This is a genomic window from Catenibacillus scindens (assembly GCF_014202115.1).
Taxonomy (GTDB): domain Bacteria; phylum Bacillota; class Clostridia; order Lachnospirales; family Lachnospiraceae; genus Catenibacillus; species Catenibacillus scindens.
Window position 1 is genome coordinate 115,343 of the sequence record NZ_JACHFW010000005.1, and the last position, 57,671, is coordinate 173,013.

The 57,671-nt window shown below is 47.7% G+C and carries 62 protein-coding genes (2 of these 62 running past the window's edge); 6 read left to right on the forward strand and 56 right to left on the reverse strand.

Annotated features, from left to right (window positions below):
* The 16 genes from HNP82_RS07965 to HNP82_RS08040 all read right to left on the reverse strand — a co-directional run.
* Positions 1 to 58: the 5' end (the start) of a TlyA family RNA methyltransferase gene (locus tag HNP82_RS07965; RefSeq protein WP_183773102.1), read on the reverse strand. The gene continues 752 nt to the left of window position 1, outside the view; 58 of the gene's 810 nt are visible here — the first part of the coding sequence; it begins with the start codon at positions 56 to 58; its stop codon lies off the left edge, out of view.
* Complete coding sequence (gene dxs, locus HNP82_RS07970) at positions 55 to 1,944, reverse strand: 1-deoxy-D-xylulose-5-phosphate synthase (RefSeq protein ID WP_183773104.1); 1,890 nt, start codon at positions 1,942 to 1,944, stop codon at positions 55 to 57. Before dxs ends, HNP82_RS07965 begins: the two co-directional genes overlap by 4 nt.
* A 52-nt stretch (positions 1,945 to 1,996) precedes the next feature.
* Positions 1,997 to 2,899: a polyprenyl synthetase family protein gene (locus tag HNP82_RS07975; protein ID WP_183773106.1), complete on the reverse strand. Its 903-nt coding sequence runs from the start codon at positions 2,897 to 2,899 to the stop codon at positions 1,997 to 1,999.
* Positions 2,889 to 3,095 carry an exodeoxyribonuclease VII small subunit gene (gene xseB / locus HNP82_RS07980; protein WP_183773108.1) on the reverse strand — a complete coding sequence of 69 codons (207 nt, stop codon included), beginning with the start codon at positions 3,093 to 3,095 and terminating at the stop codon, positions 2,889 to 2,891. The genes HNP82_RS07975 and xseB overlap by 11 nt, the downstream gene beginning before the upstream one ends.
* Entirely contained in the window at positions 3,061 to 4,305 is a 1,245-nt protein-coding gene (xseA, locus tag HNP82_RS07985) for an exodeoxyribonuclease VII large subunit (protein ID WP_183773110.1), read from the reverse strand. Before xseA ends, xseB begins: the two co-directional genes overlap by 35 nt.
* 7 nt (positions 4,306 to 4,312) lie before the next feature.
* The gene (gene nusB / locus HNP82_RS07990) at positions 4,313 to 4,708 is read right to left on the reverse strand and encodes a transcription antitermination factor NusB (protein ID WP_183773112.1); all 396 of its coding nucleotides are present in this window, start codon (positions 4,706 to 4,708) and stop codon (positions 4,313 to 4,315) included.
* 168 nt (positions 4,709 to 4,876) lie between these two features.
* Complete coding sequence (locus HNP82_RS07995; protein WP_183773114.1) at positions 4,877 to 5,266, reverse strand: Asp23/Gls24 family envelope stress response protein; 390 nt, start codon at positions 5,264 to 5,266, stop codon at positions 4,877 to 4,879.
* A 163-nt stretch (positions 5,267 to 5,429) separates the two neighbouring features.
* Entirely contained in the window at positions 5,430 to 6,125 is a 696-nt protein-coding gene (locus tag HNP82_RS08000; protein WP_243164694.1) for a SpoIIIAH-like family protein, read from the reverse strand.
* A gap of 14 nt (positions 6,126 to 6,139) precedes the next feature.
* Positions 6,140 to 6,763 carry a stage III sporulation protein AG gene (locus tag HNP82_RS08005; RefSeq protein ID WP_183773116.1) on the reverse strand — a complete coding sequence of 208 codons (624 nt, stop codon included), beginning with the start codon at positions 6,761 to 6,763 and terminating at the stop codon, positions 6,140 to 6,142.
* A 4-nt stretch (positions 6,764 to 6,767) separates the two neighbouring features.
* A complete protein-coding gene (locus HNP82_RS08010; RefSeq protein WP_183773118.1) occupies positions 6,768 to 7,433 on the reverse strand; it encodes a stage III sporulation protein AF in 666 nt (221 codons plus the stop codon).
* The gene (locus HNP82_RS08015; RefSeq protein WP_207720584.1) at positions 7,433 to 8,614 is read right to left on the reverse strand and encodes a stage III sporulation protein AE; all 1,182 of its coding nucleotides are present in this window, start codon (positions 8,612 to 8,614) and stop codon (positions 7,433 to 7,435) included. Before HNP82_RS08015 ends, HNP82_RS08010 begins: the two co-directional genes overlap by 1 nt.
* 53 nt (positions 8,615 to 8,667) lie before the next feature.
* Positions 8,668 to 9,054, reverse strand: coding sequence for a stage III sporulation protein AD (gene spoIIIAD / locus HNP82_RS08020; RefSeq protein ID WP_183773122.1), 387 nt, complete (start codon positions 9,052 to 9,054; stop codon positions 8,668 to 8,670).
* A 12-nt stretch (positions 9,055 to 9,066) separates the two neighbouring features.
* Positions 9,067 to 9,261, reverse strand: a complete 195-nt coding sequence (spoIIIAC, locus tag HNP82_RS08025; RefSeq protein ID WP_183773124.1) for a stage III sporulation protein AC — start codon at positions 9,259 to 9,261, stop codon at positions 9,067 to 9,069.
* 20 nt (positions 9,262 to 9,281) lie between these two features.
* A complete protein-coding gene (locus HNP82_RS08030; RefSeq protein ID WP_279288896.1) occupies positions 9,282 to 9,824 on the reverse strand; it encodes a stage III sporulation protein AB in 543 nt (180 codons plus the stop codon).
* Positions 9,793 to 10,755 carry a stage III sporulation protein AA gene (gene spoIIIAA, locus HNP82_RS08035; protein WP_183773127.1) on the reverse strand — a complete coding sequence of 321 codons (963 nt, stop codon included), beginning with the start codon at positions 10,753 to 10,755 and terminating at the stop codon, positions 9,793 to 9,795. The genes HNP82_RS08030 and spoIIIAA overlap by 32 nt, the downstream gene beginning before the upstream one ends.
* Positions 10,756 to 10,839: 84 nt before the next feature.
* Positions 10,840 to 11,178: a PadR family transcriptional regulator gene (locus HNP82_RS08040; RefSeq protein WP_183773129.1), complete on the reverse strand. Its 339-nt coding sequence runs from the start codon at positions 11,176 to 11,178 to the stop codon at positions 10,840 to 10,842.
* A 209-nt stretch (positions 11,179 to 11,387) separates the two neighbouring features.
* On the opposite strand from HNP82_RS08040, the gene efp reads away from it, so the two are divergent.
* The gene (gene efp, locus HNP82_RS08045) at positions 11,388 to 11,945 is read left to right on the forward strand and encodes an elongation factor P (protein ID WP_183773131.1); all 558 of its coding nucleotides are present in this window, start codon (positions 11,388 to 11,390) and stop codon (positions 11,943 to 11,945) included.
* Between the two features lie 259 nt (positions 11,946 to 12,204).
* On the opposite strand, the gene HNP82_RS08050 is transcribed toward efp, so the two are convergent.
* From HNP82_RS08050 to aroD, 5 genes are all read right to left on the reverse strand, one after another.
* Positions 12,205 to 12,444 carry a PDDEXK family nuclease gene (locus HNP82_RS08050; RefSeq protein WP_183773133.1) on the reverse strand — a complete coding sequence of 80 codons (240 nt, stop codon included), beginning with the start codon at positions 12,442 to 12,444 and terminating at the stop codon, positions 12,205 to 12,207.
* A 170-nt stretch (positions 12,445 to 12,614) separates the two neighbouring features.
* A complete protein-coding gene (locus HNP82_RS08055; RefSeq protein ID WP_183773135.1) occupies positions 12,615 to 13,838 on the reverse strand; it encodes a hypothetical protein in 1,224 nt (407 codons plus the stop codon).
* A gap of 65 nt (positions 13,839 to 13,903) precedes the next feature.
* On the reverse strand, positions 13,904 to 14,875 hold the full coding sequence (locus HNP82_RS08060) for a dipeptidase (protein WP_183773137.1): 972 nt from the start codon (positions 14,873 to 14,875) through the stop codon (positions 13,904 to 13,906).
* Between the two features lie 21 nt (positions 14,876 to 14,896).
* Positions 14,897 to 15,400 carry a YqeG family HAD IIIA-type phosphatase gene (locus HNP82_RS08065; protein WP_183773139.1) on the reverse strand — a complete coding sequence of 168 codons (504 nt, stop codon included), beginning with the start codon at positions 15,398 to 15,400 and terminating at the stop codon, positions 14,897 to 14,899.
* Positions 15,394 to 16,701 carry a type I 3-dehydroquinate dehydratase gene (aroD, locus tag HNP82_RS18380; RefSeq protein WP_183773141.1) on the reverse strand — a complete coding sequence of 436 codons (1,308 nt, stop codon included), beginning with the start codon at positions 16,699 to 16,701 and terminating at the stop codon, positions 15,394 to 15,396. The genes HNP82_RS08065 and aroD overlap by 7 nt, the downstream gene beginning before the upstream one ends.
* A gap of 499 nt (positions 16,702 to 17,200) precedes the next feature.
* On the opposite strand from aroD, the gene HNP82_RS08075 reads away from it, so the two are divergent.
* Together HNP82_RS08075 and HNP82_RS08080 are read left to right on the forward strand one after the other, a co-directional pair.
* Positions 17,201 to 18,064: a shikimate dehydrogenase gene (locus HNP82_RS08075; RefSeq protein ID WP_183773143.1), complete on the forward strand. Its 864-nt coding sequence runs from the start codon at positions 17,201 to 17,203 to the stop codon at positions 18,062 to 18,064.
* A gap of 29 nt (positions 18,065 to 18,093) precedes the next feature.
* Positions 18,094 to 18,711, forward strand: coding sequence for a GNAT family N-acetyltransferase (locus tag HNP82_RS08080; RefSeq protein WP_330599498.1), 618 nt, complete (start codon positions 18,094 to 18,096; stop codon positions 18,709 to 18,711).
* 114 nt (positions 18,712 to 18,825) lie between these two features.
* On the opposite strand, the gene HNP82_RS08085 is transcribed toward HNP82_RS08080, so the two are convergent.
* From HNP82_RS08085 to mtaB, 10 genes are all read right to left on the reverse strand, one after another.
* Positions 18,826 to 20,052: a peptidase U32 family protein gene (locus tag HNP82_RS08085; RefSeq protein ID WP_183773145.1), complete on the reverse strand. Its 1,227-nt coding sequence runs from the start codon at positions 20,050 to 20,052 to the stop codon at positions 18,826 to 18,828.
* Between the two features lie 10 nt (positions 20,053 to 20,062).
* On the reverse strand, positions 20,063 to 20,704 hold the full coding sequence (locus HNP82_RS08090; protein WP_183773147.1) for an O-methyltransferase: 642 nt from the start codon (positions 20,702 to 20,704) through the stop codon (positions 20,063 to 20,065).
* A complete protein-coding gene (locus HNP82_RS08095) occupies positions 20,701 to 21,096 on the reverse strand; it encodes an endolytic transglycosylase MltG (RefSeq protein ID WP_183773149.1) in 396 nt (131 codons plus the stop codon). Before HNP82_RS08095 ends, HNP82_RS08090 begins: the two co-directional genes overlap by 4 nt.
* Positions 21,093 to 21,449 (reverse strand): YlbF family regulator, encoded by a 357-nt coding sequence (locus HNP82_RS08100; protein WP_183773151.1) that lies wholly within the window; start codon positions 21,447 to 21,449, stop codon positions 21,093 to 21,095. Before HNP82_RS08100 ends, HNP82_RS08095 begins: the two co-directional genes overlap by 4 nt.
* 29 nt (positions 21,450 to 21,478) lie before the next feature.
* Complete coding sequence (locus tag HNP82_RS08105; RefSeq protein WP_334298272.1) at positions 21,479 to 23,122, reverse strand: ribonuclease J; 1,644 nt, start codon at positions 23,120 to 23,122, stop codon at positions 21,479 to 21,481.
* A gap of 183 nt (positions 23,123 to 23,305) precedes the next feature.
* Positions 23,306 to 23,776 (reverse strand): Fur family transcriptional regulator, encoded by a 471-nt coding sequence (locus HNP82_RS08110; protein ID WP_330599500.1) that lies wholly within the window; start codon positions 23,774 to 23,776, stop codon positions 23,306 to 23,308.
* Positions 23,777 to 23,845: 69 nt separating this feature from the next.
* Positions 23,846 to 24,124: a DUF1292 domain-containing protein gene (locus HNP82_RS08115; RefSeq protein ID WP_183773153.1), complete on the reverse strand. Its 279-nt coding sequence runs from the start codon at positions 24,122 to 24,124 to the stop codon at positions 23,846 to 23,848.
* A 15-nt stretch (positions 24,125 to 24,139) separates the two neighbouring features.
* Positions 24,140 to 24,589 carry a Holliday junction resolvase RuvX gene (ruvX, locus tag HNP82_RS08120; RefSeq protein WP_183773155.1) on the reverse strand — a complete coding sequence of 150 codons (450 nt, stop codon included), beginning with the start codon at positions 24,587 to 24,589 and terminating at the stop codon, positions 24,140 to 24,142.
* Between the two features lie 3 nt (positions 24,590 to 24,592).
* A complete protein-coding gene (locus HNP82_RS08125) occupies positions 24,593 to 24,853 on the reverse strand; it encodes an IreB family regulatory phosphoprotein (RefSeq protein WP_183773157.1) in 261 nt (86 codons plus the stop codon).
* 130 nt (positions 24,854 to 24,983) lie between these two features.
* The gene (gene mtaB / locus HNP82_RS08130) at positions 24,984 to 26,354 is read right to left on the reverse strand and encodes a tRNA (N(6)-L-threonylcarbamoyladenosine(37)-C(2))-methylthiotransferase MtaB (protein WP_183773159.1); all 1,371 of its coding nucleotides are present in this window, start codon (positions 26,352 to 26,354) and stop codon (positions 24,984 to 24,986) included.
* Between the two features lie 271 nt (positions 26,355 to 26,625).
* Between mtaB and HNP82_RS08135 the strand changes: the two genes are divergently transcribed.
* Complete coding sequence (locus HNP82_RS08135; RefSeq protein ID WP_183773161.1) at positions 26,626 to 26,859, forward strand: HPr family phosphocarrier protein; 234 nt, start codon at positions 26,626 to 26,628, stop codon at positions 26,857 to 26,859.
* Between the two features lie 142 nt (positions 26,860 to 27,001).
* Here the strand turns inward: HNP82_RS08135 and thiI are convergent, their stop codons facing one another.
* The 12 genes from thiI to gpr all read right to left on the reverse strand — a co-directional run bounded on the left by thiI (position 27,002) and on the right by gpr (position 42,326).
* Positions 27,002 to 28,180, reverse strand: a complete 1,179-nt coding sequence (thiI, locus tag HNP82_RS08140; RefSeq protein ID WP_183773163.1) for a tRNA uracil 4-sulfurtransferase ThiI — start codon at positions 28,178 to 28,180, stop codon at positions 27,002 to 27,004.
* Position 28,181: 1 nt separating this feature from the next.
* Entirely contained in the window at positions 28,182 to 29,360 is a 1,179-nt protein-coding gene (locus tag HNP82_RS08145) for a cysteine desulfurase family protein (RefSeq protein ID WP_183773165.1), read from the reverse strand.
* Positions 29,361 to 30,101, reverse strand: a complete 741-nt coding sequence (locus HNP82_RS08150) for a 16S rRNA (uracil(1498)-N(3))-methyltransferase (RefSeq protein ID WP_183773167.1) — start codon at positions 30,099 to 30,101, stop codon at positions 29,361 to 29,363.
* A 97-nt stretch (positions 30,102 to 30,198) separates the two neighbouring features.
* A complete protein-coding gene (prmA, locus tag HNP82_RS08155; protein ID WP_183773169.1) occupies positions 30,199 to 31,152 on the reverse strand; it encodes a 50S ribosomal protein L11 methyltransferase in 954 nt (317 codons plus the stop codon).
* Positions 31,153 to 31,287: 135 nt separating this feature from the next.
* Positions 31,288 to 32,484: a molecular chaperone DnaJ gene (gene dnaJ / locus HNP82_RS08160; RefSeq protein WP_183773171.1), complete on the reverse strand. Its 1,197-nt coding sequence runs from the start codon at positions 32,482 to 32,484 to the stop codon at positions 31,288 to 31,290.
* Between the two features lie 181 nt (positions 32,485 to 32,665).
* Positions 32,666 to 34,543: a molecular chaperone DnaK gene (gene dnaK / locus HNP82_RS08165; protein ID WP_183773172.1), complete on the reverse strand. Its 1,878-nt coding sequence runs from the start codon at positions 34,541 to 34,543 to the stop codon at positions 32,666 to 32,668.
* A gap of 88 nt (positions 34,544 to 34,631) precedes the next feature.
* On the reverse strand, positions 34,632 to 35,300 hold the full coding sequence (gene grpE / locus HNP82_RS08170; RefSeq protein WP_330599501.1) for a nucleotide exchange factor GrpE: 669 nt from the start codon (positions 35,298 to 35,300) through the stop codon (positions 34,632 to 34,634).
* Between the two features lie 14 nt (positions 35,301 to 35,314).
* Positions 35,315 to 36,352, reverse strand: coding sequence for a heat-inducible transcriptional repressor HrcA (hrcA, locus tag HNP82_RS08175; protein ID WP_183773174.1), 1,038 nt, complete (start codon positions 36,350 to 36,352; stop codon positions 35,315 to 35,317).
* Between the two features lie 422 nt (positions 36,353 to 36,774).
* Complete coding sequence (gene hemW / locus HNP82_RS08180) at positions 36,775 to 37,962, reverse strand: radical SAM family heme chaperone HemW (protein WP_183773176.1); 1,188 nt, start codon at positions 37,960 to 37,962, stop codon at positions 36,775 to 36,777.
* Positions 37,963 to 37,996: 34 nt separating this feature from the next.
* Positions 37,997 to 39,808 (reverse strand): translation elongation factor 4, encoded by a 1,812-nt coding sequence (lepA, locus tag HNP82_RS08185; protein WP_183773178.1) that lies wholly within the window; start codon positions 39,806 to 39,808, stop codon positions 37,997 to 37,999.
* Positions 39,809 to 40,016: 208 nt separating this feature from the next.
* On the reverse strand, positions 40,017 to 41,285 hold the full coding sequence (locus HNP82_RS08190) for a stage II sporulation protein P (protein ID WP_243164696.1): 1,269 nt from the start codon (positions 41,283 to 41,285) through the stop codon (positions 40,017 to 40,019).
* A gap of 57 nt (positions 41,286 to 41,342) precedes the next feature.
* Positions 41,343 to 42,326, reverse strand: coding sequence for a GPR endopeptidase (gpr, locus tag HNP82_RS08195; protein WP_183773180.1), 984 nt, complete (start codon positions 42,324 to 42,326; stop codon positions 41,343 to 41,345).
* Between the two features lie 412 nt (positions 42,327 to 42,738).
* Here gpr and rpsT point away from each other — a divergent pair, with 412 nt between their 5' ends.
* The gene (rpsT, locus tag HNP82_RS08200) at positions 42,739 to 43,002 is read left to right on the forward strand and encodes a 30S ribosomal protein S20 (protein ID WP_183773182.1); all 264 of its coding nucleotides are present in this window, start codon (positions 42,739 to 42,741) and stop codon (positions 43,000 to 43,002) included.
* 124 nt (positions 43,003 to 43,126) lie between these two features.
* Here rpsT and holA read toward each other — a convergent pair whose 3' ends face one another.
* From holA to argC, 13 genes are all read right to left on the reverse strand, one after another.
* The gene (gene holA / locus HNP82_RS08205; protein WP_183773184.1) at positions 43,127 to 44,104 is read right to left on the reverse strand and encodes a DNA polymerase III subunit delta; all 978 of its coding nucleotides are present in this window, start codon (positions 44,102 to 44,104) and stop codon (positions 43,127 to 43,129) included.
* A 5-nt stretch (positions 44,105 to 44,109) separates the two neighbouring features.
* Entirely contained in the window at positions 44,110 to 44,580 is a 471-nt protein-coding gene (locus HNP82_RS08210; protein ID WP_183773186.1) for a hypothetical protein, read from the reverse strand.
* A gap of 9 nt (positions 44,581 to 44,589) precedes the next feature.
* Positions 44,590 to 47,121, reverse strand: a complete 2,532-nt coding sequence (locus tag HNP82_RS08215) for a DNA internalization-related competence protein ComEC/Rec2 (protein ID WP_183773188.1) — start codon at positions 47,119 to 47,121, stop codon at positions 44,590 to 44,592.
* A 38-nt stretch (positions 47,122 to 47,159) separates the two neighbouring features.
* Entirely contained in the window at positions 47,160 to 48,320 is a 1,161-nt protein-coding gene (locus tag HNP82_RS08220; RefSeq protein WP_183773190.1) for a GerMN domain-containing protein, read from the reverse strand.
* Between the two features lie 25 nt (positions 48,321 to 48,345).
* Positions 48,346 to 49,737: a sensor histidine kinase gene (locus tag HNP82_RS08225; RefSeq protein ID WP_183773192.1), complete on the reverse strand. Its 1,392-nt coding sequence runs from the start codon at positions 49,735 to 49,737 to the stop codon at positions 48,346 to 48,348.
* Positions 49,738 to 49,774: 37 nt separating this feature from the next.
* Positions 49,775 to 50,470 carry a response regulator transcription factor gene (locus HNP82_RS08230; RefSeq protein ID WP_183773195.1) on the reverse strand — a complete coding sequence of 232 codons (696 nt, stop codon included), beginning with the start codon at positions 50,468 to 50,470 and terminating at the stop codon, positions 49,775 to 49,777.
* A gap of 9 nt (positions 50,471 to 50,479) precedes the next feature.
* Positions 50,480 to 51,172: a helix-hairpin-helix domain-containing protein gene (locus HNP82_RS08235; RefSeq protein WP_183773197.1), complete on the reverse strand. Its 693-nt coding sequence runs from the start codon at positions 51,170 to 51,172 to the stop codon at positions 50,480 to 50,482.
* A gap of 124 nt (positions 51,173 to 51,296) precedes the next feature.
* Complete coding sequence (locus tag HNP82_RS08240; protein ID WP_183773199.1) at positions 51,297 to 51,728, reverse strand: DMT family transporter; 432 nt, start codon at positions 51,726 to 51,728, stop codon at positions 51,297 to 51,299.
* Between the two features lie 116 nt (positions 51,729 to 51,844).
* The gene (locus HNP82_RS08245; RefSeq protein ID WP_183773202.1) at positions 51,845 to 53,035 is read right to left on the reverse strand and encodes an aspartate aminotransferase family protein; all 1,191 of its coding nucleotides are present in this window, start codon (positions 53,033 to 53,035) and stop codon (positions 51,845 to 51,847) included.
* Entirely contained in the window at positions 53,022 to 53,924 is a 903-nt protein-coding gene (argB, locus tag HNP82_RS08250) for an acetylglutamate kinase (RefSeq protein ID WP_183773204.1), read from the reverse strand. The genes HNP82_RS08245 and argB overlap by 14 nt, the downstream gene beginning before the upstream one ends.
* A 20-nt stretch (positions 53,925 to 53,944) precedes the next feature.
* Positions 53,945 to 55,168: a bifunctional glutamate N-acetyltransferase/amino-acid acetyltransferase ArgJ gene (gene argJ, locus HNP82_RS08255; protein ID WP_183773206.1), complete on the reverse strand. Its 1,224-nt coding sequence runs from the start codon at positions 55,166 to 55,168 to the stop codon at positions 53,945 to 53,947.
* 42 nt (positions 55,169 to 55,210) lie between these two features.
* Positions 55,211 to 55,666: a GNAT family N-acetyltransferase gene (locus HNP82_RS08260; protein WP_183773208.1), complete on the reverse strand. Its 456-nt coding sequence runs from the start codon at positions 55,664 to 55,666 to the stop codon at positions 55,211 to 55,213.
* Positions 55,667 to 55,760: 94 nt separating this feature from the next.
* Positions 55,761 to 56,801 (reverse strand): N-acetyl-gamma-glutamyl-phosphate reductase, encoded by a 1,041-nt coding sequence (gene argC / locus HNP82_RS08265; protein WP_183773210.1) that lies wholly within the window; start codon positions 56,799 to 56,801, stop codon positions 55,761 to 55,763.
* Positions 56,802 to 57,197: 396 nt separating this feature from the next.
* On the opposite strand from argC, the gene HNP82_RS08270 reads away from it, so the two are divergent.
* A protein-coding gene (locus HNP82_RS08270) for an argininosuccinate synthase (RefSeq protein WP_183773212.1) crosses the window boundary here: on the forward strand, positions 57,198 to 57,671 show its beginning. It continues 753 nt past the right edge of the window; 474 of the gene's 1,227 nt are visible here — the first part of the coding sequence; the start codon lies at positions 57,198 to 57,200; its stop codon lies off the right edge, out of view.

Below are 57,671 nucleotides of genomic sequence, written 5' to 3' on the forward strand. Positions count from 1 at the left end.
TTTCCCGTGAGGAGGCCAGACCCTGTTTTACTAAAAGTACATCCAAACGTTCTTTCATAGCTTTTTATATTCCTTTATGATCTTTTGTGTCACTGACAGGCTGTCAAGCCCCATACTCTCTTTGAGAAGATCCACATTGCCATGTTCTACATAAACGTCGGGAATGCCGATCTTTAACAGCCTTGCGCCGTATTTTTCCCGATCCTGGCAGCGCAGATCGCTCAAGTATGCCGCCACGGCCTCGCCGTAACCTCCTCTGAGTACGTTTTCTTCCATCGTTACAATGACCTCATAATCTCTGGCCAGCCATTCAAGGATTTTCCTGTCCAGAGGTTTGACAAAGCGGACATTGACCAGGGCCGGATCTATATTTTCTTCTGCCAGCCGGGCGCAGACGTCCCAGGCCGTCTCTACCATACTTCCCACAGCCAATATAGCCACTCTGGCGCCGGTGCGCAAAATCTCGCTCTTTCCATACTCTATGGGAGCCCGGAACTGCTTCAGGCCGCCGTAGGCCGTACCCCTGGGGTAGCGGATGGCCAACGGCGCGTCGAAGGTCCTTGAGAACTTCAGCACATCGTACAGCTCGTATTTATTTTTAGGGGCGAAAACATTCATCCCCGGAATGGAACATAAATAGGACAGATCCAGGATACCCTGGTGGGTCTCACCATCAGCGCCCACAATTCCCGCCCGGTCAATGCAAAAGACTACCGGATGCTGGGGGAGACAGACATCATGGATCATCTGATCGTAAGAGCGCTGTAAAAACGAAGAATAAATGGCCACATAAGGCTTCATCCCGGCGGCCGCCAGTCCGGCGGCAAAAGTCACCGCGTGTTCCTCGGCGATCCCCACGTCAAAGAAACGGTCAGGATACTGTTTGCTGAATTTATAAAGTCCGGTGCCATATGGCATTGCCGCACATACACCCACAATCTTTTCATCTTCCGCGGCCATGCGCAGCATCGTCCTGGAAAATATCTGAGTGTATGTGGACTGAGTGCTTTTTTTCAAAGGCATACCGGTCTTTACATCAAATTTATCCACGCCGTGATAAGCTGACGGGTCCTCCTCGGCAGGTTCATAGCCCTTGCCCTTCTGAGTGATCACATGGACAAGAACAGCTTTGCGTTTCCGCTTTGCCGCCGAAATCACACGGACAAGCTGAGGGATATCGTGGCCGTCCACCGGCCCCATATAATCAATGCCAAGATCCTCGAAAAAGCCTCCCGGCATTAAAAACTGTTTAATCGAATCTTTAGAACGCTTCACACTGCGGACCACGCTGCTGCCTATGCGGGGAATCCTTCTCAGCGCCGCTTCCACATCTTCTTTGAAATCAATATAAGATTCATTCATGCGGATGTCATTCAAATATTTAGAAACGCCACCCACATTTTCGGAGATGGACATTTTGTTATCATTTAGAATAATAATAAAATTTTTGTCCATGCGGGCCGCATTATTTATTGCCTCATAGGCCATGCCCCCGGTCAGGGCACCGTCACCGATGACTGCCACAACAGTGTAATCTTCGCCCAGAAGATCCCTCCCACGGGCATAACCCAGGGCCGCGGAAATGGACGTAGAACTGTGGCCGGTATCAAAGGCGTCACAGGCGCTCTCCCGGATTTTGGGAAATCCGCTGATACCTCCGAAAGTGCGCAGGCCGCCAAAGGCGTCCTTTCTTCCCGTAAGTATTTTATGAACATAGGACTGGTGACCCACATCCCACACAATCTTATCTTTTGGAAGATCCAGACACAAATGCAGAGCCATAGTCAGTTCAACAACGCCCAGATTAGAGGCCAGATGTCCTCCGGTTTTGCTAATACTCTCCAGAAGAAATTCCCGGATCTCCCCGGCAAGCTGATCATATTCCTTTGGCGGCACCTTTTTTATATCATTGGGCTGGCGGATATTGTCTAAAATCTTTGCCATATTCATACACCTGTTTCTTTATTTTCATACCATCCATCCGTTCAGGCTGACACTACTTTTCTCTGTGGATCAGCCACCGGATCAGTTCTTTAAGAAATGGATTTCTCTCAGATACTTCATATTCCTCCAGTATATCCAGAGCCTTGTAGGAAAGTTCCTCCACCTGCTCTGCGGCAGCGTCCATCCCCACCAGTGTGACCCAGGTGGTTTTCTCATTTTTAGCGTCGCTTCCCACAGGTTTCCCAAGAGTCTGGGTAGTTCCACTCACATCCAGGATATCATCCTGAATCTGAAATGCGATGCCGATGGCGTCGGCCGCCTTTTCCACCCCGTCAATCTGCTCTTTTCCGGCTCCGGCAAGGATTGCCCCGATCATCATAGCGCACTGGATCAGGGCGCTGGTTTTATTAGTATAGATAAATTTCAGTGTATCCAGGTCCAGGGGCTGTCCGCTCTTTTCAACATCAACGACCTGACCCCCGATCATTCCGTAAATTCCGGGTTTGCGGGCCAGGACGCATAAAGCCTGAGCCACTTTCTCAAGCTCCCATGGGCCGGCCTGGCTGACGGCTTTCGCCGCCGTCTCGTAAGCGTAATTTAAGAGTCCATCCCCCGCCAGGATGGCCATGGCCTCCCCGTAAACTTTATGGGTGGTCAGGCGTCCTCTGCGGTAATCGTCATTATCCAGGGCAGGAAGATCATCGTGGATCAGTGAATAGGTGTGGATCATCTCAATGGCTGCCATAAAAGGCCCGATCAATTCCTGTCTAGTGCCGCCGAACACCTTGGCGGTCTCCCACATAAGCATGGGGCGTATCCTTTTTCCACCTGCGTTTACCGCGTAATTCATAGCCTCAAAAACTGTTTTCTGATATCCGATCTCCTCCGGCAGAAACTCCCGGATCAACTTCTCGATCTGCCCTGCCTTTTCCTGTATCTGATTCTCAACCTTCATCGCTATCATCCTCTGTTTTTAACTCAATGATCTTTTTTTCAACTCTGTCAATGGAATCACTGCAATATTTCAAAAGCTTTACGCCTTGACGGTAAAGCTTTAAAGACTCATCTAAAGTCACCTGGGGATCTTCCAGGGCCGAGATGGTCGCTTCCAATTCTTCAAATGCCGTCTCCAGCGTCCTGGTCTTTGCCACGGTTATTCCTCCTTACATGTCTTATCTCTATCGTCTGCGCCCGGATATCTCCGTCCATGACCGAGATGGTCAGAACATCTCCGGGAGCCGTCTGGTTCACACTTCTTAAAAGTTCTCCCCCACTGCCTGTGACTGCGGCGTATCCTCCGGAAAGCCGGGCCAGAGGGGACAGTCCTTCAAGACGGTGTAGAAAAAGATCCCTCTTGTGTTTCTTCCCTGTAAGTACCCGCTCCACAACATGTTCCAGCTTGTCGGAAAGCTCCGCAAGATAAAGCTGCTGTTCTCTCATGCGGCGCTGTGGGCTTAAATTTTCCAGTTTCAGCTTATACTGCTTGACATACTGCCGGCCAAGATGAACTTTCCCCGCCAAAAGCTGATCCAGGGAATCTTCGTAATCTGAAAGCCTGCGAAATACTTCCCCTATATCCGGGACAGCCAGTTCCGCCGCCGCCGATGGTGTGGGGGCCCGAAGATCCGCCGCAAAATCCGCAATAGTCACATCCGTCTCATGGCCTACGGCAGAGATCACCGGAGTCCGGCACATATAGATCGCCCTGGCCACACGCTCCTCGTTAAAAGCCCACAGATCCTCCATGGAGCCGCCGCCCCGTCCCACAATAATCGTATCTACGCCATACTGATCCAGGGCCTGTATCCCCTTTACAATGGAAGACGCCGCGTCCTGTCCCTGAACACTGGCGGGATAAAGGACAAGCTGCAAAAAAGGATTCCGGCGGCTGGAAATATTAATAATATCCTGGATAGCTGCACCGGTCTTTGCCGTGACAATACCCACCGCTTTAGGATAGATAGGGATCTTCTTTTTATGATCCTGGGAAAAAATCCCCTCTTCCTCCAGCCTCTTTTTCAGCGCCTCAAACTTTTCATAGAGGGCGCCCACGCCGTCTCTGGCGATCTGCCGGGCGTAAAGCTGATATTTCCCATCCCGCTCATAAACGCTGATACTGCCAAAAACGATAACCTGCTGCCCCTGCTCCAGGCGAAAATCCAGACCGGAGCGGTTTCCCGCGAACATGACACAAGCAAGGGCGCTGAACCGGTCCTTTATAGTAAAATAAATATGGCCGGATGTGTGATATTTACAGTTGGAAACTTCGCCGCGCACATAAATATTATTCAGTCCGTAATCCGATACAAAAAGCTGTTTTATATATTGATTCAAAGCGGCAACGGAATAAATTTCTCTCATATAAACCTCATGCCAGTTTTGCCAGCACGCCGTTGACAAATGACGGTGATTCGTCAGTACCGTAGCGCTTTGCCAGCTCTACCGCCTCATTGATGGCTACGCCTGTGGGAATATCCTCATCGTAGAGGATTTCATAGAGAGCCAGGCGTATAATCGTCAGATCCACTTTCCCCATGCGCTGGGTTTTCCAGCCCACGGCCACCTGGTCGATGCTCTCGTCCAGCTCCTCCAGTTTTGCCAGGATATGGCGGACCTTTTCAAGTATGTATTCTGCGTCAACACCTTCTGGCTCTTTCAGATGGAGAACGTAAAGTTCTCCCTGTTCCTCCATTTCCTCTTTGCTGTGAAATTCCACGCGGAACAACAGCCGGAATATATGTTCACGTAATTCTCTTCTGCTCATAACTTTTCCTTTCTCTCTCCAAGACTATAGTAAAGAACAATTCAAGACTCGCTCGCGAGTCTTGTCGCAGGATTCGGGTCGGCTTTAGCCGACATAATTCCTAATGCGAAAAAAAGTAGCTGACTTCCCCAAACCCAATGAAGACAGTCAGCTACTTGCTCTCATTAACTATTTATCATTTTCCAGGTTCACATCTGCAACTCGAATATTTACTTCGGATACATTGAGACCGGTCATAGTCTCAATGGCGTTCTTCACCCGCTCCTGTACCGCTCTGGATACTTGGGGAATGCTGTAGCCGTACTCAATATTAATCCCCAGATCAACGGACAGTGAATCCTCGCCCACCTGGATCTTTACGCCTTTGGACAGGTTCTTCTTTCCAAGTCTGGCAACAAGCTCATTGGTAATATTGCCTGCCATAGATGCTACGCCTTCCACCTCTGTCGCGGCAAGACCTGCGATAATTGTGATCACTTCGTCAGAAATCCTTACGTTTCCGGCAACGCCTTCATCCTGGATTCTGTAAGTGCTTCTCTCCTCCTGCTCTTTTGCCATATTACTAACCTCCATCTGTGTCGCCTGCACTGCTTTTTACAATGAAAGCCCGTCTCTGACCGCGAGCCGTCCATGGCTTTCATCTGTGGTGTAGCCGCGCGCGGCGCGGCACATCAATTTACTAAAAAGTATTATAACAAATTTTATGCGCTTTGAAAAGCATTTATTCACTTTTCAGAGTAGTGATCACAATTTTGTCCGCCGTACACTCGGCTTTGCGGGTGACGATATCCTCAACCTGAGCTTTCTGGGCGTCTGTCATAGATTCCAGACAGATGACCACATCCACACTTTCATCATTAATGCTGACTACAGAATTGGAAAATCCTTTGGCCTCCAGAAGTGTTTCCGCAGCCAGTTCCCGCTCGGCGATCTGGGTCAGTTCCATCAGATCGCTGCTCGCCTGCTCCCTAATGTCCTGGGCCACGTTTTCATTGTCAATGACCTGCTGGAGCGTTTCTTTGTTTTTGGAACGGGTCTGTTCTCTGGACAGCCGCGCGGCAGAACAGAAATTTACAGCCGCCGACGAGTTTGTGCTTGTAAGAACCGCCTCACCGATCTCGCTGACATCTCCGATATCCTCCCCATCCTGGCTCGCCAGGGCGTCGCCGCCATCCTCCATGACCTGGCTTAAATCCTCCTCCGGGGCCACATCCACGTCCACCAGAGCGTCCCCGTCAGAGACTTGTTCCTCTGTAATATTTCCCAGATCATCAACATTTTGGGTCACTGTGTTAACGTCTGTCCCGTCCTGGGTGGTAGTCACTTTATCCGCGGTAAAGTTCAGATATCCGGCAATAATGATCATAATGACAAGGGATGTAATGATCACCTGATTTTTCCTGAAAATCCTCTTCAATTGTTTCCCTCCTGTTAAGATTCCATTTTTACTACTTTAATTTTATGCACGGGAAGATTAAATAGAACGCTTACCGCCTGAGTTATTTCATCTACCACAAATTCATCTCCGGCGCCGGAGGCGGCTACGACCACCCCTTCAATCTGAGGCGCCAGTTCTTTGATCACATAAGGTTCACTGCTCTGCCCGGAAGAGCCGTCGTAAAGGGACGTCTCGCTGTAACTGCTCTCGTCGGTAACTCTTGTCCCTCCTCCCGAATCGCTCTCGGAAATAGTGGACACACTTTGGGTCACATCTTTCTCCACCACTTTTTCCTTTGTGGCACTGGCTGTGATCATCACCTGCACATCCCCCGCCCCGCTCACCGACGACAATAGCCGGGTCAGCCGCTCCTCCTGAAGCGCTACATACTCTTCCAGCGTCTGTCCGCCGCCAAAACTTTCCACGTCCAAAAGCGCCGCCCCGCCCCCGTCCTCACTGCCGTTTTCCCCGTCAGCAGACGAAAGCTCCTGAGCTGTCCCTCCCTCCTGGGGAGATGACACCGGCCAGGCGATCACCAGAAGCAAAACCCCCACAAGCACAAGGATCAGCAGAGATCTTTTTTTATCCCGGCCGATCATATGGAATATTTTTTTCATCCTGTCATTCACCTGGATCACCGCCTTCCACAATGATTATATTTTCTGTGGAAACGCCATAGTTTTCCCCGATCATCTGTTTTATCCCGGCCGCCGTCTCCCCAGATATAAACGATTCTCCCTCATCCCGGTTCTGGACCGTGGAAGATCCATTTCCGATTTCCACTTTTTTTACAGGCTCCACCGTCTCCCCGGCACCGTCTTCCCCGGATGTTTCCTTAACCTCCGTCCCCACGTACAAAACGACCTGCAAAACACTTCCAAAGGAAGCGCTGCCCATATTTTCATCCACAGACACAGTCACATCCCTGACTGCCACCCCCTGATTTTGAGCCAGAAAGCAGATCTGCTCTTCTAAGCTGTTTTTATATTCCTGAAGGATCAGGCCGCTGCGCTCCTGTTCCAGAGATCCGGCGTCAAAATCATCCCCGTCAATGAGGTCAGCGTCCCCTATGGCAGTTTTAAAACTCTCCCACTGAAAGAAATAATCCATGGAGCCGCTGGCATTGAGAAGTTTCAGTACCGGCGAAAAAACTACCAGTATAAAGATCATCCCCGCGGCCATGCGGACATATTTTTTATTTTTGTCATCAACCAGCAGTTCTTCCACCAGGGTCACTGCCAGGAAAAAAAACACAATATTTTTAACCCAGGAAAAAATGCCTTCCATTAACCGCCTCCTATAGCCAGATTGGACGATGAAGCGATCACCGCCAGGGACAAAATAAACAGCAGGATGGCTGTTCCTGCCGCCATGAGAAGCAGTAGAACGCTGTCCCCCGTTTTTTGGATACAAGAGACGATCCTCGGATCAGACACCGGCTGTACCACCGCCTCCGTCACCTTATACATTAATGTGATCACTAAAAGTTTGATCAGGGGAATGGCGCAGACGATAAGGATCACAATAAGTCCGCCCACACCGATGGCGTTTTTGATCAGCACCCCGGAACCGATGGCAGTCTTTGCCGCGGCGTTTAAGGCGTTTCCAATACCGGGGATCACTGAGGACAGTTTAATAAAGGCCGAGCTTTTAAATGAATCAAAAGCCGGGAGGACCATACTCTGGATAATATTTAATCCCAGTGTCAGCCCAAGTATGGTCTTTAAAGACCATGAAATGATCGTCCGAATCAACTGGCACAGCCGGGAGAGGTAGTCCTGGACAGACAGATCGTTGGCCAGGGAAAGGATCATATAGACCTGGATCATAGCCAGAAGGATATGGCAGATCAGCCAGTCCACCGCCGTGATGGCCAGGGCAGTGACGCCGTAAAATCCGGCAGCGCTGCTTGTCCCTGATGCAAAGGCGATGGCCGTACAAAAAGCCGGAAGGAGGGCCGTCATAAAATCCACAAGAAAATCCAGCACCGACTGAGTGACTGAAAAGGCCGCGCCAAAAGACGCCAGCAGCAGGGAAAAAAGAAGGATATAGGTCATGTAAAATCCGGTCCGGGCTACATGATTTTTTGCGAAGGCCACGGAAAAATTAGTAAAAAGGGCGCCGATAATGGCAATCCCCATGATCTGACTCAGGGCTTTTTGATTCAGATGGATCTCCATAAAAATATGTTCATAAATATACTGACCCATACTCTCAAAAGACATGGTGATATTTCCTGAAAAAAGCTGTCCCACAATATCCCCGAAAGAAATCTCCGACTTTGGAGACATACTGTCGATGACCGACTGGATCTGGTCATACTCCCCGCTCTCACCGGGGATGTCTGGCCCAGAAGATTCCTCCGACTCTGTCCCGGAATGCTGGGCTCCCCACACTTTTTGTGTTTTCCCAGACCAGAACAAAACCGCCACCAGGCACAGAAGTACAGCCCAGCCTATCCGCACCATTTGTCCTTTATGCCTGCTTTTGTACCTGTTCCCCCTTTGTCCCTTCCGGCCTTTCATTGTAAAAAACTCCCCACAGTGTCCAAAAGGGCTAAAAGCACCGGCATACTCATGACAAGGATCGTCAGTTTTCCCGCGATTTCGATCTGTGAAGCGATAGTCTGATACCCGGCGTCTTTGCACAGGGACGCGGAAAATTCACAGAGGTAGGAAACGCCGATGATCTTTATAAGAATGCCGATATACTGGGGATTGACGGAAATATAGCTGCCGATCTGGCGGATCACCTGGATCATCGTATCCAGCTTCACCAGGATAAAGGTAAAAATAATGCCCCCGGCGGCCAGGCTTAACATGGTGGAATACTCTCCCCTGACCGGTTTCAGGCTCAGGGCCAGTATGGCCGCGCAGATCCCCAGGACCGCCGCTTTAAATAAAGTCATCCCATCACCTGCCTATAACGCGAAAAGAGAACGAATGGTTTCAAAAAGCTGATAAATATAAGGAACGATCCACAAAAGGACCAGGATCAGACCAGCCAGACTAATCATAAAGGCATGCTCGTCCCGCCCGGAATGCTTTAATACCTGTCCGAGGATCGTTACCAGAATGCCCACAGCGGCAATTTTAAAGATTAAGCTGATGGTCATAGAATCCCTCCCCGATCACTTCAGATAAAAAGGATCACAACAAAAATGCCTCCGATGACCCACAGACCGCCGTATACTTTTTTCTGGCTATCAATGGTTTCCCCCAGGCCGGCAATACGTTTTTCCAGATCTGAGGCGAACAGATCCAACACTGAAAGCTGCATCTGAACATCGTGACTTCCAAGCATTTCACCAAGTCTTTTCACCAGACGCACATCTCCCGGATTCAGCGGGCCTCCTATAAAACAGACGTCAGCCTGCGCGTTCCACACACTGGCCAGTGACTGGCCATGTCCCTTTTTCAGGGACCGGCTCACGCTCTCAAAAAAATCTCTGTAAACCGGGCCTGATCTTTGGGCCATGCCCTCTAAGATCACCGGGAGCGTCTCGGACATGCACCGTATTTCCCCGGCCATGGCAAGGGTCAGCCTTTGAAGCTCCCTAAGGGCCCCAAGGCGGCGGCTCATGCCCCGGCACACAAAAAAGCCCATGCCCCAACACCCCGTTAAAACACACAATGCCCCGCCTATTTTAAGAGCGAAGCAGATTACATCCAAAGGCATCAAACACCGCCCCTATACATCCTGCCCTGGACAGATCCCCAAGCACCACATACCGCTCAAAAAGCCGCTCCTCCACAAGGCGGCGCAGCACCGGGCGGCTGCGCAGATCGTCCACCGAACTGCCGTGGACGGTGGCGATAAGTTTGCATCCGCAGTTGATCACATACTCAATGGCTTCCAGATCTTTCCTGCTCCCAACCTCATCCACAGCCACCACCTGGGGGGACATGGAACGGATGAGCATCATCATGCCGTCGGCTTTTGGACAGCAGTCCAAAACATCGGTGCGTATACCCACATCATTTTGGGGAATCCCCATATAGCAGGCCGCGATCTCCGACCGCTCATCTACAACGCCCACGTTGATCCCGTCCGGGCTCTGGGAAATCTGCCGGATAATATCTCTCAATAAAGTTGTTTTGCCACATCTTGGCGGGGATATAATAAGAGTATGATAAACGGTTCCCCCGTCTTTGATCAGGGGCATAACCGGATCGGCGCACCCCTGGATCTGGTGGGACAGCCGTATGTTGATAAAAGAAATGTATTTAATATTTTTTATTTTTCCGTCTTCTAAGACAATCTTTCCTGCAATGCCTACCCTGTGTCCGCCCTGGATAGTAATAAATCCCTGGCGTATTTCATCTTCGTAGGCGTAGAGGGAGTAATCGCTGATATACTCCATGGTCTCCCGGATCTGGCTGGAACTGACAATCACCGCTTTATCCGCGTCTTTTTTAAGGAGTCCATCCCAGGTAACAAATGTTTCTTTATGGTCGTAAACCACCATCAGGGGACTGTTGACCCTAAGACGTATCTCCTGCATTTTTTCCATATCGCACTGTAAACGCTGAAAAAAAGGACGCAAAGAAGCTGCGAAAATACGGCAAATCTGAGTTTTCTTTGCGTCCATAGGTATGGACTTTTCCATTTTCTCACCTGCCTGCTTACAATATATGCAGGCGGCCTGTATAAAAGAACAGCGAGCCGGCCCCCGCTGAAAAATCGAGACAGGTCAGCGCATCCCATCCCTGGCCTCCGGGCAGCCGCGAAAAATCTCCGATATTTTCTTCGCGTAGATTTCCCAGCTTTTCCGGTAATCTTCCAACTGCTCTCTTCCCCGCTCCGTCACTATATAGTAACGCCGGTTTCTTCCGCCGTACTGCCGGTCACAGACTGTCAGACATCCGTCCTTTTGCAGCCTGCGCAGCACCGGGTACAGAGTCGATTCAGAAATATCTATCATCTCCCGAATATCCTGAGTGATTTTGTAGCCGTAAGCTCCCTCCGGCGCTTTGGCCACCACTGCAAGTACAATACCATCTAACAGGGACGCACCTGTATTAAAGACCATGGGTCATCCACTCCTTTTCTTGATTTCCCGTCTTTTCCACCTTTTTCTATGATACTATAAGACAGATTTTAACGCAAGGGCAACTGTTTTGCCACATTACACCCAAGACTCAAGAGTATATGTAAAAAAACAGTTGAAAAAATCGCCGTTATTATTTATACTAAAAAGAGCTAATACACAAAGAATAATTAAAGGAGGATTCAATATACATGGTATCAGCAGGTGATTTCAGAAACGGTTTGACTATCGAATTTGAAGGAAACGTTTATCAGGTCATTGAATTTCAGCATGTAAAACCCGGTAAGGGCGCAGCTTTCGTCCGTACTAAATTGAAAAATATCAAGAACGGCGGCGTTGTTGAAAAAACATTCCGCCCCACAGAGAAATGTCCTCAGGCTCATATTGACAGAGCGGATATGCAGTATCTGTACAACGATGGTGATCTGTACCACTTCATGGATACAGAGACTTATGATCAGATTGCTCTCAACACTGAAGATGTTGGCGACGCTTTGAAATTTGTAAAAGAAAATGAGATGGTGAAGATGCTCTCCCACAACGGACAGGTTTTCTCCGTTGAGCCTCCATTATTTGTAGAGCTTGAAGTAACTCAGACTGAGCCCGGATTTAAAGGCGATACATCCACCGGCGCTACAAAACCGGCGGTTGTTGAGACTGGCGCTCAGGTCAACGTACCTCTCTTTGTAGAGATCGGCGACGTGATCAAGATCGACACAAGAACCGGCGAATATCTCTCCAGAGTTTGATCAGATTATAGGAAACGTCATAATAAATTTTATTATGACGTTTCCAGCGCCGATTTTTGCTGCGCAAAGCGCAGATCCTTCCCTGCAAAAATCGTGCGCATCCCCTGGAGGGTTTATAGCAAACGACAAAGATATTTGTCGTTTGCTATAAAACAGTCCCCGGCTTACTGCCATGAGCGGCAAGCCGGGGATTTTTTTCATAGCGCATTCTGCCCCCAGACTGAGGAAACAATGGGCTCCAATTTAAATAATAATTTCTTTATTCTGTTTTTATCTTTAGCCTCAAATCACCGTCATAGATTGCAACCGGGATTTCGTCAGTGAATGAATATTGCATTAAAATATCGGTATCAAATTTATATACGATAACCTGATCTACCATAGGATCAACAATCCAATATTCCCTCACACCAGCGGTTTTATATTTTAATAGCTTTTGTATATTGTTTCTTCTGTTCCAATGGTATAAATGTCCCCCCCTTTTGCTGTATTTTAACATAGTGTAGTTCTTATCTCAAGTTTTCACCACGAGAATCTCGGATCAAATTCACTTTTCACACCCTGGCCAAAAATAAGCATCAAAACAAAGCCGAAGTCATGGCCGTTTATTATGTCATGATTTCGGCTCCTCCTTCTCTACTGCCCGTCCATCAAGATATGATTGATTGTCTAAAATTGAATTTGGCAATTCCAATAAGAATCCGTCCCATCATCATGCATAAACACAATAAACATTTCTTTTTCATTTAAGGGGTAACAAAACAGCGGCTCATTATTAAATTCTTCGCCCATATCCACGGTCTGCAAAGTTATCCCCTCAGAGGTAATTGTTCCGTAAAAAAGATTAAAGTAGTCGTCCACACAGAAAAAGTGTTCTCCGGTACTTCTAAAACGATACATCTGTTTGCCCGTTCGGCTTACAACGCGGGTATCATTCTCAAAGTCATAAGCCACCATGCACCATCCCTTGCCGTCCTGAGGGTCGTTGACATAAATAAAATAGTTGTCTGTCATTTCGCAATGTCCAATATAAGGATCTACAAGCAGTTCACCCAGAACCTCTTTCAGATTCCGAACCACATAAAGTATCTGTGTGGTTTCCGGCAGTTCCAGGGCATAGCAAAATTCGTCGCCATTAGACCGAAAATTAGAATCCATCAATTTTTTATCCGTACCTTCGTAAATATCCAGCGAATGTACAATAATCTCATCTTTGTATAAAGCAATCCCTTTAAGGCCGCAGGAATACTGAGTGTCACCTTCCACATTTTCATAGACATACACTGGCGTTTCCCCGGACATTTTTACCCATGGAATGTACCTTCCCATAGGTGTTGTCCGGCACATCCCCGAATCAACGATCTGCTGGCTTTCATGATCCACATAAACGACCTGCCATTGCTGTCCCGTATCGGAATAATCCATATTTTCCGGCATTGTCGTGTATAAAATACCATCTTCCCATGGAACCGCAGAGAATACAAACACACCCTCAATGGTATTAAACTGATCTATGATTTCTCCCCTGGAAAGATCGTAAAAATACAGCGTTTTTGTTTCGGATACCGGGCCATAATATGTATGATTGTCCTCACCTTTTCCCACAATGGCTATTTCATCACTCCAATAATAAAAGTCCACGGTGTTTTCATCAGTCAATTCCAAAACATCTTTAATCCCATTGGGCTCTGGTTTGACTGTAAGGATTCCTCCATTCTCATAGGATTCAATCCTTAAACGCTCTGTATCAGCAACAGTCTCCGGCGTCTGACTTTCATTTTCTATCCTGCTCTTCCCATTTGAAAAGATTTCGGTGTTTTCTCTATTTTCTGTACAGGCAGATATTCCTGCCATAGTACATATAAAGAAACAAATACTGACAATTCTTTTCATAATCCCCCTCATATGTTAATTCTCCCCGCTTTTCTAGTATAAAGGTATCCAACAGTATCACCTGCCTATCCCGGCAGGACTTCCCCAAGCACCCGCCTCACATTGCCATACCAGATCTTATCAATCACCCGTGGAGGAAATCCCGCGCGCTCAAGCGCCTGATGGAGTTTAGACATTTCCCCGGTGTTAGAAATCTCAAGCGGCCCTTCGATACCATCAAAGTCTGTGCCGATGGCCGCCACATCCTCGCCGCCCACACGGATCATATGGGACAGGTGGCCCACCATCCCTTCCACAGTGCTGCCCTTTTTCTCATCAAGAAAGGACGGACAGAAATTCAGGCCCGCTACGCCGCCCTTTTGGGCCAGCGCCCGGATCATATCATCGGTTAAGTTTCTGGGATGGGGACACAGGGCTCTGGCATTAGAGTGGGAAGCCACAAAAGGCTTTCTCGCCCGATTGGCCACATCGTAAAATCCTCCGTCGGACAGATGGGAGACATCCACGATCATTCCCAGGCGCTCCATCTCCTCCACCGCTTCAAAGCCAAATGGCGTCAGCCCCAGGCTGTTTTTCTCAGGGTCCCGGTGATTGGGATGTCCCAGGCAATTATCGTAATTCCAGGTCAAAGTGATCAGCCGCACGCCCCGGTCAAAAAGGACTTTCAGCCGCTCCATGGAGCCATTTAAGACGCCGCCTTCCTCCACGGTCAGCAGTGTTCCCACCGGTGACATGGAATTTCCGGAAAGAATCCTGTCCACGTCCTCATATTTTTCCACCTTGCGGCAGTCATTGGGATACTTTTTCCGGTTTTTCTCGTAATAATCCAAAGTCCTCATCACATAGTCCCACGCCTCATCGGGATTATGATCTTTAAAACGGCCCAGACAGACAAAACAGGCGAAAAACTCTATGGCGCCGCCATTGTTTTTCATCCGGGCCAGATCCACACTTAACCTGTTGCGCATCAGATCCCCGTCGGATCTGCCGTCCATAAGGGCGGTCAGCGTGTCACAATGCATATCTATAAAAGCCATCTCAAACTCCCCCAGTCTTTTTCACGGCTTCTTCTGGTCTTTCCCATAAAAATGAAGGACTATTTTTTCCAGATAGCGCTTGAGAACGATCTGGATTTCCTCTTTCGGATGAATGGGCCGTACTAATATATTCGGTATACCCGCCCTTTTAGCACCGTAAATATCGGTAAAGAGCTGATCACCGATAAACACTGTCGTCTCCGGCCGGGTACCCATCAGCTCCATGGCCTTTTTGTAATTAGCCACAGAAGGTTTCCCCGCCTTATAAATATAGTGGACATGAATGTCCTTATTAAACATCTCAACTCTGTGCCGGCCGTTGTTGGACAGCAGGCAGCACGCAAACCCCAGATCTGAGAGCCGCTTAAAAAGAGCTTTCGCCCGCTTGTCCGCCGGGGCGCCGTGGGGAACCAGAGTGTTGTCAATATCAAAGATCAGCCCCCGGACACCCTTTTCATACAGTTCCTCAAAATTAATGTCGTAGGTGGACGGACATATACAGTCCGGATAAAAACGCTCTAACATAATGCCTCCTGTCCGGATAAAACCTGAAGTATCTCTGACGCAATCTGATCCATATCTTTATGGTCGGTTTCAATAATATGATCTGCCGCCGCCCTGTATTTTGCCTCTCTCTGAGCCATAAGCGCCGCCATATCCTCCACAGTGTTCCGGTTTTTTAAGTTTGGGCGGCCCGTATCCCCGCCAATGCGTGAAAAAACAGTCTCAGGATCAGCGGTGAGAAGGATAACTCTGCCCTTTTTCTTCATCATCCCCACATTTTCTTCAGAGAGGACAGCGCCGCCGCCGCAGGATACAATAAATGTCTCCTTCCGATCGCCGCTGATCTCCCGAAGGAGGTCTGTCTCCACCCGGCGAAAATACTTTTCCCCGTCTTTTTCAAAAATTTCAGGGATACTTCTCCCCTCCCGGCGGACAATGGTTTCATCCATCTCAATGACAGGCAGCCCCGTCTTTTTTGACAGGGCGTAAGCCACGCTGGTCTTCCCTGTCCCCATAAATCCGGTGAGGAATATATGTCCCCCGGCCAGCTTTGTATCCGGGCCAATTTCAGACGCCTGTCTGTGGAGAAATCCAAGGGCATGATAAAGGGACGCCGCCTTAAACTGCCCCGGCGCGCTGGCCGCCCCGCTCTGGCCAAAGGTCACCGCGCTTCCAAAATACTCCCCGCAGACCCGGCTGATACTTCCCATAGCCCCCATGGACATGGTGATCAGAGGTTTTTCAAAAACGCCGGACGCCTTATAAGTCACCGATAAAAGGCGGAGAACATCGTTCATATCCTCTGGCATGACCGCCAGCTTTAAAATATCCGCGCCCCCCTTTGCGGCCGTCTCAAGGCGGGAAAACATCTCTTCCTCTGACGGCGTTTTTGAGAAATCATGGTAGGAGCCAACGACAAAAACTCCCCTTTCATGGGCTTTATCAATGAGCCGCAAGACAGCTTTCTCCCCCCGGTCCATTTCCACGTCGATGAGATCCACACAGCCGCTTTCCACGGCAGCCTCGCCAAGAGCTATATAGTCATCCACGTCAATCTTTGCGCCGCCCTCCGCCTCCGTGCGAAAGGTAAACAAAAGCGGCCGCTGCCCCACAGCAGTTCTCAGTTCCTTTAAGACATGATTCACCGAAGCTTTGGAAAATACATCCTCAAATGCATCTGCCCGCCACTCGATCAGATCCGCTTTAGGTGCCGCCGCTCCGGCCTGTTTTACAATATCTCCCCCGCTGGCCTCTGTCACCGGAACACATATTTTAGGTATCCCCAAGCCAATGGCCACGCCGCGTACAGTTATATAATTCATTCGGATTCCTCATTTCATATGATATGATACAAGCGTCAAAAAGTATTTTGACGCCATGATACAATTGCGCCATCATTTATATAAAATTGCCATTGCGCCATATGTGGCAATAGCAAAAAATCTTTCCAGCACTATTATTATACATGAGGGCCGCCTAAAATAAAAGCAAAACTGTCTCAAAACGGACATATTACGCCAAAGGGCCTTCCGCTGCCATCAAAATCCATTTTGTCCAGGAAAACCATAAGTTCCTTCACGTATTTACTGTCACCTTCCGCAACACTCTTAACAAATTTCATAGCAGTGGAAAAACTTGCGGATTCCAATAAAAAACAGGACATTAAAAACTTGTCGATCTTATTTGACGCTAAAAGCCATTTCATCTATAATTTAATATATAGCCACAGTTCAGCCCTCAGAGACAGCAAAGGCTGAACTGACAGGACGTATAGTTTACTCAAAAAATTACGTTACTTTTCTAAGAAATGAGGTATTTCCAATGATCCATATTACCGGGCACACAAAACTTACAGGGCTTTTGGGGAGTCCTGTGGCTCACAGTATCTCACCTATGATGCACAATGAGGCTTTTTCAGCTCTTGATCTTGATTATGTGTATCTGGCTTTTGACGTATCCCCACAGGAGCTTCCCCAGGCTGTGGAAGGTCTGAAAGCCATGGGCGCCAGAGGTTTTAACCTGACCATGCCCCATAAAAACGCCATGGCAAAACTGGCGGACCAACTCTCACCGGCGGCAGCCCTGTGCGGCGCTGTCAACACTATTGTCAACGACAACGGAATCCTCACCGGCTATACGACCGATGGCATCGGTTATATGCGGGCTGCCGAAGCCGCCGGCTTCCCTCTTCCCGGAAAAGTCATGACCCTTCTTGGAGCCGGAGGGGCCGCCACAGCAATCTTGGTTCAGGCTGCCTTAGACGGTGTCAGTGAGATCCGGGTCTTTAACCGCAAAAGCCCCACCTATGAAAAGGCCCAGGCTCTCGTTGAAAAACTCAATGAAAAAACAGATTGCCATGTTACCCTTCATGATCTCGATGACACAGACGATCTTTGCGACAGTATTTTATCCAGCCAGGTTCTTACAAATTCCACAAACGTGGGCATGGCTCCCAATGAGGACACCTGCCTGATTGGCGACCTGTCTGTTTTTCATAAAGATCTTGTTGTCTCGGATATTATTTATAATCCAAGAGAGACCAAACTGATGGCCATGGCCAAAAGCCAGGGATGCCCCGCCTTTAACGGCCTTTACATGCTGTTATACCAGGGAGCGGAAAGCTTTCGCCTGTGGACCGGCCGGGATATGCCTGTAGAGCTTATCCGCGAAAAATATTTTACCTGAAGAAATCAGGAGAAAGGCAGGAAAAAACAGTGATTGACTGTACCAAAAATCAGACTGTCACATTGTGGAAAGTGACCCCAAAAGACAGCCCAGAACTTTTGGAAATTTATAAACCCTACGTCACTGACACAGCTATTTCTTTTGAATATAATGTCCCTTCTCAGAAAGAATTTATGGAACGGGTATCTAATACCGTTAAAAATTATCCCTACATAGCCGCCCGTCAGGGAGATACCATTGTCGGCTATACTTGCGCAGGCCCTTTTAAAGAGCGGGCGGCCTACAATTGGGCTGTAGAGACAACAATCTATATCCGCCCCGGCTTTGTCCATTCAGGCATCGGCCGCCGCCTTTACACGGCCCTTGAACAATGCCTGCGCCTCCAAAATATATTCAATGCCAATGCCTGTATTGCCTGGCAGGGTGATGAAGACCGCTATCTGACTCATAACAGTGTGGAATTTCACAGTCACATGGGGTACACAATGGTTGGAACGTTTCATAAATGCGGCTATAAATTTCACCGTTGGTATGATATGGTCTGGATGGAAAAACATCTTGGCTCTCACCCGGCGATTCCTGATCCGGTCATTCCTTTTGAACAGCTTTCGCCTTCCCTTCTGAAAACATATGGCATCAATGTATAGCACCTTTGCCGCAGTGCGATCCTACGCGGAGCGTTTTTTTATGTCAAAGGAACCAAAGTTTCCTATGGCACAAAAAAGCCGGAGAACCCTGACAGGCAGGATTCCCCGGCTTTTTTAACGGTCTTTTCTTCTTAAAAGATCACCATCGCACAGAGGCGCACCCAGATCCACAAAAATCTGCTGTTTGGGATGGGGACAGCTTTCAATAGCATTGCCTTCGCTGTCAGCCATGGCCTTCACAGTCACTGTCAGATCATTTCCATCCGGTTTCATCACCTCGATGGTATCCCCGACGCAGAATTTATTCCGCTGTTCAAGGCCGTAAAGTCCCTGGGCATTCTGGCCGTTGATGATCCCAAGATAAGTATATTCTTTAATATAAGTGTTATTATCGTATATCTGGGAATTTTCATCAGGTTTTCCATAGAAAAATCCCGTAGTGTAGAGCCGGTAGGTTCCTTTGGAAATTTCTTCCTGATAATAGTCCAGGCGGCTCTCATACAATTTAGGATCTGTAAAATAATCGTCGATGGCCTGGCGGTATGTCCGCGTCACATCGGCCACGTAAAGGGCCGTCTTCATCCGCCCCTCCACTTTAAAGCTGTCGATCCCCGCCGCCACCAGATCAGGGATGTGGGTGACCATGCACAGATCTCTGGAATTTAAAATATAAGTTCCCCGCTCATTTTCAAATACCGGATAGTATTCTCCCGGCCGGGTCTCCTCCATAAGGGCGTACTTCCACCGGCACGGATGAGTGCAGGCTCCCTGGTTGGCGTCGCGCCCGGCGAGAAAGCTGGAGAGAAGGCAGCGCCCTGAGTAGGAAATGCACATCGCCCCGTGGACAAAGGTCTCAATCTCAAGATCATCGGGAATATGATCCCGGATCTGACGGATCTCCTCCAAAGACAGCTCTCTGGCTGTGACCACCCGCTTGGCCCCAAGATCATGCCAGAAATTAAAGGTGGCATAATTGGTGTTATTGGCCTGGGTGCTAATATGGATCTCCATGTCGGGGCAGACCTTTTTCGCCATCATAAAGATTCCCGGATCAGAAATGATCAGGGCATCGGGGCCAATAGTTTTAAGTTCCTCCAAATAACTTTCAAATTCATCTAAATCCCGGTTGTGGGCCAGAATATTGGCTGTCACATAAACCTTGACGCCGCGGGCATGGGCGTAGGCAATCCCTTCCGCCATGTCTTTTGGCGAAAAGTTTTTGGATTTGGCTCTGAGGCTGAACACTTCCCCGCCAATGTACACTGCGTCCGCGCCAAAATTCACAGCAGTCTTTAAAACTTCAAGGCAGCTTGCCGGGATCAATAACTCTGGTTTTTTCAATATTAAACTCCTATCTTTTTGTACTGATGGTTACACCATCCCCGATGGGAAGCACAACCGTTTCCAGGGAAGGGTGGTGGGTCAGCTCCCACAGATACTCCTGCATCCGGCTGTGGATCGTCCGGTTACGCCGGGTCACCGCGTACCTGGATTGGACAATATCGCCGTCCTGGAGGACGTTATCGCTGACAAGAACGCCGCCCTCTCCCAAAAGGCGAAGAATTTCCGGGAAGAAATGAATGTACTGTCCCTTGGCTGCGTCCATGAAAATAAAATCATAGGACGGCTCCAAGGTCTTTAATACTTCCATGGCGTCCCCGGCAATGAGGGTGATCTGCCCCTGCTTTCCCGCTTTTTCTATATTTTCACGGGCTTTGATGATTCTGGGTTCATAATTTTCTATGGTGGTAATCTTACAGTTTTCTCCGGCATATTCGCTCATGAATATGGAAGAAAAGCCCACGGCAGCTCCCACTTCCAGGAGCTTCCCAGGCTTTTGCATTGTTAGAAGGACCCGGAGCAGGGCGGCCGTCTCCTTGCGGATAATAGGCACATGTTCTGCTCTGGCCTTCTGCTCTAAAGTCCTGATCCAATCTTTTTCTCCATGATCCAAAGAACGAATATACGCCGTCATCCGTTCATCTACATTCATCGCGTAGTAACCCCGCTCTCTTCCTGGCGGATCTCCCCTTCTGTTGTGAGAATATGAAGAATTTCCTCCACAGACATGCTGGGACTCAGCTCAAAAGTTCCCGGCATGATCGCGTCACCCATCTCTTCCAGACGAACCCGGATGACAAAGGCGGATTCATATTTGATCAGGCCGTTTTTCTTCAGCTCATGAGCCACATCCGCCGCCGAATCTCCGTCATCTACCACTACAGTCACCGTCTGAGTGTCATATTTGGACATGACCGGATCTCCGAAAATATTATAAGAATAATCGTAAGCGAACACTGCCGCGCGGTAAACCAGAAAAATAACAAAGGCGTATATTAAAATGTGGATACAAAGCTCAAAAAAGCCTAAAACTACTTTCTTCATAGGTTCAACTCCTTCACTTCTCCGAGGAAACTCAGATCCAGCTCCACCGCGCTGCCAAGGCGGTCATAAATATCCCTGAACATGTGTATTAAAGCGGCTTCTGCGGAAAAATACTCCATCACCTGAGTATCGTCAAGGATATCTCTGTATTCCTGGTGCAGCTTTTCAAAATCTTCCCGGTGATCCCCGGCTGTATTTTGAAGCACAAACAGGTCGTGACGGAAATGGTCGATCCGGTCTTTGATCTCGGATTCATGGGCAATAAAACTTCTGAGTTCATTATAGGATTTATATTCTTTACTTTGCTTAATCACGTCAATTAATTCTTCGGTCTTTTCTATGACACCCGGCATTGTGTACGCTCCTTACCGGCATCGCGCCGTTATTCTACTTCCATGATAATGGGCAGGATCATGGGGCTTCGCTTCGTCTGCTTCCAAACATAATCCCCAAGAGCTTCCCGGACAACATTTTTTATCTTACCCCAATCGCTGCAGCGATGGCTCAGGCAATTTTCCAGAGCCTGGCTGACCACATGGCGGGCGTCCTCCATCAACGTTTCAGACTCTCTCACATAGACAAATCCACGGGATACAATGTCCGGCCCTGCAAGGATCTGATTGGTATATTTTTCCAGTGTAATGACAACAATAAGCAGACCGTTCTGTGAAAGCAACTGACGGTCCCGTAAAACAATATTGCCCACATCCCCCACGCCGAGGCCATCCACCATAACATCGCCGCAGTGAACTTTGCCTGTGATCTTGGCGCTGTCGCTGCTAAGTTCAAGGACGTCGCCGGATTCCATGACAATGATGTGATCTTTCTCCACCCCCATCATCTGAGCCAGCTCCGCATGGGCTTTCAGATGACGGAACTCACCGTGGACAGGGATGGCAAACTTAGGCTGGGTCAGCGCGTAGATGAGCTTGATATCTTCCTGGCAGGCATGGCCGGAAACATGAGTATCCTGATAGATGACCTCCGCGCCTTTCATGTAAAGCTCATTGATCACATTGGACACGGCCTTCTCATTGCCGGGAATAGGATTGGAGCTAAAAACTACTGTGTCGCCGGGGACGATAGATACTTTTCTGTGAACGCTGGCAGCCATTCTTGAAAGCGCAGCCATAGTCTCTCCCTGACTTCCTGTAGTGATCAGGACAATCTGTTCCGGCGGATAATTTTTCATCTGATCCAGCTCGATCAGCGTCTTATCCGGGATGTTAATATACCCCAGCTCCTGGGCAATACTGATAATATTCACCATACTCCGGCCTTCCACAATAACTTTCCGGCCAAACTTGTAGGCTGTATTTATAATCTGCTGAACACGATCCACATTGGAAGCAAATGTGGCAATGATCAGACGATTTTTCTGATGTTCGTTGAAAATATGATCAAACTGACGCCCAACGGTCCGCTCTGACTGGGTAAATCCAGGGCGCTCCGCGTTAGTGCTGTCGCACATGAGGGCGAGAACGCCTTTCTTTCCAAGCTCAGCGAAACGACCCAGGTCAATACGATCACCGAAAACCGGCGTATAATCAATCTTAAAGTCGCCGGTGTGGACAATAATGCCCGCCGGTGTGTAGATAGCCAGAGCTGTGGCATCGGCGATACTGTGATTAGTTTTTATAAATTCAATACGGAAACATCCAAGATTAATGGACTGTCCATGACGGATCACACGGCGTTTGGTACTCTTCATCATATTATGTTCTTTCAGCTTATGCTCAATGATCCCCATCGTCAGCTTTGTAGCGTAAACAGGCACGTTTACGTCTTTAAGAACGTAGGGGAGAGCGCCGATGTGATCTTCATGTCCGTGGGTAATAACAAACCCTTTGACTTTGGAAATATTATCTTTCAAATAAGTAATATCGGGAATGACAAGATCAATCCCAAGCATGTCGTCTGTAGGGAAGGCCAGACCACAGTCAATGACAATAATATTGTCTTCATATTCGATACAGGTAATATTCATTCCGATCTGCTCAAGCCCGCCCAGTGGAATGATCTTTATTTTTTCATTTTTCGTCTTGTCATGTCTAGCGTCGTTTCTCGTACGCCCTCTTCTGACGCCCGTTCTCTCATGACCTGTCTTTGCCGCGCTGTTCGCAGCACTGTTTGCTGTGTTGTTTGTTTTCAAAATCGCACCTCCGAAAATATTAAGTCACGTGCGATGCCGACAACAATACTTTGACAATTATTCATTCTCTCCACGGGCCTGGCTGCACTTACGGCACCACCCGTAAAACTTTACTTCGTGATCGCTTACAATAAACCCCATCGTCTCCCGAATCCTGCTCTCCAGCGCTTCCAGCAGATCGTCCTCAAATGTGAATACGCCGCCGCACTTTCTGCAGATGAGATGATGGTGATGATGTTTGGCTTTATCCCGGTCCGGATCTCCAATCTCATACCGTACAAATCCGTCATCCAGATTCAGTTTATCAATGACGCCAAACTCCGACAGTTTTTGAATATTCCGATACACAGTGGCCAGACCGATATCCGGCCACTTTTCTTTCACTTTATCATAGATTTCTTCTGCCGTAAAATGCCGGTCCGGTTCGCCTGACAGAACTTCAAATATGGCAAGACGCTGGCTGGTTGTTTTCATTCCTTTTTCTTTTAACAAACGTTTATACCATTCCAGCCCCTGTTCCATAAGCATCCCCTTCTTCCCTGGCATTTTCCATTGTCCGAGTATCGTGACTCATCGCATCAATGATGCCTGAACTGTCTATACTTCCAGTTCAATATCCATATCATCGACCATCTGGGCAAAAACTCTGGATATTGCATCCATCTCTTCGTCATCACTGACGATCTCATAAAAGGATTCTTCACCGTCTTTGCCTGAACTGGTCTCCTTTAAAATCAACGCTTCAGCCTCATCCTCCATGGAATCGGCCACAAGTATATAATTAATATTATTAATGCGTGTCTGCTCAATAATATAAAATTCTTCTTTTTCTCCTGTATCTGTTAATGTAAATTCAATTTTTCCCTGACTTGACATATAGGTCCTCCAAAGTCAATCCGGCGCATCCTCAGAATGCATCCGGATATAATCCAGATAGCCCTGCAAAATAAAGACAGCGGCTAACTGATCCACATAAGTTTTCCTGTTTTCACGGCGCACTTCACCCTCAATGAGTGTGCGTGTTGCCGCCATCGTACTCATCCGCTCATCCCAGAGTACAACCGAAAGTCCGGTCCGCCGTCTGAGCATATCTGCAAACGCACCGGTCTTTTCGGCCCTGTCTCCGATCGTATTATTCATATTCTTCGGATAACCAAGAACAATCAGACCGACATCCTGTTCTCTGATAATAGTCTCGATGCGGGCCAGTGTCTGTCTTAACTTGTTCTCGTCCTTCCGATGTATGGTTTCCATAGCCTGAGCCGTCATCCTTAATGGATCGCTCAGGGCAACGCCTACGGTCCTGGAACCATAATCCAGGCCAATGATCCTTCCTTCCATAGATCACTTCAGATTGACTTCAATATAATTTTTCAAAAGTTCTTCCAAGAGTTCGTCACGCTCCACCTTCATAATCAGATATCGTGCATTCTTATAGCTGGTCACATAGGTGGGGTCCCCGGACATAATATAACCGACGATCTGGCTGACAGGATTATACCCCTTCTCAGTCAGAGCAATATATACCGCCTCAAGAATATCCTTGACAGCGATCTCGGTCTCATTATTTACCTTGAAATATTGTGTACTGTTTAAATCTGGCATAGTCTCACTACCTTACTTTCTAAACTTCACATGCGGCAAAAACTTTAAGCCGGTTTTATCCTGCACGATAAATACCTTTAAAGGACAAAGGTATGATTAACTATTATATTAATATAAATTTTCAAATAATTCAATCCATTCTTTCGCAAATTACATATTCTTCATGGATTCTTAAAGAAAGCTTTCCTGAAAATACAGTATTTGCCTCCAGCCCTTCCCTTTCCGGAACAGCCACATGGATATATTCTTTGGTATAACCGGTCAGATAGTTTTTGCCGTCAATTTTCTCCCGCTCCTCAAGAAGGATCTGGGCCGTTTTTCCCTGCCACTGGCGGATAAATTCCGCCTGAAGCTTCTGATCCATCTGGATCAACCGGGCGCTTCGCTGATTTTTCACAGTCTCGTCGATCTGGCCCTCCATGGACGCCGCTTTTGTCCCCTGACGGCGGGAATATTTAAACACATGCATTTTGGCAAACCGGATATGCTCCAGGAAGGCCGCGCTCGCCTCAAACTCTTCCTCAGACTCCTGGGGAAATCCCACGATTACATCGGTGGTGATAGCTGGGGTGTCAAAATACTTTCTCAGGATCCTCACTGATTCATCATATTGGGCCGCAGTGTAGTGCCGGTTCATCCGGGCCAGGGTTGCGTCGCATCCGCTCTGGAGAGACAAATGGAAATGGGGGCAGATCTGAGCTACATTGCGCAAGCGGCCGGCAAATTCTTCGGTGATGATCCTTGGCTCCAGGGAACCCAGACGGATACGCAAAAGACCGGGAACCTGTCCCAGCTTTTCAATGAGACGGATCAGATGGCTATCCCGGCTGTGACGGTTATAATCTTCATTTTCAAAATCCAGCCCGTAGGAAGAAATATGGATACCGGTCAGAACGATCTCCTTATAGCCGCCATCAACCAGCGTTTGGACCTCAGAGATGATATCTTCCTCCCGACGGCTGCGGACACGGCCCCTGGCATAAGGGATAATACAGTAAGAACAGAACTGATTGCATCCGTCCTGAATCTTTATATAAGCGCGGGTATGCTCCCGCACATGGGAGACATGGAGGGCTTCGTAATCTTTCGTGTGATTAATGTCCATCACCGCAGCCCGTTCATATTCCAGATCCTTGCCGCTTTGTAAATGTTCTCTGACTTTCAGAGCATTCTCCACAAGAGAGACAATCTGGACCTTTTTATTATTGCCAACAATCAGATCAATATCCTGATCCGACTGTAGTTTCTCCCCGGCGGCCTGGACATAACAGCCCACAGCCACTACAAGTCCCTCCGGATTTATTTTTTTCGCCCGATGGATCATCTGCCGGGATTTGCGGTCGGCAATATTGGTCACAGTACATGTGTTAATAATATAGATATCTGATTTTTCCCTAAATTCACGAATTTCATAACCGGCCGCCGCAAACATTTCTTCCATAGCGTCAGTTTCATATTGATTGACCTTACAGCCCAGGGTGCAAAAGGCTACACTTTTCATATCATTCCTCCGTTTTATCGTATCCCTGATGGCAACACTGCGGGATTTCACAGTTCATCTCGCGCCATCACTGATGGCCCAACTATAGCAACAGTTCAGCCCGCCCATCCCTGATGGCAGCGCTGTGGGATGTCACAGTTCAGCCCGCGCCATGCTCTGATGGCTGAACTGTGACATCACATCAAGGTTACGAATAGGTCTTGACTTTTTTCCTCCTCGATTGTACTATATATTTGTAAAACATATGAAATCTATTTAGGAGGGAATTCTTATGAAAACCGTTCAGATACGTCTTGATTCCATTGATAAGGTTAAATCTTTTGTAAACATCATCACAAAATATGATTCTGATTTTGACCTGATCTCCGGCAGATATGTCATCGACGCAAAGTCTATCATGGGTATTTTCAGCCTTGACCTGTCCAGACCTATTGAGCTGGCGATCCACACAGATGATAACTTTGATGAGATCAAGGAAGTTCTTAAACCATTTATTATCGAATAAGTATTATTGATATTGTTCAGAACTGGTGAAAGGATGTCTCGATGACATCCTTTTTTTGTTCCTTTATGAGAGCAGTCACCGTTTACGGATATCGTCTTTGCAGATAAAAATCCAAAAGGTGCCGCTCCCTGTCGGTCATACCTTATTCACAAATAAGAACTTCCCGTGTTGTGATAGCAGTCTCCACCAATTCGTCGATCACATCTGCCAGGTGAAACTCTGAACGCTCGATGGCCCGGATATTTGGCTTTGTCACCGGGTGTTTGGCCACAAAAATGGTACAGCAGTCTTCATAGGGCAGGATGGATGTTTCAAAAGCACCAATCTTCTGAGACACTTCTACAATATCATTTTTATCAAATCCGATTACCGGACGGTACACCGGCATGGTACATACCGCATTTGTGGCGGCAAGGCTCTGCATAGTCTGGCTGGCAACCTGCCCGATACTCTCTCCGGTGACAAGTCCGAGACAGCCATCCTTTTTGGCAATATATTCGGCAATCTTCATCATATAGCGGCGCATAATGATAGTCAGCTCATCGTGAGGGCACTTTTCATAGATGGCCATCTGTATATCTGTAAAATTAACAATGTTTAATTTGATCGGGCCTGCGTAGCGGGCAACGATCTTAGCCAGGTCAATAACCTTTTCCTTAGCCCGCTCACTTGTATATGGCGGCGCATGGAAATAAGTGGCGTCAATGCGCACGCCCCTTTTGGCGATCATATAGCCGGCCACAGGGCTGTCAATACCGCCGGACAAAAGGAGCATGGCCTTCCCGTTGGTTCCCACAGGCATACCGCCGGGGCCAGGGATGGACAGGGAATAAATGTAGGTTTTCTGGCGAATCTCAATATTTAAAAGGATCTGAGGATTGTGGACATCCACTTTAGCCTGGGGAAAACGGTCCAGAAGATACTCGCCCATATCCGCACTGATCTCCATGGACTTTTTCGGATAGTTTTTATCCGCCCGGCGGGATTCCACTTTAAATGTGAAGGCTTTGTCCGGATAAACCGCGTCCATATAATCGCCCACCACTTTTGTGAGATTTTCCCACCGGTTGTCGTCACAGTGGACGACCGGGCAGATGGCCACAATGCCGAATACCCGTCCAAGGCGTTCCAACACCTCGTCGTAGTCATAGTCTGAAGTAAAATCTACAAATATACGGCCCTGCTCTTTGCTCACCTCAAATTCCCCGGTGCCATTTAAGGCAAACCGGATCTGGCGCATGAGGGCGTCTTCAAAGAGATATCGGTTTTTTCCCTTGAGACCGATCTCTCCATATTTTATTAAAAACGCTTTAAACATCATTTTATCTTCTTCCTCCCGGAGTAAAACGCCGAAGTACCGGAACGATACTTTTCAGCGCGTCAATACAGTCATCAATATCTTTCTGTGTTGTGTCAAAGCTAAAACTGAACCTTAATGTGGCGTCCAGATACTTTTTCTCCACGCCGATAGCCTTTAAGGTGCCGCTGATGGCCGGATGGTTGGATGAACAGGCGGAGCCGGAAGACACGTAAATCTTCTTTTCTTCCAGAGCGTGAAGAAGCACTTCCGCCCGAATATCCGCAAAGCTTACACTGACAATATGGGGCGCAGGGCCAAAAAATCCTTCCTGCCTGTGGGTGAACCCGTTGATCACCACCCCGTCCAGCTCGCAAACTCTCTGTATAAAATAGTCTCTCAGACTGTAAAGCTGATCCAACTTTTCTTCCAGGTTCTCAAACACTTCCTCCACAGCCTGGCCAAAGCCTGCGATCCCTGGGACATTTTCTGTGCCGGACCGCATATCTTTCTGCTGGCCTCCGCCCAGAATAAGGGGATGGACTTTGACCCGGTCTTTTATATACAAAAAGCCTACGCCTTTAGGCCCGTGAAGTTTATGTCCGCTGGCAGAGAGAAGGTCAATGCCAAGTTTTGACGGCCACAGGCGCATCTTTCCAAAGCCCTGGATGGCGTCCACATGAAACAATGTTTTGGGATTTTTCTCTTTAATCAGACGTCCGATTTTATCCAATGGCTGAATCGTCCCGATCTCATTGTTGACACACATAACAGACACAAGAATAGTGTCCTCCCGGATCGCCTTCTCAAGGGCGTCAAGGCGGACTGTCCCTGTGGAATCCACTGGAAGATAAGTCACCTCGTAGCCCTGGCTTTCCAGATACATCATGGGATTGTAGACTGAGGCATGTTCGATTCCTGTGGTGATAAGATGCTTTCCTGCCCGGCAGTTGGCCATAGCGCCGCCGATAATGGCCATATTATTGGATTCTGTTCCTCCGGAGGTGAAAATCAGTTCTTTTTCGCCAATCTTTAACGTCCGGGCGATATACTGACGGGCATTTTTAACGTAATGCTCCGCCTCCACGCCTTTCATATGAAGAGCAGAAGGATTGCCATAATCCTGGCGCATCGTTTTTACCATGATCTGGCAGACGCTCTCGTAGGCCCTGGTCGTCGCTGCGTTATCCAAATAGATTTCCATTTAATTATCCTCCAGTTCAAACATAAGTATAGACAAAACCGCCAGTCCCGCTGTCTCCGTCCTGAGAATCCGCTTTCCCAGTGTCATAGGCACTGCCCCCGCTTCCTGGGCCATAGAAACCTCAGATGGATCAAAGCCGCCTTCCGGGCCGATAAAAATCCCTATGTTTTTTTTGTTATTCATCTCTCGAACCGCCTTCCGGGCTGCATCCATGCCTTTGGCCTGCTCATAGGGCATAATCACAGCGTCCATATGGGAAGCCCTATTCAGGGCATCTTTAAAGGATGTAACCGGAGCCACTGTAGGGATGATCCCCCGGCCAGACTGCTTTGCCGCGCTCTCACATAAAGACTGCCACCTCTCCACCTTTTTCGGAGCTTTCTTAGGGTCCAGATGGACGATCGTCCGGGCTGTGACTACAGGTATGATCTCAAAAACTCCAAGCTCCACAGCCTTCTGTACGATCAGATCCATCTTATCCCCCTTGGGAAGGCCCTGGAAAAGATAAAGCTTCGCCGGAAGTTCCACATAGGAATCCCATGAATTTTCAATATGAAGGCACACCTGGTCTTTATCCAGGGACTCAATGGTGCAAAAATAATCTTTTCCCTGGCCGTCGCTGACAGAGACTTCCTCGCCGCAGCGCATTCTCAGAACATTTTTAATATGGTTGACGTCATTTCCCGTGATCACAATGGAAGTGTCATCCACCTGGTCCGGTTTCACAAAAAATCTCGGCATCCGCTCATCCCCTTAATCGCACTTAGAGTATCATATCATAATGTATTTAGAACTGTCAATCCGTCACTGACAGACATTGCTGCTGCTCCGGCAATCATTAAGCCCGGACTGTAAAGGATACCCACTCTCCACTGTAAGTCACTTCCACAATTTCAAAGCCGTTCTCCAAAAGGGCCTGGCGCACAGCCTCCTCCTTCATGTCGATAATGCCTGAGGAAACAAAAAGGGCTCCCGGCTTCATATGCTCCCGCAGCACTTTAGAAAGAGGAATGATCACATCTGCCAGAATATTGGCCACCACCATGTCATACTGTCCCATATCCACGGTCTCGCAAAATTCATTGTCTGAAATTACGTCTCCACACAAAAAGCGGCAGCGGGACATATCCAAGTGATTGCCTTTGGCGTTTTCCACCGCCGCGTCAACAGCGTGGGGATCAATATCTGTAGCGGTAGCCTCCCGACAGCCCAAAAGCATGGAGATAATGGTAAGGATGCCGCTGCCGCAGCCCACATCCAGCAGTTTGTACTCCGGCTGTAAATACTTTTTAATCTGGGTAATGCAAAGGCGGGTGGTATGGTGCATACCTGTGCCGAAGGACGTACCCGGATCAAGTTCCACCACAAGAGTACCTTCCGGCACATCGTCCACTGTCTCCCACGTCGGTTTGATAATTATAGCGTCATCCACCTTAAAAGGCTTCCAGTATTTTTTCCAGTTATTCATCCAGTCCTCATCGGCTGTCTGGGATTTTGTGATGGTGGCCTCCCCAATATCCACAAAATCTCTCAGCCCGTAAATTTCATTGAGGACTCTCTGAATCGTATCCTCATGATCCTGGCTGGGATCAATATAGAAAGACACCAGCGCTTTCCCGTCATCAGGACCAAGATCCGGCAGTATATCAATGAACATCTTCTTTTTATCCTCCTCAGATAGAGGCACCTTATCCTGGATCTCAATGCCCTCAATGCCCATTTCTCCCAAGGTATAGCTGATCAGGTCCACCGCCTGGGTTGTTGTACTTAACGTATATTTATTCCATCTCAAATGAATATCCTCCTTTTTCATCAGATTCTTTTCGTCTCAATGATCATAAGCTATGTCGTCAAAATAGATTCTAACTCTTTCATCATAACATAAAAACAGACAGTTCTCAAAATTATTTTGAGAACTGCCCTCATTTCAGTCTTCAAAAGCTTCTTTTACTTTATCCATAAAGCTTTTTTTCTTTTTATGTTCTGATCCTGATGCCTGAGTCCCGGCAGATGAAGCGGTGGGATTTTCGCCTCTCAGAGAAGCGTCCAACTGGCGGATCAGTTCTTTCTGCTCATTATTCAGCCGTTCGGGAACCTGAACGACTAAAGTTACATAGTGATCGCCGCGGATATTTTTATTCCTTATAGTCGGCACACCCCGTCCTTTTAACCGGATCTGGGTATCTGTCTGTGTGCCGGGCCGGATATTTTCCACAATATCTCCGTCCACTGTCTGAATAGTAATATCTCCTCCCAAAGCCGCCTGGGCAAAGCTGATAGGCACTGTGGAATAAATATCATTATTCTGACGCTGGAATACCGGATGACGGTCCACTGTAATACCTACAAGAAGATCACCTCTCGGACCTCCGTTAGTTCCCGGTTCGCCTTTCCCCCGGATACGCACACTCTGCCCGGAGTCAATACCTGCCGGAATTGGGATTTCAATGGTCTTTTTATTTTTCACATACCCGGTACCGCCGCAGTCTGTACATTTTTCACGGACAATCTTTCCTGTTCCGTGGCAGTCCGGACACGTCTGGACATTGCGAACAGTTCCGAAAAGAGACTGCTGGGTATAAACCACCTGGCCTTTACCGCCGCATTTCGGACATGTTTCAGGCTGCGTCCCAGGCTTGGCGCCACTGCCATGGCAGTGAGGGCATTCATCCTTCAGGTTGATCTCGATACGCTTATCCACGCCAAAAACGGCTTCCATAAAGGAAATCCGCATATTAATCTTTACATTGGCGCCCTGCATAGGGCCGTTATAAGCCCTGCGGCTGCGTCCGCCGCCAAACAGATCGCCAAAAATATCGCCAAAAATATCGCCCATGTCGCCGCCAAAATCGAAACCGCCAAAGCCGCCGAAACCGCCGGTGCCTCCGCCCTGTTCAAAAGCAGCGTGGCCAAACTGGTCATACTGACGGCGCTTTTCCGGATCACTTAAAACAGCGTAGGCTTCCGATGCTTCTTTAAACTTGGCCTCCGCCTCTTTGTCCCCTGGATTAATATCCGGATGATACTTTTTGGCAAGCTGACGATAAGCTTTTTTCAATTCAGCCTCGGTGGCCGTTTTGGACACACCCAGGACTTCATAATAATCTCTCTTTGTCTCTGCCATAACTTATCTCCATTCATACGAGTGTCATCCGTATTAAATTTAACGCGGATGACACGAGCTACTTACAGTAAGATGCGGTCTGCCACAACTGTGACAGACCGTATCCTTTTTGATGTTTTGCGCGTTTCAAAGTAATGCCTGCACGGACGCAGCTCCATAAACTTTTGGCGCCTGTATCATTTTATACTTCTTTGTAATCCGCGTCAACAACATCATCGTTGTTCTGGTAAGAAGATCCATTATCTGCAGAACCGGCTCCCGGATTTGGTCCGGCATTGCCCTGGGCATTGGCTCCGGCAGCTTCATACATCTTTGTAAATACGCCCTGAGCGGCATCCATCAGTCTCTGCTTTCCGGCTTTCAGATCATTGATCTGCGTATCTGTCAGTTCTTCAATGTTGGCTGTCTCCTCAAGGAGTTTCTTCAAGCTGTCAATTTCAGCCTGAACTTTGGCTTTATCATCAGCGCTGACTTTGTCGCCGACTTCTTTAAGAGCGTTCTCGGTCTGGAATACCATGCTATCCGCTTCGTTTCTTGCCTCAACGCCTTCTTTACGTCTCTTATCCTGAGCTTCGTAAGATTTAGCTTCCTGAACAGCCTTATTGATCTCATCCTCAGACATATTGGAGCCTGCGGTGATAGTGATATGCTGCTCTCTGCCTGTACCAAGGTCTTTGGCGGATACGTTTACAATACCGTTGGCGTCGATATCAAAGGTAACCTCGATCTGAGGAACGCCCCGTCTTGCAGGAGCGATACCATCCAGACGGAACTGGCCAAGGCTCTTGTTATCTCTGGCGAACTGACGCTCGCCCTGTACAACGTTGATATCAACGGCTGTCTGATTATCTGCCGCTGTGGAGAAGATCTGGCTCTTTCTTGTAGGAATCGTTGTATTTCTCTCGATCAGGTGTGTAGCAATACCTCCCATAGTCTCGATAGACAGTGTCAGAGGTGTTACGTCCAGAAGAAGGATGTCACCGGCACCGGCATCGCCTGCAAGCTTACCGCCCTGAATAGCGGCACCGATAGCTACGCACTCATCCGGATTAAGATTCTTGCTTGGCTCATGACCTGTAAGCTGTCTTACTTTATCCTGAACTGCAGGGATACGTGTGGAACCGCCGACAAGAAGTACCTTGCCAAGCTCGGCTGCTGTAATACCTGCGTCTCTTAACGCGTTCTGAACAGGGATAACGGTTCTCTCAACAAGATCATGGGTCAGTTCATCGAACTTAGCCCGTGTCAGGTTCATGTCAAAATGTTTCGGGCCTTCAGCGGTTGCTGTGATGAACGGAAGGTTAATGTTTGTTGTAGCTGCGCTGGAAAGTTCTTTCTTAGCTTTTTCAGCAGCTTCACGAAGTCTCTGCATAGCCATCTTGTCACCGGACAGGTCTACGCCTTCTGTTCTCTTAAACTCATCCAGCATGTAGCGTGTAACCTTCTCATCGAAGTCATCGCCGCCAAGGTGATTATCACCGCTTGTAGCCAGTACCTCGATAACGCCGTCGCCGATCTCAATAACGGAAACATCGAATGTACCGCCGCCAAGGTCGTATACCATAATCTTCTGTTCTTTTTCATTGTCAAGGCCATAAGCCAAAGCTGCGGCTGTAGGCTCATTGATAATACGTTTTACTTCAAGGCCGGCAATCTTACCGGCATCTTTTGTTGCCTGTCTCTGTGCATCGTTAAAGTAAGCCGGTACAGTGATCACAGCTTCGGTTACTTTCTCGCCAAGGTAGCTCTCAGCGTCACCTTTCAATTTCTGGAGGATCATTGCGGAAATTTCCTGGGGAGAATACTTCTTTCCGTCAATCTCTACTCTGTAATCTGTGCCCATGTGACGTTTAATAGATGAAATAGTGTTGTCCGCGTTAGTTACGGCCTGACGTTTTGCCGGCTCACCTACGAGACGCTCTCCCGTTTTTGTGAAGGCTACAACACTGGGTGTTGTTCTCGCGCCTTCTGTATTTGCGATAACTACTGGCTTACCACCTTCCATAACAGCGACACATGAATTTGTTGTACCTAAGTCAATACCAATAATTTTACTCATAATCAATTCCTCCTGTATATATTTCAAACATTCCGGCGGTCATCCGCCCTCAGTGCCATGGCCTGGGGGAAACAAAAAACCGCTCACATTATTCTGCAACAATTACCATACTGTGCCGAAGCACTTTATCTTTATACATATAGCCTTTCTGAAGTTCTGAAACCACATAGCCGGATTCATACTCTTCACTCGGACTTTGCATAACCGCATTATGAAAATTGGGGTCAAACTCCTTGCCGGCAGCGTCAATAGGCTCAACGCCGGCGTTTTCCAAAATGCCCATCAATTTTTTGTAGATCATCTCCATGCCTTTGGCAAAGGAATTTTCTTTCTCTTCATCGCTTAAAGCCTGAAGACCTCTCTCCATATCGTCAATGACCGGAAGGATCTTTTCAAGAATGTCGCTGGCTCCGCTGTCAAACATCTGAGCTTTCTCTTTCTCGGTACGTTTCCGGAAATTATCAAACTCAGCCATCTGACGCATAAGACGGTCAGTGAGGTCTTCGATCTGCTGATCCTTCTTATCTTTCTTCTTCTCTTTCTTTCCGAAGAAGCGGCTCTTCTTTTTGCCATCGCCGTCCTCCTGGTCAGTATCGACATCGGCATCCTCATCCTGAGAATCATCTTTCCCGGATACTTCCTCCGTTGTCTCACCCTCAGTTTCTTCCGGCGACAGTTTTTCCTCCTGGGCAATATCCCCATTGTCATTTTTCTGAGTTTCTTCCATAAATTCTTCTTCTCTATCTAAATCTGCCACTGCATTCACCTCTTTTATTTATTCTTCTTAAAAATAGTATCCAGTTGGTTCATCATCGTCTGAAGGTTGCCGACAACCTTTTGATAATCCATACGTTTCGGTCCCACAATACCAATGGTGCCCTGAACACCCTCTTCCAATTCATAGGTGGCAGTAACAATACTGCAATCCTTCATGGTTTTTACCTGGGATTCTGAACCAATATAAACCTGAATCCTGTGATCTCCCTGATCATCACTCTCCAGATTCTCCTCAATGAGATCTACAAGAGCCTGCTTCTCCTCAAATGTGGACATCAGCTCTTTTGCTTTCTCCCGGTCACCAAGTTCGGGATAGCTTAACAGGTTTGTGGCGCCGCTGGTATAGATTTCCACATCATCCTCCTCCTGAATAGCCTGGGCAATTGCGTCAATCACATCGCTGATCACCTTGCTGTGGCCCTGGGCCTGGACTTTGAGCTTCTGGATCATCTCCATATTAATCTCCTGAAGACTCAGACCCTGAAGGAATGTGTTCAATAATATATTTAGCTTCACAACATCTTCCTGCTCTACCGGTTCCTCTGTATTAATCAGCCGGTTTTTAATAATGCTGCTGTCGATCATAATAACGACAAGGATCTGCTGCTCATCAACTTTTGACAATTGAATAAAGCGAAGCTTATTGCGCTTATACTGGGGAGTTGTGATCAGCGAAGCGTAATTGGTGTTCACCGCCAGCAGCTTTGCCACCTGCTTGAGCAGTTGATCTACCTTATCCGCCTTCTCGATCATCAGTTCCTTCATCTCATCTACCTGGGCGATCTTATCCTTCATCATGTTATCCACATAAAATCGGTAACCTTTATCCGAAGGGATACGTCCCGCAGATGTATGGGGCTGCAAAATAAATCCCATCTCTTCCAGATCTGCCATCTCGTTTCGGATCGTCGCTGAACTTAAATTGAGATCCGTGAATTTTGAAATGGTTCTCGATCCCACAGGCTCACCTGTATCCAGGTACGTCTGGATGATGGCATTTAAAATCTTGGTTTTTCTTTCATCCAAATCCACAGAATCACTCCTTTCAGCCTGGTTATTAGCACTCGATAAGGTAGAGTGCTAATACCTTATGTACATAAAATATCACTATATTCCCCTTTTGTCAATAGGTCTTTGAAAATAATTTTCAAAAAAGTGTTACTATTCACAGTCCATTTGAAGCAGATACACAGATTCATCGAGCTTGCTCGTAAGAAGATGGGTATCTGTTTCAAATCGGACTGCGAAGCAGGAACCTCCACCAAATGAGCAATCCTAAGCTGCGGCAGCAGCGGTAAAGCCTGCAAAGCAGGCGGGATTGCGAATGCAGTGTGGAGGGGACTGTGAATAGTAAGCCAGCAGATGCAGCGCGGGCTTAAACTGCAGCAAAAGCCAGGTCTGTGCTATATGGCACAAATCTGGCTTTTGCTGCAGTTTACCAGGGCATCTTTGATTCAGACAAAATCACACAGAACATAGTTGGAAAGGTCAATACCTCTTTCGGTCAGATAAAGCTGTCCTGTTTCTTCTATATAATTAAGAAGACCTTCCTGACAATGTTTTCTCACAGGGCCGCCAAAAACATCCATCATCGAAAGGCCAAAAGTATCCCGAAAGGTATTGGCATTTACTCCTTCACACATGCGCAGTCCGAGAAACATAAATTCCTCCATAGCCTCCTGACGTGTCAGATGATGGATATTTTCATGGCTAAGGTCAAAGGCCCCAGCGGAAAGATCGCAGGGTCGGGAGGGCTCTTTTGAAAAAATATCCATATATTTTTCCAGATCCGCCGTATTTTCAAAACGTCTGCCAAATGAAAGACTGGCAGCGCCAAGTCCCAGGCCAAGATAGTCCCGTCTCCGCCAGTAACCTACGTTATGGCGACACTCATAACCTTTTTTGGCGTAATTGGAAATTTCATAGCGGCCATAGCCCCGGTCTGCCAGCATCTTCCCGGTTCTGGCATACATCTGCCTTTCCGTGTCCTCATCAGGCAGGGGTATTGTCGGGCAGGTACCTGCCCTGCCATAAAGCTCATAAAAAGGGGTGTTCTCCTCAATAATCAGGCTATAGGCGGAAATATGTTCCGGCCCTAAGTTTAAAACCTTTTCCAGAGTATCTTCCCAGGACTCTAAAGTCTGTCCAGGCAGACCGGACATAAGATCCACGTTTAAATTTTGAATCCCCGCCCCCCGGACAAGTCTGAAACTTTCCAGGAAATCTTCAAAAGTATGTATCCGGCCAAGACAGACCAGCTCCTTTTCCTGGGCAGACTGAAGTCCCAGGCTCAGCCGATTGATTCCCAAACGGGCTATAGCTTTGGCTTTCCCGCTATCTAACGTTCCCGGATTGGCCTCCATCGTGATCTCACAGTCCGAAGCCAGCCTGAAAAATGTCCGGAGCTGTTCCATCACCTGTGCCAGCTCATCTGCAGACATAAGCGACGGGGTTCCTCCGCCCATAAACACCGTGTCCACAACCCAATCCCTGTACAGAGGCGCCAAAAAGGCGATTTCCCGGCACAAAGCTTCTATATATAAATGTCTGCTCTTTTCATCCGATGGTCCGGATAAAAAATCGCAGTATCGGCATTTTTTTACGCAAAAAGGATAGTGGATATAAAGTTCCAGTTTTTCCATAAGATTACAACACCGTCTTGATCATACATCTATTTTACTTATCGTCCAGCTTGAGAACGCTCATAAAGGCTTTCTGGGGAATCTCCACATTTCCTATCTGGCGCATCCGCTTCTTTCCTTCTTTCTGCTTTTCCAGAAGCTTTCTCTTACGGCTGATATCGCCGCCATAACACTTGGCCAGCACATCCTTGCGCAGAGCTTTCACTGTCTCCCTGGCAATGATCTTACTTCCGATGGCCGCCTGGATAGGGATTTCAAAAAGCTGTCTCGGAATTTCCTCTTTAAGCTTTTCACACATTTTTCTTCCCCGCTCATAGGCAGACCCTTCAAAGACAATAAAGGACAGAGCGTCCACTTCCTCCCTGTTGACAAGAATATCCAGCTTCACCAAAGGTGATCTCTGATACCCTTTCATCTCATAGTCAAAAGAAGCATAACCTCTGGAGCGAGATTTCAGAGCGTCAAAAAAGTCGTAGATAATTTCATTTAAGGGAAGGACATATTTTAGCAGCGCCCGTGTCGTCTCCATATATTCCATTCCCTGATAAACGCCCCGCCGTTCCTGGCACAAGTCCATAATGGGGCCGATAAATTCTGTAGTCACCATGATCTCTGCCGACACAACAGGTTCCTCCATATATTCAATTTCGGAAGGATCCGGCAGGTTGGAAGGATTGGTCAGTTCAAGAACTTCCCCGTTGGTCTTATGGACTTTATAAATAACCGACGGCGCCGTTGTCACCAAATCCAGGTTGAACTCCCGTTCCAGACGCTCCTGGATAATCTCCAGGTGTAGAAGTCCGAGAAAGCCGCAGCGGAAACCAAATCCAAGGGCTACACTGGTCTCTGCCTCAAATTGGAGGGAGGCGTCATTGAGTTGAAGTTTTTCAAGGGCGTCCCTTAAATCGCCGTACTTGGCCCCGTCCGCCGGATACATGCCGCAATATACCATGGGATTGACTTTCTTGTAGCCGGGCAGAGGCTCTTTGCAGGGGTTCTCCAAATTGGTAATCGTATCGCCCACATGGGTGTCTTTCAGATTTTTAATGCTGGCAGTCATGTATCCTACCATGCCGGCAGTCAGCTCATCGCAGGGGATAAACTGTCCCGGACCAAAATATCCGACTTCCACCACTTCGAAGGAAGCGCCGGTAGCCATCATCTTCACCGGAGTACCTTTGGCAATACGACCTTCTTTTACCCGGAAAAATACAATAACGCCTTTATAGGGATCATAAACCGCATCAAAGATCAAAGCCTGCAGGGGCGCATTGACATCTCCAGTTGGTGCCGGGATCTTTGTGATAATCTGCTCAAGGACCTGATCCACATTTTCCCCGGTCTTTGCTGAAATTCTTGGAGCGTCGTGAGCCTCAAGGCCGATGACGTCCTCAATCTCCGCCACAACCCGGTCCGGATCCGCGCTTGGCAAGTCGATCTTGTTGATCACCGGCATAATCTCAAGATCGTGATCCAGGGCCAGGTAAACGTTGGCCAATGTCTGAGCCTCGATCCCCTGGGCCGCATCAACCACAAGGATAGCGCCATCGCAGGCCGCCAGGCTCCGGGATACCTCATAGTTAAAATCCACATGTCCCGGTGTATCAATAAGATTAAAAATATATTCCTCGCCGTCCTTTGCCTTATAGACAATGCGGACTGCCTGAGCTTTAATTGTAATGCCTCTTTCACGTTCCAGATCCATATTATCCAGCACCTGATTCTGCATCTCACGGCTGGTAAGCAGTCCGGTTTTTTCGATAATACGGTCCGCCAGCGTGGATTTACCATGATCAATATGGGCAATAATACAAAAATTCCGTATTCTGCTCTGGTCTACACTCACGTAAATTCCTCCTACTTTCTTCCACGTAAAGATGTTGAGGTCAAATTAAAATTAGACCTCATGATACCACAGCCGCGACCTGCTATCGCACCTTCGCGCCCTGGCATCAGTACATAAAATCAGTGTCAAAACAGCTTTGCGAGCCTGGCCGCCCCTGTTCTGGCACTGTCTTTTTTACATCAGTTTTTCACGTTATTATATCATAAATTTACTGACCGGACAATACACAGTACAATAAATCCGCCAGAGGTTCCATGGCATTTTGCGCTTCCTCTACGGTATTTGTCTGAGCGCCGCACTCAACCAGCAATGATCTCGGACACAAATGCATATTATACCGGTAATCTCTAAGGTATATGCGCCGGGTAAATCCCGGATATTTTTCCGCAGCCTTTAACTGCATTTGAAGACTGAAGGCCAGATTATCGGTAAGATAGGGATTTTGAAGATACCCGGCGGTATCATTATTGGCATTGCGGCACAGACCGTTAAAAAACATGATCTGGGCCGTAGGTTTTTTGTTGACCTCTGTTACCAGATGGGTGTCCTGGGCAACTCCGTCCCGGTGAAGATCAATCACCACTTTAATAGACGGATTTTGGGCCAATATAGAAGTAATCGCTTCCTGAGCCAGGGAGTAAGCTTCATTCCGGTCTTCTACTCCATCAATCATATCATAGACACCTGTATCGTGATAGACGCTGATCTTATATTTTTCCTGAAGAATGGAGGTCAACGTATTTCCCAGCCCCACCACGGTATCTTCCACATAGCCGTCACGGCTGTCCGCAAATTTTTCCTGAGAATGTGTATGGTAAATGAGAATAACCGGATCATCGCCGGTGAGGTCCAGTGTTAGATCACGGTTTAAAAGAGTTTCTCCATTAATAAGGCTGGCATCAGAAGATGTAGATGAATCGGTAATATAAAAATTGTTCATAAGAAAATTATAGTCATAAAGTGACTGTCTGGAATAAATAACCCCGTTGGCCGGCGTGGCCACCGCCGGGATCAGGGACTCGTCATCCCCCTGGGCTTTGGTTCCGTCCTGATCCTGGTCATCATTCCGGGCCTGAGTCTGATCCATATTCTGCCCAAAGTCCTCTTCATTGTCAAAATCACCGGTATTTCGGGCCATAGCCTCCAGCTCATCCTTCGGTGGATAATATTCGTCTGCGGTATAAAGATCCTGGGATTTCTCATAATCCAGGTCATAATCCTGAACAGGAAAAAATATATGACCGGCCATACGGGTGATCTTATCGGCGAGATTACCGGCCCAGTCCAAACTTCCTTCCTCATAGGAAGCTGCGGGAAACAGTGTGCCGCCTGCAATTTCTATGATCTTCTCTCTATACAGCGCAAAGTCTGCCCCTTGGCCGCCATCACGCCATCCCTGTAATAACACAGCCATCCCGCCAGCTACAGCCGCCAGCAGCAGGATCTTCTTTTTTTGCCGCAACACATCACTTCCCATCTCCGTCACCTATACCATTTTCCGGCATTCTGCCAAGACGGCACAGTACATTATATTCTATGACGGACAGGATATGTCACCTTCTATAGGATGACATATAGAGTTAATCGCCTCGGATATGGTATAACTGATCCTGCCAATGGTCTCATCAATATCTTTGGGTGTAACAAACATATTGGCCACTTCCGGCGCCATCAATTCCCTCATGAGCAAATATTTTTCCTGATGGTCGAAAGAACGTACAGCATCATAAACATCCTGATATACTCCCCTCTGTTCCAGGGCCTCCATGAGCGAGTTCATCGTATCGTTGACAATGGTGGCCGCGTCAATGACTGTCGGAATGCCGATGGCTACTACCGGAATTCCCAGTGACTCCCGGTTCAGTCCGTGTCTGTGGTTGCCAACGCCGGAACCAGGACTGATCCCCGCATCTGTCAGTTGGATAGTTGTATTTAACCGGCTCACACTGCGGGCTGCCAGGGCGTCAATAATAATCGCTACATCAGGATGAGTCTCATGGATGATCCCGCAGATCACTTCCCTGCCCTCCATTCCAGTCTGAGCCATCACCCCCGGTGCAATAGCGCTGACTGTGCCAAGCCCCCTGGTCACCTTGGAGTTTTCCCCGTATTCCCGGACAAGATGTCTTGTAATAAATAAATGATCCACAACCATAGGACCAAGGGCGTCCGGCGTAATCTCCCGGTTTCCAATACCTACAACAAGAATCTTTTTAGTGTTTATATCCGGAATCAAATGTCTCAGCTCCTCCATGAGAGCCGAGGTGATCTCCTGGTGGTACGACCGGTCCTCTTTGGCCAGATAGGGAGTCTCCAGAGTAATGTACCTTCCTACTGGTTTCTGAAGTTTTCTGGCACCGGTCTCATCTTTTATATGAACATGGGTAATGTGTATTTCCCCATTCTCCACATCCCTTTCCCGGACAGATACACCTTCCAGAGACTGCCCGCCTCTGGAAAAATCCTGGGCAGATTCAATGGCAAGGTCTGTCCGTATATATGCTGATCCTTCCCGCATAACAGCAATCCTTTCTTTCTGCTTTTTCTGTTACGATTCACAGTCCCTCCACGCCGTATTGGCAACCCGGCCTGCTTTTCAGGCTTTACCGCAGCTTCCGCAGCTATGATTGCTCATTTGCTGGAGGTTCCTGCATCAAATCGGCTGTGACATAGTAACGGTTTTATAACATTTTTCCACCAGCCGTAAAAATTATGTATTGACATTTTTAAGAATATTTAATATTATTATAGCAGTGTGTTTTCGTGAACGTCCGTGTCCGTGTCCGCATACGAAAACCAACAATTTATGTAACCCCAGTCATAGAGAATGACTGATGCGTTACCGTTTTATCATACCCATGGAGCTAAACCTTTAGGCTCCGCCATTATAACAGAGAGATCAAATCATAGTTGGAGGTCAGAAAAAAAGTATGGCTAATATTAAATCAGCAAAGAAAAGAATTTTAGTAAACCAGACAAAGGCAGCTCGCAACAAATCTATCAAATCCAGCGTTAAGACAGCTATCAAGAAGGTAGACGCCGCTATCGCCGCTAAAGATGCGGATGCAGCAAAGACAGCTCTTCTTGCCGCTACAAGTGCTATCGACAAAGCTGCAAGCAAAGGTGTATATCATAAAAATACAGCTTCCAGAAAGATCAGCCGTCTCAATCTTGCTGTAAATAAGCTTGCGTAATCAATAGCAGCCTTCTTTTCTAAAACAGGAAGACTGATGCAAAAAAAGGTTCCAGGAAACCCTCAGCCTGGAACCTTTTTTTGTGTTTTACGTCAGATGAAAAGAATTTTCTCCTGCCATTTCTCTACGCCGTATATTTATAAATCACCAGCTCGACGGCGATCTGATCTGGAAGTTTTCCGGTCTTAACATCTTCCTCCATCTGAGCGCAAAATTCTACAGCCTGGCGCAGTTCCTCCACAGAAAAGCGTCTCGCCAGCCCGGAATTTTTCTTCACCACAAATTCTTTCATCCCTGTCCTCTGGGCGATAATATGATTGGGAAATCCCTGTCCGGACAGTTCCCGAATCTGGAGGAGAGTGTTAAACTGGCGGCTCATCAGATAGAGAATACGCAGAGGCGGCTCCCGCAGTGTCTGAAGATCATTATACAATGCCAGCGCCTGGCGTTTATTTTTCCCCGCTACAGCACCAATCATGTCAAAAATCCTGCTTTCTGTGTGTACACTGCATACGGCTTTTATATCCGCCTCTGTCACCACATCCCTTCCCATGGTGTAACATACGAGCTTTTCCAGCTCCTGGCGAATATTTTCCATATCCAAAGATACCAGGGACAAAAATGTGATCACATCATTTTTTGTAATTTTTCGTCCATTCTGCTTGAGGATTCCGCCGATCCACTGCACCAAGGTATCCTGAGAAGGGCTTTCCATATTGGCCCCGTAGCCGGTCTGAGTGACCGCCTTAAAAAGTTTATTCCGGCGATCCACATTTTCCTCCACAAAAACAAGAATAGTCGTCTCAGGTATGGACTTGACAAAGGCGGCCATCTTATCGCTTGATGTTGCAAAAAACCCGGTATTTTCCATAATGATCAGCCGGTGCGGGGCGAAAAAAGGCATGGTCTGGGCCAGCTCAATCACCTCATCCACATTAGTCCCTTTGCCTTCATAGTAATTGTAATTGACCGTATCCCCTTCAGGAAGGACAGCGTCTTTGAGTTTATCTCTGTACTGGCGCCTCAGATAATCTTCCGGACCGTAAATCAAATATACATTTTTAAAAGTGCGATTTTTTATATGTTCATTTAACGTGCGCATAATCTCTATCCTTCCACCGGCCCACTGAAACGATCCCAGGAAGCAATGCAGTCCTTAAAGGTAAAGCGGATCTCATAAGTATTAACCGTCCCCTCTTCCTCCAGATCATAGACAAGTCTCCAAATTCCGTCTTCATTTTGATCCAGAGAAAACACCCAGGCATTGTCATTGAAAAGAAGGGCGTCTCTCTGCTCCTGCGGGGTCAGCGGGCGGTCCGGCACCGTCTCAAGAAGTTTCCCATCGGCATCATAATATTTATATCCTTGGAGAACAAACCCCTTCACATCCACCTGGTCGAAAAGAAGCTCCATTAAAACACAGTACATATCCTCATATCGGTTATTATTAGGGTTATCTCCACGGATTACCGGACCCTCAACGTTAAGCCGAAGCTGATCTGAAGACATGACGGCCAAAGTCAGCCGGGCATCCTTTAAAGCTATCGTCTTCAGATCGTTGACTGATTTATATTTCATAATGATGATCTACCTCCTTTTCCTATTATACCGGTCCCCCTGCCCCCAGACAACAGTTTTTATATACTTTCCGTCAGTTTCTATGATCAGTTCCCCATCCCAGGATGTAACGTATGTCTTACATTTAGCCATTTCCAGCCGCCTTAAAAGTTCTTCGTGGGGATGACCGTAGAAATTATCCCTGCCGCAGGAAATCAGGGCGATCTTAGGCCGGACGTGCGATAAAAAGTAATCCTCCGTACTGTTTTTAGAACCATGATGAGCCACTTTCAAAACATCACAGCCGCTTATCCCCCAGGCTTCCATCTGACCGACTATCCCACTCTCCACAGAAGCTCCTATATCCCCTGTAAAGAGCATGTCAAAGGCTCCATAGAAAATGTGGAGAACAAGACTTAAATCGTTTTTGTCCCCCGCAAAGTCCGACATCTCTTCTCCTGGCCACAAAACCCGGATTTTAACATCGCCAAAGGACAGTTCCTCCCCCGCACTGGCAGCAGCGCATACAGTTTTCCAGGGATCACAGAGGCGGCGCAATTTTTCATAGCCGTCATCATTTTGGGCCGTCCGGGATACAATAATATTTTTTATCTCAACACTTCCGGGAATCCTTAGGTCACCGCCCCAGGAAGACGGCCACACAGACGAGGAGAGAATCTCTTCCACGCCACAAATATGATCTTCATCCATGTGGGAGAGAAATACCGCGTCCAGCGACCTCACGCCTCTGGCCTTGAGAAAAGGAATAATGGTATATTTCCCCACATTTTTCTCATCGCTGCTTCCTCCGTCTACGAGAATATTTTTCCCGTCAGGAGTCTGAAGCAAAAAACAGTCTCCCTGCCCCACATCCACCATGGTCACTGTCATATGCTGCGGCCTTTGGGGTGCAAGGAGCAGGCATATGCCGCATAAAAGTGAGCATAAGGCGGCTGCCAAAAAGACCGGCTTTTTTCTGGCCCCCGCCGGACGCGCCCTGTGGTGGAAGACTGCTCCTGCGCCGAAAATCCCATAAAGAAGACAGATGGCCGGCACAGACATCTGACCGGTAATCATTGCAGCTCCGGGCAGTTTTAAACTCAGCCGGCACAAAGCCTCATAAAATCCGAGGATTCCCTCAATAAATCTGTAGAGAAAAAATCCGGCATGGCCCGCCAGGGGCGCAGTCAGAGCTGCTACAAGCATGGCCGGATAGACAAAATTCATGAGAGGGATCACCGCCAGATTAATGATCAGACTATACATGGAAATCTCATAAAAACATCCGGAAAGCACAGGAAACATTCCCGCCGTCACATATATGGGGGAAATCATGTGATTTTTCAAAAAATCCAGAACCCTCTGCCCATCCCACAGCCATCTTTTTTTTGCCCCGGATCTTTTGGTCCCGGAATTATCCTTATCCTGAGGTAAAGGGCCACTGCCCTGTTCTTCCGGACACAGCATCAAACAGCCCACCGCCGCGAATGACAGCAAAAATCCCGGCTGGGTAATCATCAGGGGCGACGGGACAAGAAGGATAAGCGCTGCCAGGACCAGCGCTGTTTTTCGGTCACAGGTCCGTCCAGTCCATCGGGCCCCCAGAGAAATAAGCGTCATGATCACCGATCTGCCAGTGGAGGACGCCATCCCGGTAAACCACCCATAAACAATGACGGCCCCCATCCCGGACAGGATACATAGTTTTGCAGGCAGCCGGAGTTTTCTCAGCAGTTGGAAAATTCCCATACCAAGAAAGGTGATATGCAGCCCGGAGATGGCCAGAATATGGGAAATACCGCTTTTCTGATAGAGAAGATCTACATTCGGGTCCATAAGAGATGTATCTCCGCACACCATACTTAAAGTGATCCCGGCACTACTCCCCCGCAGCCATCTCTGACAGCCATCTCTGATCCACAATCTCAGATTTTTCGCGCCAATCTCCAAAACGGAAGCACTTTCTTTCAGGACAGAGACCTGATCAGCCCATATCCTCGCCCGGATTTTCCGGGAATGATAGTACAGCCACTCATTAAATCCCCCCTCATTACCAGGCGGGGCAAACAACTCCGGTTCACCGGAAACACTTAAAATATCTCCCGGTGTAAAATCCGTTCCCGGAATGTCCAGCTCTGTTTTTTTAATGGAGACAAGGATCTGACCCTCGCTCAGCTCCTCGCACCCGGACATGAAAAAATACCAGCTATTTGTTTTTTCTTCCGTCCGCTCCAGTGTCCCTACAAAGGTTGTCCCCACCTCTCCCTCTTCAATTTTTTTCCGAAGGGTGTCATCGCTGTCCATCTCCCAGGACATTGCGCTATAGAAGTTTAAACATCCCCACAAAAAAAACAAGGGCAGCACTGCGAAAACTGCCAAATCCGCAGCTTTTATCTTTCGCAGTCTGCCCCATTTCCCAAAGGTCATCCCAAAAGCGCCATAAATTCCAAGGCATACTGCCCCGGACAGGATCATTCCGGCCGAAACTTCCGGGATCGCCCATGCCAGCAGCTCTCCTGTAATATAAGCCAGCCCAAGCCATAATACAGGACGCAATACCATAAGTACTCCTATCTAAAAAAAGCCGCTACCTCATTTTTCTAAGCGGCACTGTCATTTACCGTTTCAGACACCGAATCCGGAACCTGGGTCTGCTCCGCCGCTTCGCTTTCTGTCTGAGCAGTGTCACTCTCTGCCATGTCTGACATTTCCGTCTGCTCAGGCACAGCCGTGTCTGCCGTAACTTCGGTCTGCTCCGCACCACCGGTGCTGCTCTCCACCACCGGCGGTGTATCCGATGGCCGTACGATCAGATCTTCATTTCTTGAGAGGGGCTGCGCCAAAGATATGGTTTCATCGTTCCCCTCCACGATTTTCCCGTCAATCTTTATCTGTACCTGCTGAATATAATCCAGCTCCGTCAGAGAATTGACCACAGAGTAAACATTAATGGCAAAACTCTGGTCTTTGATCCGGTCTAAAAAGCGCTGATTAAAATCCACGGAACATGTGCCGTCAGTCACGCTGACGTCATCGTAAAGCTTCACGTCCGATGACATGGTAGGATTAAGATTTTCCGAGATCGGCCCGGAAATCAGACTCTCCACAATGACCCGCTCCAGAGACACATTTTTAGAGTAATGAACATAAATATCCTCTGCCACCAGCTTTGTCCCGTCAGAGCTGGCAAAGTAAAGGCGGATTGTCTCCTGATTGAGCCGTTTAACATCAGCACGGGTATTGTCCACGAAATCTGACTGCATCATAATCATCGGCTGGCCATCGCTCTCCGTCATGGCTGTGCCGTCAATGAAAAACTGAACATAGTCAATAACACCGTCAAACTGGGTCAGCGTCTTTACAATAGCAGCCCGCACAAGGATCTCCTGATTTTTGGGAATATTCCTGTAGGCGCTGTTAAAATAAAGATCCACCTGCTTTGTGACTTCGTCATAAACCTGATCCAACACCTCTACATCTTCAGGAATAGTCGCCTTGAGATTCTCATCCTCAGGATCTGCCTTTAAACTTTCCAGACATTCTTCCATAAGTTCCATGGCTGTCTCCGACGTATAGATTGCCGACACGCCTTCAATATGGATGTTATCATTATTCAGGTAATAAACTTTATATGTGGTATCTACCACAGACTTATCCACGATCCCGCTGGTGTTCTCCTGAGCGATACCGCCACCGTCCCGGCAGCCGGAAAGACAGAGGAACAGCAAGCAAAAGATCAGGCCAAAAATTCCCTTTCTCATAAACGCCTCCTGTCATGATCCCCGTTCATGACTCTACGGTCAGGGGGATACGCACCGTAAAGGTGGTGCCCTCATCTTCTTTGCTCTTAACTTTAATAGCGCCATCGTGCATCATAATAATATTTTTGGTGATGGCAAGGCCAAGGCCCGTTCCTCCAGTCTCCCGTGAGCGCGCCTTATCCACACGGAAAAAACGCTCAAATATCTTATCCTGCAGCTCTTCGGGGATACCAATACCGGAATCGGACACTTTTACATAAAAAAACTTGTGATCCGCGTCCAAAGACACCTGGACCCATCCGCCGGCAATATTATATTTAATGGCATTTTCCACAAGATTCGTAAATGCCAGCGTCAGCTTCATCTCATCGCAGTCTGCGGTCACTGTGCGGAAACTTTCAAGAACCAGTTCAATTCCCCGCTTTGCCGCCACCGGGCGCAGCCTCTTTAAGATCAGCTCCAGCATATCATTGATATTCACGTTGGAAACATTAAGATCTCCCGCTTTTTTATCCATTTTCACAAGGGACAGAAGGTCGTTGATAATGGCGTCCTCCCGGTCGATCTCCACAGCGATATCCTGCATAAACTCCTTGTAAAGTTCCAAGGGAGTGTCCGGCTGACTGTTGAGAGATTCCGCTAGGACCTTCATAGATGTCAGCGGTGTCTTCAGCTCATGAGACACATTGGACACAAACTCCTGCCGGGAGTCTTCCAGTTCTTTTAACCGTTTGAGCATGGCGTTAAAAGCGTCGGAAATAGTCTCGATCTCCGAATACCCTTTCAGATGGATCTCCTCGTCAAAATAGCCCTCATAGATCCGGTTAATAGAGCTGGCCACGTTTTTAAAAGGCTTTGTAAATGCTCTTCCGATCAACACGGATAATGCTGCCAAAATTACGGAAAAACCTATAGCGATCCACAGACTCATCCTCTCAATGGACTGATAGGTCTGGGTCAGATCCAGTGTGGATGCGTCTATAATGATCACGCCCCGAACCACGTTTTCGCTGTCAGTCACCGGGACTACCGTCTCCACCATATCATAAGTCTTATCATAAAAAGGTTCTGTCTCCTGACCATCCATGCAGGCCACCACTTCCGGGCTGATGACTTTCCGGTCATTAATCCGGGAATAGGAATCTCTCAGAACAGTAAAATTTTCATCTACGACGATCACACGCCCGTCGTAGATGGAATCCAGTTGAGTGATCAGGTTATTTATAATATTCTCGTTTTCCCCGTCAAAATAGCCCAGCTTGATCATCTGGGACGCCAGAAAGCTGCTATGGCGCTCAATACTGTCCACCCGCTCACTCCACAGCTTATCCTGTATATTCATAAGAAGGGTGCCACGGACAACAAACAGAGGGATCACTGTCAGAATCAGGGTAATGGCAATAAACCTGAAACACATACTGTGGAAAAAACCACTTTTTCTTCTGCGTCTTTTTTTACTTTTGGAAGAAATAACCAACACCCCATTTTGTATGTATATATTTTGGTTCGCTTGGATTTTTCTCGATCTTTTCTCTCAGACGGCGCACATGAACGTCCACGGTACGCACGTCTCCCGGATAGTCGTAGCCCCACACAAGGTTCAGCAGTTTTTCCCTGTTGTAAACCTTATTTGGGTTGGTGATGAGAAGTTCCAGAAGATCAAATTCCTTGGCCGTCAGATTCACTTCTCTGTTTTCAATAAATACCCTGCGGCTGTCCAGATCAATTCGCAGATCGCCGGAGACAAGGATGTTGGAGGGTGCCTCCGTGTTTTTACTCCGGCGGCTGTTAACCCGTCTTAAAATGGCTTTGATCCGCGCCTTTACCTCAAGAATATTAAAAGGCTTTGTAATATAGTCATCAGCTCCGTATTCAAGTCCCAGGATCTTATCCATATCGTCCCCTTTGGCTGTCAGCATAATAATGGGTACGTCAGAGAAATCCCGGATCTGCTGGCAGACTTCAAAGCCTCCGATCTCCGGCAGCATAACATCAAGAAGGATCATGTCATAATTATTGTTTTTAGCCTTTTCCAGGGCCTCTCTTCCGTCATAGGCCACATCCACATCCATATTATCCTGTTCCAGAGTAAATTTCAGCCCCTTGACGATTAATTTTTCATCATCCACAACCAATATTTTTCTATCCATTCTTTTACCTCAATTCACAGTAACGAAATCTTTTATCTTATCAAAAATCCCACTTTTTATCCCTGGAATATTCATCAGATCTTCAATGGAAGAAAAGTTCCCATGGGTCTTTCGGTAAGCGACAATATCCCCGGCTTTAGAAGCGCCAATCCCAGGCAGAGCGTCCAACTCCTCCAGGGACGCCGTATTAATGTTCACCTTCAGCACTTCTGTATCCCCGGCCTTTCCACCGCTGTTTTGGGGCAGGGGAATTGTCCCGGATAAGACCTCCTCTTTTGACGGTACATAGACCTGCATCTGATCTTCCAGCTTCTGGGCCATATTTACATAGGTCTGCTCGGCGCCGTCCAGAAGACCGCCGGCTGCTTCCACAGCCTCATAGATCCGTGAACCGCTTTTAAGGGCATAGACTCCCGGACGGGAGACTTGCCCGCATACATATACATAAATATTTTCACATACGGTTTCTTCTTGAAAGCTCCCGGACTCATTATGGGAATAGAACTCCTGACTCTCCGAAAGATCGCCAGTCTCTTCAGGAACGGCGGCGGCCTGAGACGCCTCCCCGGTCTGAAGCGCGGTAAGAACCTCTTCCGGAGCCTGACGGCATCCGGCATTGTAGGCAAGCCCCAAAAACGCGGCGATGACCACCGCGGCCAGACGGACAGCATACCTGTTGCACTTTAAAAAAAACTTTTTCACAAAATCCCTTCCTTTCTCTGAGGGCACGCCATCACATCAAGGAAAGTTTTCTGTATTTATAAATCATACAATTTTATTTTACATAATTCTCCGGGTAAAAACAAGCACTTTTAGTGCAAAAATGTTACTTCCATTTAAAAATCACGATCCCCGCTACAGCAATCCCAAGACCGATAAGTTTTGACCAGGAAAAGTCTGTTTTTTCCATACCGAAAAGGCCGAACAGCTCAATAACATAAGCCACAGCAAGCTGAGATACCACAATAAGCAGCGCAGCTTTTGCGGGACCTAAAGCATCCATGCTCATAATCACAGTAAGGGTGATAAAAGCGCCGATCACACCTCCCAACAATAGATATTTGTGATCCACCTGCAAAAGTTTCCCAAAACTATCCCGGCCCTTAATAAACCATGCCACCAGGCAGACAACAAGAGCTGAGAACTGAACCCAGCTATTGGATACCCAGATACTTGTCTGTTTTGTCACCTCTGTATTAAAAACGCCCTGAATACTCATCAGGGCGCCGGAAATAAGTGCTATAATGATACCCATCATCAAGACATCCCTCCATAAATTTTTTTGCGTTCCAGCCACCAGACTGAATGACAATACTCCTTTTACGAAAGATAGTCTGACCTTTAAAGGGCCAATTTATGCACTGATGTTTTTAATTATAAGCAAAGCTCCAGTTTACTGATCATCTCATCCACATGAGCTTTTGTGATTACCAAAGGCGGCACAAGACGAAGGACATCCGTTCCCGCTGTGATCACTACAAGACCGTTTTCAAGAGCCTTTGTCACGATCTCCCCCACCGGGCGGCCGCAGACGACAATACCCTGCATCAGGCCCCGTCCTCTGCGCTCTTTTAAGCAGTCATGCCTTTCCACAAGGCCATCCAGAGCTTTTTCTAAGTAAGCACCCACTTCCCGTACATTGTCAAGGATATGCTCACTCTCAAACAGGTCGAAGACTTTGCTCACCGCAGCACAGGCCAGAGGATTTCCGCCGTAGGTTGTGCCATGATCGCCGGGAACAAGAGATGCGGCGGCCGTCTTTTCATTAAGCACAAACGCGCCTACAGGTACGCCGCAGCCGAGAGCTTTGGCGCAGGTCATAATATCCGGGAGAACACCATATGCCTGGCAGGCAAACATCGTCCCGGTACGCCCCATGCCGCACTGGATCTCGTCAAAAATAAGAAGGATATCCTTCTCGTCACAAAGTCTGCGCACCCCTTCAAGGAACTCCAAAGTCGCCGGATAAATACCGCCCTCTCCCTGGACAGGCTCAAGGATGATGGCACATGTCCGGTCATTGACCAGTGCTTTGACGCTGTCCAGATCATTAAAATCGGCAAACTTTATTCCGCCGATCAGAGGCTTAAAAGGTTCCTGGTAGTGATCATTTCCTGTGACGCTTAATGCTCCCATACTCCGTCCATGGAAAGAATTGTTCATGGCAATGATCTCATGGTCCGTACGGTGGCTGTCTTTGAGCCAGGCGTACTTGCGGGCAACTTTAATGGCCCCTTCAATGGCCTCTGTACCGCTGTTGGTAAAAAACACTTTGGACAGGCCGGTGGCTTCCACAACCTTTTTGGCAGCTTCCACCGCCGGAATATTATAGTAAAGATTAGACGTGTGGATAATCTTATCTATCTGATCCTTTAAAGCGTCATTGTAGTCTTTATTGCCGTAGCCTAAAGCGAAAACGGCAATACCTGCAGCGAAATCAAGATACTGCTTACCATCCACATCGTATAAATAAACGCCGTCTCCCTTTTCAAAAACTACAGGATAGCGGTTGTATGTGTGGAGAATATACTTTTCTCCCATTTCCATATAATCATTCATTTTCATGGTAATACCTGCTTTCATTATCTCCTAAGATTGCCGTGCCGATGCCTTTATTTGTAAAGATCTCCAATAACAGACAGTGTGGAATCCGTCCGTCCAGGATATGGACTCTGGACACGCCATTTTCGATAGCCTCAATACAATTGTTCAGTTTTGGCAGCATGCCTCCGCCAATAAAGCCACTGCCGATAAGCCCCCGTGCTTCCTCAATGCGAAGCTCTGAAATCAGCGTGGATGGATCATGAGGATCTTTGTAAACTCCTTCAATATCTGTGAGAAATGCCAGTTTTTCTGCGTTCACCGCCCTGGCAATGGCGCAGGCCGCGTCATCGGCATTAATATTGTAAGTGTTGTAATCATCATCCATGCCGATAGGACACACGATCGGAAGGAAATCCTTTTCCAAAAGATCATAAAGTATTTTTGGATTTACCGACTTTACATCTCCTACAAAACCGATATCCTGTCCGTCAGAATATTTCTTCTCCACGTTGAGGAGACCGCCGTCTTTTCCGGAAATGCCCACAGCCCGGACGCCAAGCTGCTCCACAAGCTGTACAAGGGATTTATTGACCCGGTTTAAAACCATCTCCGCGATTTCCATAGTCTGCTCATCCGTCACTCGCAGGCCGTTGATAAATTTCGGCGTCATTCCGGATTTTTCCACCCACTTACTGATCTCCTTACCGCCGCCGTGGACAATGATCGGTTTAAAGCCTACCAGCTTTAAAAGCGTCACATCCGCGATAACGTTGCGCTTTAATTCCTCATCCACCATGGCGCTGCCGCCGTATTTTACAACAATGATCTTCCGGTTAAAACGCTGTATATAGGGAAGGGCCTCAATAAGCACTTCCGCCTTTTCAAGGTATTTATCCATACTTTTATCCATTTTTTTATCCTCCAAAACTGTCAGGAACGGTAATCCGCATTGATCTTTACATAATCATATGTCAGATCACAGCCCCAGGCTGTAGCTGTGGCGCTGCCCATTTTAATATCCGCCAGGACAGTAACTTCACTCTCAGACAAAATTCTTGTTGCCTCATCTTCACTGTAATCTGCGGCAACACCGTCTTTAAGAATCTGAATCTTGCCTGCGGCACTCTCAAAGAAAAGATCTACTTTATCGGGATCGAAATCCGCGCCGGAGTATCCCATGGCACACAGAATACGTCCCCAGTTGGCGTCATGTCCGTAAACCGCGGCTTTAACAAGACTGGATGTCACCACAGACTTGGCAAGGGTTACCGCCTGGGCCTTGTCGGCCGCGCCTGTAATCGTCACTTCCAAAAGAGCTGTAGCTCCCTCACCGTCAGCGGCGATCTTTTTGGCCAGCACTGTATTCACATAGTCCAGAGCCTCTTTAAACCGGGCATAATCATCGTTTTTCTCAGTAATTTCAGGGTTTTTCGCCATACCGTTGGCTAAAAGCAGCACTGTATCGTTAGTGGACGTATCGCCGTCCACGGAAACCATGTTATATGTATCCACAATACTACCGCTTAACGCTTCCTGGAGAAGTTCTTTGGAAATTGCCGCGTCTGTGGTGATAAAGCTGAGCATGGTACACATATTTGGATGGATCATACCGGAGCCTTTGCACATGCCTCCAATAATCACCTCTTTTCCGCCAATCTCCAGGCTCACAGCCACCTGCTTGGATACTGTATCTGTCGTCATAATAGCATGGGCCGCTTCGTCGCCGGCCGCAAGGGAAGATGATTTTCCCTGAGCTAAAAGCTCAATGCCCCTTTTCATCCGGTCCATGGGAAGCTGCATCCCGATAACGCCGGTGGAGGCCACCAAAACGCTGTTCGCCGGTATATCTAACATGTCTGCCGCCTTATGGGCAATATCCTGGCAATAATCCAGACCCTCTTTGCCTGTGCAGGCGTTGGCAATGCCAGAATTGATCACCACCGCCTGGGCCTTTGGGGAATGATAGACAATATCTCTATCCCAAATCACCGGAGCCGCCTTTACAACATTGGTGGTAAAGGTGCCCGCCGCTGCCGCCGGAACCTGACTGTAGATCAGGGCCATATCTGTCCGATCTTTATATTTAATGGCTGCTGCTGCCGCTGCTGCCTCGTAACCTTTCGGCGCTGTCACGCTGCCTTCAATGACTTTCATATTTACCTCCCGATCTGTTCTATACATGATCCTGATTAAATTTTACATATGATCCTGATTAAACACTGTCACATTTTCAGCGTTTAAGGGAAATTCATAATAATTCACATCTTCCCGTTCATCCCAGCCAATATCCTGCCAGAACGTATTGCCCACTTTATTTTTTGTAAAAGCGATGAGGGCCACTTTGTTAATCTTTTCAGCTTTTAATGCCTCCACGGCCTGATGGGCCATCGCTTTTCCAATGCCGTGCATCCGATAATCCGACCGGACGCAGACATGATAAAAATATCCGGTCCTCCCATCGTGTCCACACAAAATGCTGCCTACAATCTGCCCGCCGTCTTCAGCCACCACACTGGTCCTTGGATTTCTCTCTAAAAAGCGGCATACCCCTTCATAAGAGTCATCTATACTTCGGATACCAAAGCCTTCAATGCCAAGCCAAAGCTTTTTAAGGCCGTCATAATCCTCGATTGTCATTGTCCGAACTGTCATTTTTCTAAAACCCTTCCTGTCAATTTGGCGTAACTATTCAGTCTGCTAAAACTGTATGCCGCCCTCATCGGCGCCATCTCATACAATGCCAGGATCAGGGGAATAAAGGAACAAGGTCAAGACCTTCGTCTTCCGCCAGTCCGAACATCAGATTCATATTCTGAACCGCCTGTCCGGCAGCCCCTTTCACCAGGTTATCAATGGCGCCCATAATAATCACCCGGTGTGTTCTCGGATCCACTTTAAAGTTAATATCCACATAATTGCTGCCCTCCACCCAGCGTGTCTGAGGGCAGACATTTTCATCCAGAAGGCGGATAAACTTCTCATTGCCATAATATTTCTCATAAGCGGATCGGATCTGGGGCCAGGACACATCTTTCTTTAAGGACGCGTAAGCAGTCACCAAAATTCCCCGGTTCATAGGAACCAGATGGGGCGTAAAGCTGATAACAACCGGCTCGCCCGCCGCATATCCAAGCTGCTCCTCGATCTCCGGGGTATGGCGGTGGGTGCCAACGCCATAAGCCTTAATATTTTCATTGACTTCACAGTAAAGATTGTCCAACTTAGCTCCCCGGCCAGCGCCGCTTGTCCCTGATTTGGCGTCGATGATCAGCGACTGGGGATCAATAAGCCCCTCCTTCATCAGTGGGTAAGCGGACAAAATGGAGCATGTGGTGTAACAGCCTGGATTTGCCACCAAGCGGGCGCCTTTAATATCTTCCCGATTGATCTCACACAGCCCGTAAACAGCCTCTGGAATAAACTGGGGACTCTTGTGGGTAATCCCATACCACTTTTCATAAACAGCCACATCCTTAATACGGAAGTCCGCGCTCAGGTCAATGATTTTTACCTTATTTAATATGTCATCACTGACAAGGCTGGCACAAAGTCCCTGGGGCGTCGCTGTAAAGATCACATCCACCGCCTGGGCCAGTTCTTCCATATTATCATCCATACACTTGCTGTCTACCAGTTTAAACATATTGCCAAATACATCCGCATATTTCTTATCAATATAGCTGCGGGAACCGTACCAGACAATTTCCGCATATTTATGCCCCAGCAGAAGGCGCACTAATTCCTGTCCGGCGTAGCCTGTAGAGCCAATAATTCCAACTTTGATCATCCATCTCATCCCATTCTGTTTTTGTATTTTTATGCATTATTTGCATCCTTAGAAAAGTATACTGCATATATATTAAACCATCTCGACATGTTAGTAAAGACAATTTTTTCATAACTTTCTTCTAAAAATTTTTCATTTCATTGTCTATTCTGCCGATTATCGCGATTTTAGGAAATCAAAAAAACTCTGGATATTTCAGGCTTTTCCCTGCCCTTTTCCCTTTTCACCCAAAAAATTGCATAATCTCCATAAGATATACAGATAAAATTTATAAAAATTCATTTGCTTCAAAAAAGGTATTGCATTTTTATTCATATTCGTGTATATTATAGAGGACGTCATAATACTTTATTATTATGACGTTTCCTGCTCATTAAACGTTTTGGAGGTACATATATGAAAGAGAAAGTTGTTTTAGCATATTCCGGCGGTCTGGATACAACCGCAATTATTCCATGGTTAAAGGAGACTTTTGATTATGACGTTGTCTGCTGCTGCATCGACTGCGGTCAGGGCAATGAGCTGGATGGCCTGGAACAGCGGGCAAAGATGTCCGGCGCGTCTAAATTATATATTGAAAATGTTATTGACGAGTTTTGCGACGATTTTATCGTGCCATGTGTGCAGGCAGACGCTGTATACGAAAATAAATATCTTCTTGGCACAAGTATGGCCCGCCCGGTCATCGCCAAAAAACTTGTGGAGATTGCCCGCAAAGAAGGCGCTGTAGCTATCTGTCACGGTGCCACCGGCAAAGGCAATGACCAGATCCGCTTTGAGCTTGGCATTACAGCCCTTGCTCCAGACATTAAGATTATCGCTCCGTGGCGTATGACGGATGTGTGGACGATGCAGTCCCGTGAAGATGAG

Coding starts and splice junctions, on each gene's coding strand:
- HNP82_RS08145 (WP_183773165.1), bottom strand. CDS start 29,360: ATGGAAATCTATTTGGATAACGCAGCGACGACCAGGGCCTACGAGAGC.
- HNP82_RS07995 (WP_183773114.1), bottom strand. CDS start 5,266: ATGGCAAAAGAGCAGGAGGAGAGAAGCACTTACAGAATCCAGGATGAA.
- HNP82_RS08225 (WP_183773192.1), bottom strand. CDS start 49,737: ATGTGTTTCAGGTTTATTGCCATTACCCTGATTCTGACAGTGATCCCT.
- dnaK (WP_183773172.1), bottom strand. CDS start 34,543: ATGAGTAAAATTATTGGTATTGACTTAGGTACAACAAATTCATGTGTC.
- HNP82_RS08100 (WP_183773151.1), bottom strand. CDS start 21,449: ATGCCGGGTGTCATAGAAAAGACCGAAGAATTAATTGACGTGATTAAG.
- HNP82_RS08125 (WP_183773157.1), bottom strand. CDS start 24,853: ATGCCAGATTTAAACAGTACACAATATTTCAAGGTAAATAATGAGACC.
- spoIIIAD (WP_183773122.1), bottom strand. CDS start 9,054: ATGACTTTATTTAAAGCGGCGGTCCTGGGGATCTGCGCGGCCATACTG.
- spoIIIAA (WP_183773127.1), bottom strand. CDS start 10,755: ATGGAAAAGTCCATACCTATGGACGCAAAGAAAACTCAGATTTGCCGT.
- HNP82_RS08135 (WP_183773161.1), top strand. CDS start 26,626: ATGAAAACCGTTCAGATACGTCTTGATTCCATTGATAAGGTTAAATCT.
- HNP82_RS08115 (WP_183773153.1), bottom strand. CDS start 24,124: ATGTCAAGTCAGGGAAAAATTGAATTTACATTAACAGATACAGGAGAA.
- HNP82_RS08110 (WP_330599500.1), bottom strand. CDS start 23,776: ATGCTTATGGAACAGGGGCTGGAATGGTATAAACGTTTGTTAAAAGAA.
- HNP82_RS08260 (WP_183773208.1), bottom strand. CDS start 55,666: ATGACAGTTCGGACAATGACAATCGAGGATTATGACGGCCTTAAAAAG.
- HNP82_RS08060 (WP_183773137.1), bottom strand. CDS start 14,875: ATGGCTTTTATAGATATGCATTGTGACACGCTGACCGCCCTTATGGAC.
- HNP82_RS08240 (WP_183773199.1), bottom strand. CDS start 51,728: ATGATGGGTATCATTATAGCACTTATTTCCGGCGCCCTGATGAGTATT.
- argB (WP_183773204.1), bottom strand. CDS start 53,924: ATGGATAAAAGTATGGATAAATACCTTGAAAAGGCGGAAGTGCTTATT.
- aroD (WP_183773141.1), bottom strand. CDS start 16,701: ATGAATTATATAACTGTACGCGGCGTGGCCATTGGCTTGGGGATACCT.
- ruvX (WP_183773155.1), bottom strand. CDS start 24,589: ATGGAAGGAAGGATCATTGGCCTGGATTATGGTTCCAGGACCGTAGGC.
- mtaB (WP_183773159.1), bottom strand. CDS start 26,354: ATGAAAAGTGTAGCCTTTTGCACCCTGGGCTGTAAGGTCAATCAATAT.
- HNP82_RS08220 (WP_183773190.1), bottom strand. CDS start 48,320: ATGAGAAAGGGAATTTTTGGCCTGATCTTTTGCTTGCTGTTCCTCTGT.
- HNP82_RS08005 (WP_183773116.1), bottom strand. CDS start 6,763: ATGAAAAAAATATTCCATATGATCGGCCGGGATAAAAAAAGATCTCTG.
- HNP82_RS08150 (WP_183773167.1), bottom strand. CDS start 30,101: ATGCCGAGATTTTTTGTGAAACCGGACCAGGTGGATGACACTTCCATT.
- hemW (WP_183773176.1), bottom strand. CDS start 37,962: ATGGAAAAACTGGAACTTTATATCCACTATCCTTTTTGCGTAAAAAAA.
- rpsT (WP_183773182.1), top strand. CDS start 42,739: ATGGCTAATATTAAATCAGCAAAGAAAAGAATTTTAGTAAACCAGACA.
- HNP82_RS08055 (WP_183773135.1), bottom strand. CDS start 13,838: ATGAAAAGAATTGTCAGTATTTGTTTCTTTATATGTACTATGGCAGGA.
- HNP82_RS08075 (WP_183773143.1), top strand. CDS start 17,201: ATGATCCATATTACCGGGCACACAAAACTTACAGGGCTTTTGGGGAGT.
- HNP82_RS08245 (WP_183773202.1), bottom strand. CDS start 53,035: ATGAAAATGAATGATTATATGGAAATGGGAGAAAAGTATATTCTCCAC.
- HNP82_RS08040 (WP_183773129.1), bottom strand. CDS start 11,178: ATGGTCTTTAATACAGGTGCGTCCCTGTTAGATGGTATTGTACTTGCA.
- spoIIIAC (WP_183773124.1), bottom strand. CDS start 9,261: ATGACCATCAGCTTAATCTTTAAAATTGCCGCTGTGGGCATTCTGGTA.
- argC (WP_183773210.1), bottom strand. CDS start 56,801: ATGATCAAAGTTGGAATTATTGGCTCTACAGGCTACGCCGGACAGGAA.
- dnaJ (WP_183773171.1), bottom strand. CDS start 32,484: ATGGCAGAGACAAAGAGAGATTATTATGAAGTCCTGGGTGTGTCCAAA.
- HNP82_RS08050 (WP_183773133.1), bottom strand. CDS start 12,444: ATGTTAAAATACAGCAAAAGGGGGGGACATTTATACCATTGGAACAGA.
- HNP82_RS08215 (WP_183773188.1), bottom strand. CDS start 47,121: ATGGTATTGCGTCCTGTATTATGGCTTGGGCTGGCTTATATTACAGGA.
- thiI (WP_183773163.1), bottom strand. CDS start 28,180: ATGATGTTTAAAGCGTTTTTAATAAAATATGGAGAGATCGGTCTCAAG.
- xseA (WP_183773110.1), bottom strand. CDS start 4,305: ATGAGAGAAATTTATTCCGTTGCCGCTTTGAATCAATATATAAAACAG.
- HNP82_RS08095 (WP_183773149.1), bottom strand. CDS start 21,096: ATGAAGAAAGTAGTTTTAGGCTTTTTTGAGCTTTGTATCCACATTTTA.
- HNP82_RS08230 (WP_183773195.1), bottom strand. CDS start 50,470: ATGGATAGAAAAATATTGGTTGTGGATGATGAAAAATTAATCGTCAAG.
- HNP82_RS08210 (WP_183773186.1), bottom strand. CDS start 44,580: ATGAAATATAAATCAGTCAACGATCTGAAGACGATAGCTTTAAAGGAT.
- HNP82_RS08010 (WP_183773118.1), bottom strand. CDS start 7,433: ATGGAAGGCATTTTTTCCTGGGTTAAAAATATTGTGTTTTTTTTCCTG.
- HNP82_RS08065 (WP_183773139.1), bottom strand. CDS start 15,400: ATGTTAGAGCGTTTTTATCCGGACTGTATATGTCCGTCCACCTACGAC.
- argJ (WP_183773206.1), bottom strand. CDS start 55,168: ATGAAAGTCATTGAAGGCAGCGTGACAGCGCCGAAAGGTTACGAGGCA.
- efp (WP_183773131.1), top strand. CDS start 11,388: ATGGTATCAGCAGGTGATTTCAGAAACGGTTTGACTATCGAATTTGAA.
- holA (WP_183773184.1), bottom strand. CDS start 44,104: ATGCGCACGTTAAATGAACATATAAAAAATCGCACTTTTAAAAATGTA.
- nusB (WP_183773112.1), bottom strand. CDS start 4,708: ATGAGCAGAAGAGAATTACGTGAACATATATTCCGGCTGTTGTTCCGC.
- HNP82_RS07975 (WP_183773106.1), bottom strand. CDS start 2,899: ATGAAGGTTGAGAATCAGATACAGGAAAAGGCAGGGCAGATCGAGAAG.
- dxs (WP_183773104.1), bottom strand. CDS start 1,944: ATGGCAAAGATTTTAGACAATATCCGCCAGCCCAATGATATAAAAAAG.
- HNP82_RS08030 (WP_279288896.1), bottom strand. CDS start 9,824: ATGCCTTTGGATGTAATCTGCTTCGCTCTTAAAATAGGCGGGGCATTG.
- gpr (WP_183773180.1), bottom strand. CDS start 42,326: ATGCGGGAAGGATCAGCATATATACGGACAGACCTTGCCATTGAATCT.
- HNP82_RS08090 (WP_183773147.1), bottom strand. CDS start 20,704: ATGAATGTAGATGAACGGATGACGGCGTATATTCGTTCTTTGGATCAT.
- HNP82_RS08190 (WP_243164696.1), bottom strand. CDS start 41,285: ATGGGAAGTGATGTGTTGCGGCAAAAAAAGAAGATCCTGCTGCTGGCG.
- HNP82_RS08015 (WP_207720584.1), bottom strand. CDS start 8,614: ATGGTGCGGATAGGCTGGGCTGTACTTCTGTGCCTGGTGGCGGTTTTG.